The organism is Dyadobacter sp. HNCC25DJ186 (assembly GCF_056895235.1).
In genome coordinates this window covers 1-56,500 of sequence record NZ_JBXHAS010000017.1, presented here as the reverse complement: position 1 = coordinate 56,500, position 56,500 = coordinate 1, and the positions used below count along the sequence as shown (strand labels likewise).

The window sequence follows — 56,500 nt, the reverse complement described above, 5'->3', positions numbered from 1 at the left end:
AGAAGCCTACGGGCCTTACACCAATGAAAAACTTGTTGGCGAAGGAATACAGCCTTATAGAAAAAAGTTGTTATAGCCACAAAATTCGGCTGTAAAAATGCCAGACCGACAGAAGGTTTAGACTGAACCCCAAAGTGAGATCATACCAACATTGGAAGAGCTTGAAATAGATTTCGTGTCGTTCAGTCCTTTGGGCAAAGGCTTCCTCACAGGTACAATAAATTCAAAATTAGAGGATGTTGACCGCAGATATGCCATTCCTCGTTTCAGCGAAGAAAACATAAAAGCCAATCTGGTTCTTGTTAACGCACTGTCTGAAATTGCTGACAAAAAAAATGTTACAACCGGACAATTAGCATTGGCCTGGATACTAGCTCAAAAACCATGGATAACACCGATACCATGGACTACAAAATTGGATCGGGATTACACTTGTGGGTGACCGCTATCCCGAAATTTTAGAAAAACAAATAAAAATAAACAGCGATGCAAAATATTAAAGGAAAAGTTGTAGCCATTACAGGTGCGAGCATCGGAATTGGCAAAGCCATTGCATTAGAACTTGCAAAAAACGGTGCAAAGGTTGTTTTGGGTGCAAGACGAACAGAACAATTACAACAACTTGTTGAAGAAATTAAAAGCAGAGGTGGTGACGCTACCTTTGCTCAAATTGACGTGAAATATAAATCCGAATTAGTCCGGTTAGTGAATACCGCGGTTGAGCAATACGGAAAATTGGATGTCATCGTCAACAACGCAGGTGTCAGCCAATTAAGCCGTATTGACGAATTGGATATTGACGGTTGGGAAGAAATGAATGACATTAACCTCAAAGGCGTATTGTATGGAATGGCGGCCGCAATTCCCGTTTTCAAACAACAGCAGTCAGGACATATCGTCAATATTATCTCGACATCAGGAATAAAAATTGTTCCGATGCAGGGTGTTTATGCAGGTACAAAAAATGCTGTAAGAACTATCGCGGAAGCATTTAGGCAAGAATCAGACGGAACGATAAGGATTACGGGAATTTCGCCAGGTGTTGTAAAAACCGGCTTTGCTGCGAATATAAAAAACCAGGAAATGAAAACCATCATCACGAATAATATGGAAAATTTGGCCATTAGCCCGGATGCCATTGCCAATGCGGTTATCTATGCCATTAGCCAACCCAAAGATGTAGAAGTTGGAGATATCGTTATTCGTCCTGCAAAGCAAAATTGATTAAATTAGCACTCAAAAAATGCAAAAGCAATCTATTATAAATCATATTGAGAGCATATCTCAGCTTGTTAGGGTATTGGGGCTTCCTGCGCCTTTGCATCCATTGATTGCATTGGTTGATTATAATAAAGTTTCGATCGAAATGTTTCCAAAAGGACATAAAGTAAGCCTTGATTTCTACAAGATTTCCTTTAAGCCAACATTCACAGGACAAATAAAATACGGACAGGGATATTACGATTTTGAAGAAGGCGGATTAGCATTTTTGAAGCCAAAACAAATAGTTTTTCCAACGGACGAAATAGAAAGTTATGAAGGTATCGCTTTGTATTTCCATCCGGACTTTATAAGAAATTATCCGTTAGGGGGCACAATAAATCAATACGGCTTTTTCTCTTACGATGTTTCAGAAGCCTTGTTTTTATCGGCAAAAGAAAAAGAAATAATAGTCAATTTATTTACTACAATAGCCAATGAATTAGACAACAATATTGACAGTTTCAGCCAGGATGTTTTGGTGTCGCAAATAGAATTGTTATTGAATTACAGCAATCGCTTTTACAACAGGCAATTCATTACAAGAAAAGCAGTCAATCACGACATCATAACTTCCTTAGACAAACTTTTAAACAAATATTTTGAAGAAGAAAGAAGTTTAAAAAACGGTCTGCCATCGGTGAAATATATCAGCACAGAATTGAAGCTTTCGCAACGCTATTTGAGTGATCTATTGAGTTCGTTGGCAGGACTAAACACACAACAATACATTCAGAATGCAATAATCGAAAAAGCCAAAGAAAAATTATCAATGACAAATCTATCCGTTTCTGAAATTGCTTATCAATTGGGCTTTGAACATTCTCAATCGTTCAGCAAACTTTTCAAGACAAAGACCAGCGTTTCACCTTTGGAATTCAGACAATCTTTTAATTAAAAGGCGACAGAATCGCTGACTATTAAGAGTCACTTAATATTTACCAAGGCCATCAGAAAACTGATCAACCTTCGTTAGCCCCCCATCAGCTCGTGGCAATTTAGCAGCACAAGATGATTCTGATGGAAGTATAAGCTCCATAGAACGTCTCGCAGAATATTTTTGAATAAATTCTGTTCAGTTCATTCTACCTGCTTTTCAAATAAGAATCAACAAAATCATTTAGCGCTTCGCCATGTAAATTCAGGGCAAGGATATAACCTTTTTCATCCAGAAGCACATTAAAAGGAAGCGCTTCAATCTGATAATCCTGAGCAACCGGTGAGGTCCAGAATTTAAGATCGCTGACCTGTGTCCAGGGCAGATCGTATTTGCGAACGGCTTTTTGCCAGGCCTCCTTTTTACTGTCCAGCGAAACCCCGAAGATCACGAGTTTTTTTCCGGACGCGTTTTTCTTTGCGTGGCGTGCATAAAGTTTCTTTAACTCAGGCTGCTCCTGCACGCAAGGTCCGCACCAACTGGCCCAGAAATCTACCAAAACCAGATTCCCTCTTGTCGAAGAGAGCGTTGTGGTGTTGCCATTCATAGCGGGCAAACTGATTTCAGGTGCTAAAGAACCCACCTTTATTTCAGTCTTCTGAGCGTTGGCGACGAACCCCGAGAGCAAGACCAGTAAAATAAAATAATTTCGATTTCTCATCATCACAAAGCTTACTTCGCAACCGGATAACCTTTATCGATCCAGTCGGTTTTAATGTTTTTAGGAATGTTTAATAGTTTCGCCTGTTTAAAACCCTGGTCTTTAAGCGCTCTGAAAGCAGGTCTGACATTCGGGCATTTTTCAAACGGGCAGCATCCGCAGTAAATTACAACCTCCTGGTTTTTATCCTGCCCGGCCAGTATCTTTTCCAGCTTTTTGATATTGTCCTTTTCACTTCCCGGCCCGGCATCCTTTGAGTCCGGTATTACGGCCTGCGGGCCGACGTTGATAATCAGCGGCTTCTTTTTGCCACTATCATTAATCTGGTCAGCGAGTTCCCGGGTAGGTTTTAGCTCGGAGGCTGTCCACGGCTCTGCTGCTGTTTGTGCCCGTAATGTCAGGGTTGACAAGAGCAAAAAAATGAAACTTAAAATTTGTGTTGACCTTTTCATTTGAATGGCAATTTTAGGTTTGATAATTAAACATTTTTTGCAAGTTTTAACTAAATCACGCTGATTAATGGACCTTCATTATCTGACTTTAACCAGCCGAAGCTTAAGAGCGAATGCCCCTGCGAAGCTAGTTTCTGCTCAAAATCTTCTGCCTTGTCTTCGGAAACTGCTACCAGCAAACCTCCACTGGTCTGCGGATCTGCAAGGATGTATTTCTGGTGATCCGTCAGGTCTGAAACTTTATGACCATAGCTGTCCCAATTTCGCTGCGTCCCACCGGGGAAACAACTTTGCTCAAGATAGAACGATAAAGATTCAATAACCGGTACTTTGTCAAATTCAACGACAGCTGACAACCCGCTCCCTTCACACATCTCCGACAAATGGCCCAACAGTCCAAACCCGGTCACATCCGTCATGGCCTTCACGGCCTCCATTTTACCAAATACTTCACCAAGTTTGTTGAGGGTTACCATGCTTTTTAACGCAATTGCTGCATCCTGGTCAAGCAATATACCTCGTTTCTGTGCCGTCGATAAAATTCCAACGCCTAATGGTTTGGTCAGGTATAAACGGCAACCTGCTGTTGCTGTCGAATTCTGTTTAAGTGCTTTAATATCCACCATCCCACTTACGGCTAGTCCAAAAACTGGCTCAGGACAATCGATACTATGGCCTCCTGCCAGAGTAATACCCGCTTCTGCACACACAGCCCGCGAACCTTCAAGCACTTTCTGGGCCACTTCGGCGGGGAGTTTGTTAATAGGCCATCCCAGGATTGCAATCGCCAATACCGGCTTGCCACCCATGGCATACACATCGCTGATCGCATTGGCTGAGGCAATGCGCCCAAAGTCATAGGCATCATCCACGATTGGCATAAAAAAATCCGTTGTCGAAATGAGTGCTGTGCCGTTCCCAAGATCCAGTACGGCGGCGTCATCCCGCTTGTCGTTCCCAACCAAAAGCCGAGGATCTGCCTGATGTAAGATCGGGCTGTGCAGAATTTTATCCAAGATGGCCGGGCTTATTTTACAACCGCATCCTGCCCCGTGGGAATACTGCGTCAACTGTATGTCTATCGTCTCCATAAATTATATTTCCTGCTGCGTTTCAGCAATTGAACTGGCGAAATTAAGAATCCTTTTTGCATTTTCTGATTTGTCGCTACCAGACAGCTCGATGGTGAAAATCTGGCTGGCATCTCTTTTCTGCAAACTGCTCCGGTAGGTTTTATCGTAATAAACCAATACCAGCCGGATAAAATCAGCCATCCGGTTTTCTCTGATGGCCGCTACTGCCTGGGTCGTCTGCACCGGCCCAAGCCGTTTGCGAATCCGCTCGGTGCAGGTTACCAGAAAATCTTTATCCAACCCTCCATAATCGAGCACCAACTCACGGACACGCTGATCCAGCGCAATTTCCAGATTTATCAGGGCGGCATTTTTCATCTGCTCCCAAAATGATCTGGGAATTGATAATTTACCAATATTCAGGTTTTCATCTTCGATCCAGGTCGGGCGGGAAAGGTTCTGATCTTTTAATTGCTCTGCCAGATTATTTTCAAATTGTTCCTGGGTCGGCTGGATCATACTATTCATCGTCCCATAGGAAGAACCCTGGTGCCTGGCCAGATCTTCCAGGTCTATTACCTGTTCACCCATTTTTCGGAGCTCATGCAGTAACTTGGTTTTACCTGAGCCGGTCATGCCACCGAGTATCCGGACCGACCGACGCTGTGCAAACAAACGGTGGGTCCATCGCCGGTAACTTTTATAACCGCCTTCAATTAAAAATACTTCAAAACCATAGAGATTCAGCGCCCAGGCCATCGCCCCGCTGCGCATGCCCCCGCGCCAGCAATGAACCGCAATTTTTTTATCGGGTGCAGTTAACAATGCCTGTCTGATAAAATCCGACCATTTCGGACCTGTCAGATCAAAACCCAGCAAAATAGACTGCTCCCGCCCGATCTGCTTATAAGTAGTGCCAACCAAAACCCTTTCTTCATTACTAAACAAAGGGATATTGAAGGCTCCCGGAATATGGCCATGAGCGAATTCAGCGGGTGTCCGGACATCAACCAGGGGGATAGCCCCGTTTAAATTCAGAAATGCGTCGATGATTATGTTTTCTATCATTGGGTCCTGCAGAGAGAATGATACCCCTGGGATTAATACAAGTTCTAGTGTTTAAGAATAATAGCGTTTGTGATCAGGTTCTTGATAAAAAGTATTACTACCCTGATCCGCATACGAATGCAAATAATTATCTTAAAATTAGACATTTTTTTCGCGAAGCTTATCACCTCGGCCAATTCTGGCTCATCGTTATTTGAAAATAGAGAACAATAAACCCATCGCAGCCAGACTTCCACCATGGCAATTTCCTCCGGCATCAAATCGTAAAACTGATAAATGAGTTGATCGATCCGGGATTCGAGGTCGGTATATTTGATACATAATTTTCGGCTTTTCAAATTTTTCATAATAGTCAAATGCACGAATTTCTCACCAATAATCACCCGTATCGCCCCGTTTTTCAGCTTTTACTTTAAATGGATTCAAAGAATTGGCGATGGATGGATAATTTTCATTGAACCAGTCAAGTCAGCGATCATTCGAAGTGTATGGTTTTATGTTTCTACCCAATAAAAAAGTTTCAAAATGTTTCCTGACTTCCTCCACCCGGCTGTCCTGCCGACGTGCCAGTACCGAAAAGAAAAAAACTAATCAGGTCATCATAACTTTTAATTTTCCTGAAATAGAGAAAGGCATAAGCCTCGTCACCTTTGTAACTGACCAGCTGTGCTTCCAAAAGTTTCGAAAACAAGATCCGGTTTACCCAGGTAATGACCAGTTTGAGCCCCACTTTAAAAGGGCGCTCTTTGGTGGCGGCACCAAACTGCTGGGGGCTTTGACTTGAAGTCGTCTTTTCCGGCATGACAGGCATGCCTGAACACACATTTTTTAGCATTGCAGGTGTAAACCGTTCAAACTGGGCTTGCAGCATCATAAAGTATCTTTGTAGGTCCGTTTGTGCCTGCATGATCTTTTGATTGATCATTTTCGCTTCCAGCCCTGTGCTCCTGACTTGTTTAGCTTCGCCATCCCAGAAATCAGGATGAACTTTCTGGCCTAGCGAAATGTGAGTGTCCAGTCCGTCAATAGTAATGCGCAGATAGATTGGAGCTTTTCCGTCTTTGGATGCTTTTCCCCGGTAGAGCCATAACAGCAGGGATAGGTTTTGTTTGAATTTCATTCTCAACACATTTTAAGGTTAGCAATAAATGCTGTGGGAGAACCTTAAATCAAATCGCCTCAATCAAACATTCATTCGGTCACCTAATTTACCAAATCCAAATGGTGACCGAATAGGTGACCGAATGGTTTGACTTATCTTGATTCAGAATAACCTGCTTTTTTGTTAACTGTGCTGAAAATCAATGCATTTTAAACACGAAAGGCACACTTTCGTGTGCCTTTTGTGATCCCGCTGGGATTCGAACCCAGGACCCATACATTAAAAGTGTATTGCTCTACCAGCTGAGCTACGGAATCAGACAATTTGAGTTGGAATAGCCGAAGCGTTTTCCGTAATTGCGATGCAAAAGTAGAATTCTTAATAGTAAAATGCAAGCCCAGTTGAAGAAAAAGATGTTTTTATGGCTTTTCGCGGCCCTAATATTACCCAAATATGAAGCATTTTCGTCGGATAGAAATGAGTTAAAAAGAGCTGATTCTCTGTTCGCTATGGCGCGATACGCAGAGGCTTCAACCCTCTACAAAAAAAATTTCGGAAATGATGAAAAAAATAATCAAAGCCTGCTTTTAAAGCTCGCGTTTCTATCTGAGAAATCCAATGATTATACGGATTGCCTCTATTATCTAAGCAAACTTGCGCTCATAAATCCGTCCAGAAAATTATTTGAAAAAATGGACAAACTTGCTTCCGAGCAAAATCTAAAAGGTTACGAGTTCGACGATTATAATTATTTTATTATTTTTTATCGCCGGTATGGCGATTATATCCCAATTCTGCTGCTCACCTTAGGTGCCTATATTGTTCTGATCATGGTCATGAAAGTCCGCCGAAAAGAGCCTATCCTGAGAATTCACAAAATCTCGATTATTTTTTATCTGGGAGCGTTGTTAGGACTTCTGAACATTCCTTCACTTTACAAAACCTGTATCATTGTCAACGAAAATACCTTTCTTAGGGATGAGCCGTCGTCTGCTTCGCAGGTCGTAGAAAAAATAGGAAGGGGCCACAAACTCATCATAGTGGGTTCTGTCGACCAATGGGACAGAGTGATTTGGGATAACAAAATTGTGTATGTCAGACAAAGCGATTTGTGGAATATTTAAAATTCGCACAAACAAAAAAGGAGCTCGCAATATTAAGTCTGCAAGCTCCTTTTTTAAAAATTCCTTTTTCTATTTCTTCTTTTTTTTCTTCTTGTTTGATTGGTATTCCTCAACTTCCTGCATCAGTGCTTTAAGGTCATCCTTTGGTTCTGCACTAAAATCAATGGTCTCAGTATAGTCATTTGCGGTGATTTTTAACACCTCGATCGGCTTACCTAAAAAGCCTTGTATTTCATCAAGCATTGGCTTTTCTTCCGGACTGCAAAATGATACTGCAATACCCTTTTGCGTACCTCGGCCTGTACGCCCTACTCTGTGCACATAATTTTCAGCCTGGTCAGGTAAATCATAATTTACCACAAAATCAACATTTGCGATATCAATTCCTCTCGCACTCACGTCCGTCGCAATTAAAATTTTAATATCACCTTTTCTAAACTGGCTCATCGCTTCCAGCCTGTCATCCTGAACTTTATCGCCGTGAATGGTAATGCTCTTTATCCCCATTCTTTCCAATGCTTTAAAAACTCGTTCTGCGCGAACCTTCGTTCTGACAAAAACCAGAATTTTGCTCTCCGGATTCTCACCAACGACCCGTTCCAGAAAAAAGCGCTTGTCATCCATTCCGATGAAAGCAACGGAATGCGTAATGTTTTTGGCAACCTTATCATTCGGAGAAATTTGGATACGGATTGCATTCCTCACCAAAGAATAAGCCAATTTTTTGATCTTCTCATTAATTGTGGCCGAGAAAAACAGAGTTTGCCGTGTATTAGGCAAGAATTTGATAAGGTCCTGAATATCTTTTATAAACCCTAAGTCCAGCATGTGATCCGCTTCGTCCAGAACCAGAATCTCAATTCGATTAAGTTTTATATGTCCCTGGCTTACCAAGTCAAACATACGTCCGGGGGTTGCCACCAGAATATCAATTCCTTTTTCCAACTGGGCAATCTGCGGGCCTTGTTCCACTCCCCCGAAAACACTAAAAGTTTTTACCTTCGTGTATTGTCCGATACGATCAAAAACTTCGGTGATCTGGATGGCAAGCTCCCGCGTTGGGACCATGACGATACATTTGATTCCGTCCGGTCGTCCGGTCGATTTTCTGCGATGTAAAATATCGATTACAGGTATCGCAAAAGCTGCCGTTTTTCCTGTTCCTGTTTGCGCTATGGCAAGCACATCCTCCCCTTTCATTATCGGTTGGATGGCCTTAAATTGAATATCCGTTGGTTTCTTAAATCCGGCTTTTTCCAGACTTCTTTTTATTTCAGGAACAATTTGATAATCTTCGAATTTCATAAATACGGGTATGATTGGGCCAACAATTCTTCATAAGCCCTCATTTAACATGTCGCAAAGATACGCCGTTATTTTGCATTCATATTTTTTTGATTCGGAGAGTCCAATTACCGGATACCTAAATATTTAAAATGAAAGACGACTTAACGATATTAGATCACCATATTACTGCTAAAACAGCAATTAAAAAACCTTGTTTCAAGGCTGATATGTAACACAATTCTTGGCAGGAAAAAATAAGTCAGAGGTTTCCTTCAAAAAATCGCAGTCTGTTTTTAAGCGTCAATATCTCACTTTGCATCATCTCGACTCGTTTGAGCAAATGGTGAACAACCTCAATGCCTTCCAGGTTTATATCCAGATCATCGTGTAAACGTATGATTCTTTCAAGTTTTTGAAGCTGAGGAATATGAATGTACTTTGTTTCCTGGATGATAACCGTGTCAATTAATCCAGCCTCACCAAGCGACTGAACAAAGGAATATTCAACGTTATAATTCGCACAAAAAATATCGATTGCGATCAGTTGGTCAGTATCCATTTGGATCAGGATTTAGAAAATTCCGTAAACAATTCCTTTTGCTTATCAGTCAGGTTCGTAGGGATTTTGACGTTGAAAGTCACATATAAATCTCCAAACTGTCCCTCCTGTTTATAAACCGGAAAGCCTTTTCCTTTCAGCCTTACTATGCTGCCATTTTGCGTTTCAGCTTTTACCGGAAGTTTGACCTTTCCGCTTAACGTTTCGATAATAATTTCTCCACCCAAAACTGCCGAATATAGATCAATATCAACGTTAACGTGCAGATCATTTTTCGCTCGTCTGAATTTTTCGTCATTCGCTACGGTGAAAGTAATAAACAAGTCGCCGTTAGGCCCACCGTTACTTCCTGGTCCGCCGTGTCCTGGTATTTTAATATTCTGACCATTCTCTATACCCGCAGGGACAGTAATACGAATATTTTTCCCGTTCACATTTAGGGTTTGTTTATGGGTTTCATATGCCTCGGCCAATGTCAGATGCACCTCTGCCTGATAATCCTGTCCACGGAAACGGGTTTGTCTGCCGCCCCGGGCACCACTAAACCCAGAAGCTCCTCCAAACATAGACTCGAAAAAATCCGAGAAATTATCGTCTCCGCCGCCATAGTAATTCCCGCCCTGATTTGCAGCCCGCGACTGACGCGCCTTTTCGTATTCAGCACCATGTTCCCAATCTTTCCCATACTGGTCATATTTTTTCCGTTTTTCAGGATCGCTTAATACTTCATTGGCTTCATTCAACTCCTGAAATTTCTTCTCGGCCTCTTTGTCGTTTGGATTGACATCAGGATGATATTTCCGGGCGAGTTTCCGGTAAGCAGCTTTGATATCTTTTTCAGTAGCACTTTTCTGAACACCCAATATTTGATAATAATCAACGAAAGCCATGATTTATTTGATGAAATTATCCGTTACTAAAATACTATATACCATTTTTTCCTAAAACAAACAGATCAAACCTTAGATGTGAGATTTTTAAATATAACCGTTTTCGATTAGAATTTGATCCTTTTAATTCAATACAAATATTTGGAAAAGTTGATTTTCAAAAACTTACACATATACTGTTGCTTAAAAAAATCCAGAATCAGCGTTTACTTCCGATCCATCATTTTCAAATAAAGATCCTCCACTTTTTTTCTCGCCCAAGGTGTTTTTCTTAAAAATTTCAGGCTTGATTTCACGCTAGGTTCGTGTTGAAAACTATTGATGTTGATATGAAATCCCAATTGCTCCCATCCATAATATTCAACTAATTCATTCAAAATCGCTTCAAGTGTCTTCCCATGAAGCGGGTTATTCGGTTGGCCTTCCATGCTTAAAATTTAGTATAATGTTAAAGGTAAAAGGAAATTCGATTAGAATAAATACTTATTGTGCTTACTTAGGAGTTCAATGTAAATTCGGGTAATATGGATCAGATACAATGGGGAATAATTGGCTGCGGCAACGTAACAGAAGTTAAAAGCGGGCCCGCTTTTAATTTAATACCAAAGTCAAAACTCGTAGCAGTGATGCGCCGGGACGCTGCATTGGCAGAAGATTATGCAAAACGTCATAACGTTCCCAAGTGGTATAGCGATGTGGATGAGCTGATAAATGATCCGGATGTAAACGCAATTTACATAGCGACTCCGCCAAATGTACACGAAGAATACGCGGAAAAAGCGATGCGTGCCGGTAAGCCTGTTTACGTCGAAAAACCAATGGCCTTGAGTGCTGCTGCGTGTGACCGAATGAATGCAGTCAGCAAGGAGACTGGCGTTCCGCTTTTTGTTGCCTACTACCGGCGATCGCTGCCGTATTTCGTAAAACTTAAAGAGCTCTTAGACAGCAACATTATCGGCGAAATCCGTTATGTAAACATTTGTCTGCAATGGCAGCCCTATGACGAAGAAATCGGTGCATTGCGCAAACCTAAATGGCGCGTGCAACCAGAAATTTCCGGCGGTGGCCATTTTCACGATCTGGCGTCCCATCAGTTCGATTTTCTGGAATATCTTCTGGGTCCTGTCAAAACAGCAACAGGTATTGCCAGAAATCAGGCTGGGTTGTATGAAGCCGATGACATAACTGTTGCAAATTTTGAATTTGACTCGGGCGTATTGGGTAATGGAATCTGGTGTTTTACAATAAACAAGGAACAACGCGAGGATAAAGCACAGATTGTCGGCTCAAAAGGAAGAATTAACTTCTCGTTTTTTGAAAAATTTGATATTGTTGTTGAAACAGAATCCGGCTCAGAAATTTACAATATCCCTTATCCAAAACACGTCCAGCAGCCGCTTATTGCACTTATTGTGAAAGAATTGAGAGGTGAAGGTACCAGCCCAAGTTCGGGTATTACTGGTGCACGTGCCAATCTGATCCTAGACTGGATCACAAAAGGACAGAAATCATAAGGCTATACAAACTAAAAAAAATTAGGTAGCTTGCGATACAAAATATGTTGTTATTTCTGTTATTTACACATCTTAAATATAAATCTTCATAGTCATGGCAAAGGGTAAAAATCTTGACAAGGGTAGTACAAAAAAAGATCCTGAAAAGAATCTGAAAGAAAAGCGTGCTGAGAAAAAGGCCAAAAAAGATGGAAAAAAGGACTATTGATTACCCGTCATTCAATCCAGATATCAATTCAAAAAGCTCTTTCGCATCGCTGCAAAAGAGCTTTTTTAGTTGTTTTAATATACTTCACGGTTCGTCTTATATTTTGCCAGCCGCTTCCGTGACCGAATAAGCTTCGAGTGTATCCTGTTTTTCTCATCCGGCGTCACCACACCATCCGCCTCCGCCTTCTCAATGGTGCCTTTAATGATTTCCTGCTCACGTTGAAGTTTAGAATATTCGAGAGCCGTTAGTTTTTTACTTTTATAAGCTGCGTTAACAGTTGCTTCTAATTTTCGCACTTCACTTCTGAAATTTTGCGCATAGAGTTGCGATGAAAGTATGACAAAGCAAGACGTCAGAGCCGAAAAAAAATAAGTTGATTTCATTTTGTCCATTCGTTTGTTGCAATCCAGGTTTCGTTTAAAATCATACCTGATTAAACGAGGTTGTACATTATGGAAAAAATGCAGAAATATTTCGTCTGGCAACTTATTATTCGTATCCCTTTCCTTTTAATTCTAACGCTTTCTCATTTTCCAGTACTGCGATGAATTCTGTGTGTGACATCGGCTGGCTAAACATTGGAAAATCACTTTTCAATGCATTATCATGTTCCGCCTGACTTAAAGTGGCACAACAATCGGTAAGTGTAATCACATTATAACCTCTGTCATAAGCAGTACGCATGGTTGATTCCACGCAGCAATTGGTAAGATACCCTGCTAAAACAACATTTTTAATTCCGGTACTTCTTAATATGTAATCCAGATTGGTGCTTGCAAAAGCGCAGAAACTACGTTTCCCTTCAATGATCACATCCTCCGTCTCTGGTGTCAGGACGTCAATTATTTCAGTTCCCCAGGTATTTTTCTTAAACGCCCCATTGTCGATCACACCTTTCATGATGCCATAAGGTTTTGTTGTAATTTCCCGGTAATCTTCGGTAAATGCTATCGGTACAAACATGACATTTACGCCTGCCTCACGCGCAGCCTTTACCGTGTCCACAGTATTTTGCAGCATATTGTTGTTATCCATCACACCTTTGACGGCGCCATGGAATATGCCACCTTCCGAGGTGAAATCGTTTTGAAATTCGATCAAAACCAGAGCTGTTTCTTTTGGGTTTAGTTCCATTGTGTTTTCTTTAATAAATTATTAAAACTTGTACGTGAATATAACTACAATATCTCAGGATTCCGTATGCCCGTTTCAGGTAATTTTAAAAAACAAACAGCAAGTTTTGGGTTGGGCTAATGGTCATTTCAGAGCAACTTTGTGCAACAAATTAATTATCGAATGGAACAGGAAAACTATAATTATGAAAAGATTGCAAAAGCAATTGAATACATATCTGAAAACGTAAAAAAACAGCCGTCTTTGTTTGAAGTCGCGGAAGAAGTGAACATCAGTCAGTTTCATTTTCAGCGTATGTTCACGGAATGGGCAGGCGTCAGTCCAAAGAAATTTTTACAATATATCACAGCTGACTATCTGAAAGACAAAATCAAGGAGTCCGCTAACCTGGTCGAATTAGCCGAATCTGCCGGGCTTTCAAGCCAAAGTCGTGTTTATGATCTGTTCACAGGAATCGAAGCCGTGACACCACAGGAATACAAAACCGGAGGAAAAGGGCTGCATATCAGCTACGGGTTTCATCAAACGCCTTTTGGCGAATGTTTTATCGCAGTAACTGAACGTGGAATTTGTGCCATGGCCTTTGTGGATGAATACTCGAAAGATCAGCAGTTGATTATACTGGCAAAAAAATGGTATTTTGCCACGATTGAATCAAATCAGGTACTTACTGAAAATTATATTCACAAAATCTTTTCTCCTCACCTAAGTTCGTTGGAAAAATTACCGCTGATGGTTCAGGGAACGAATTTTCAGCTTAAAGTTTGGGAGGCTCTATTGACAATTCCGCAAGGCGCCGTGACAACCTACCAGCAGATCGCAAACAGTATCGGAAATCCAAGGGCCGTGAGGGCAGTCGGGACGGCCGTTGGCGACAATCCAATTGCCTTTCTGATCCCCTGCCACCGCGTGATCAGAAAAGAAGGAATTCTTGGAGAATATCGATGGGGAAGTTTGAGAAAAAAGGCATTGATCGGCTGGGAAGCTGCCAGGGTCGATACGGGTTTGATTCTTTAAAAAATTCAAAAACTGTTTCCGACTGCCCCAGTTTGATGAAAATACGCATCGAATTTCACAGTTTCGGGAAATTGTCCGTGCAATGATATAAACATCAACAGAAATCATAATTCTGATTATCAGCAATTTTCGCCTTATTGTTATATAACAATTTTGTGATGGTTCAATATTGGTAAATTGGATATTAATAATCCACATAACTACAAATTGAGACATGAAAAAAATTTTGGTTCGCTTGACAGGAGTTGCTGCTTTGATGTTGGTAATTAACTTGGTTAGCTTCGGGCAATTTTCTTTGGGTTTGCAAGGAGGTATTGCTAAATCAGATCTCGAAGATTCTAAAACCATCGCCGGAGGTGGTATTAATTTACGTGTGTTCGCTTCTCCTAATTTCGCAATTGGGGTTGCAGGGAAGATTTACTCCGATGGAACTGACTATCGCGTAGCAGGACAGACTTTAAGTTATACAGGAAACCTTGTTCCGGTAACGGGTACGTTGGATTACTATTTTGGTACCGGATTTATCCGGCCATATGTTGGTGGTGATGCTGGTGTTTATTTCTCAAAGTATAACGCCAAATTTAACGGTGAAAAAATAGCTGAATCTAAAAACCATAGTAATTTCGGCGCAGCACCGCGTGCCGGCGTGATATTCGCACTGAACGACAATATCGGTCTTCAGGTAGAAGGTATTTATCATTTTATTTTTGGTAACAAGGATAACACTGCTAATGCCGGAAACGTAGGAAATGCTGATTTCGAGTCGACTAAGCAATTTGGAGGTGTTAATGTCGGACTGATTATTGGTCTTGGCGGAGGAAAATAATTTTTTGAAATTTTCAAAAATAAAAGATTAAGAATAAGGCGTGGCTGAATCAGTTACGCCTTATTTTTTGTTTCAATAAACAAGGTGCATAAATTGCGTCCAATTAATATCACCAAATAAAGAACTTTGCATACCGTCTACGATTTTTCGTTACAAGTAAAACATTGGCTGTTATCGCTGGATATGAGCTTTGTTATAGTCACGGAGGACACAGATTCGTTCGATTCAATAAAAATAATTCAGAATGAGAAACTGCTTTTAATTATAAAGCTGATCGATATTAAAACCTGGACGTTTTTTCTGCAAAATACAGCTAACAAATATCCGGATTTGAGCAAAAGCCGTGACGAAATCCGTAGGTCCGGCGTTTCATTTGTCACGCTTTGGCAAGATATCTGGTTGACGGAAAATACTATTGTGAAATCGAGATTGAGTGCCCTTCTGGGTATTTCCCAACGAATCCCGGCGAGAATGACTAAGGCCCGGCGCATTGACAAACCAACGGCAGATAAATTTCTGAATGAAAATCATTTACAACACTCGGTTTCCGCAAAAATAAAATACGGCCTTTTTCTCCCGAAACAGTATTTTCGTGTCCTAAAACCTGAATTTCAGCCAGATTTGTCCGTTACTGAAATACTTGTGGCTGTAGCAACGTTTAGCCATCCGCGTATTTTTGAGCGAAACGACAATCCCTTTTGGTCATACGAATTGATCCGGTTCGCCAATGTATTAAATACAACTGTGATTGGGGGTTTTGATAAACTTTTGACTTTTTTTGAAAACGATTGCCGACCTGATGACATCATGACTTACGCAGATCTGGACTGGTCGGATGGCGCAAGCTACAAACGCCTCGGCTTTGAAGCTGTTTCCGATAAAGATCCTATGGCATTCTGGCTGAATACCGAGACTAACGAGCGTTTTTCAAAATCAAAAATTATTGAAGAAGAGCATTTCATTACTGTTTATAACGGGGGAAGTCGTAAATTTGTGAAAGAAATTATTACACCGAGTTTATCTGAATAACCGTCAAAGCATTCCCGTTTTATATTGAATCCATTACTTATAATCATAGGTCCCACAGCTTCCGGAAAAACCCGTTTGGCGACCCAAATCGCGGCAAAAATTAACGGGGCGATTATAAGTGTTGATTCCAGGCAGGTATACAGAAAAATGGATATCGGGACGGGAAAAGATCTTGATGAATACCACATCAACGGAAAAGTCATTCCTTATCACCTGATCAATATTCTGGACCCAGGCGATAAATACAATGTCAGCCTTTTCAAACAGGATTTCCAGGAGGCTTATCAGAAAATAATAAGTCAAAATCAGGCCGCGATCGCCTGTGGCGGAACGGGTTTTTATTTTTACGCCTTATTAAAAAGCCAGGGATATACCGAAATTCCGGTTAATGAAACATTACGAGAAGCTTTGGAGGATTTAACAAACGACGAACTGAGAACTTGTTTCATCAAAATGGAAACCTCCTATCTGGATCTCGCAGATACCTCAACCAGAAAACGACTTATCCGGGCGATTGAAATTTCTACATACCTGACCGAAAATCCTGAAACTGAAAACCAAATTTCAGAATCACTGGATTTTGAATACAATCCGATTATTTTTGGACTTAATCCGCCATCCGAAATCCGACGTGAACGTATCAGTCACCGGCTAAGTTATAGACTAAAAAACGGGCTGATCGAAGAAGTAGAGTCACTACTAAATTCAGGTCTGGAACCAGAACAGTTAATTTATTATGGATTAGAATATAAATACGTCACGGAGTATCTGACTGGTGTTTCGGATTACGAAGACATGACCAAAAAGCTCGAAACGGAAATTCACAGGTTTTCCAAAAGGCAAATGACCTTTTTCAGAAAAATGGAGAAAGATGGAATTTCCATTAACTGGCTCGAAAATTCGAATACGGAAGAGGAAAATATTGACCGGATTATCCAGGAATACAATTTAGTTAAATAAACAAACCAAAACTGATTAATCGGGAAAGCGAAATAATCCTTCTCGAAATTATTTTATCAACCGTTATGAATATCAAATTAAGCAGCGTTTTGCTTTTATTAGTACTGAGTGTCACCGACGCTTATTTGCTCGCACACCCTAATCTGATCGGAAAAATCGGAGTGCTTGTTTACAAACATTCCTACATCAAAACTTTCCCCAGAGCACTTATCACGGTTTTGCTCGTTGTAGGCATATCAGTTATTCTGGCTGAAATTTTGTATCGTTTTGTCGGTTACAAAAAAGCTACCCTGTTTTACGGTCTGCTTTTGTCTGTCAGTGTTTTTTGGTTTGGTTATGTATTTTTAACCTTTTCTTCATTCAGTTACCGGATCACAGGGAAAGCATTTATTTATGGCGCTCACCTGCTTCCGATTATTCTGATGGGCCTGTTTGGAAGATATTTGGTTAAGGCGCAACTGCATTTACGCAAGAAGTCGCATCCAGTGATGTCTGAGGAAACTGAATGATAGCTTCCTTTCACGGAATCACTTCTCTAATCTGTTTTTAATAACAACAGGATCGCCAATACGAAACCACAGAATTTTATAATTTATAATTCAAATAGTTAAATTTTAATATTCCTATCTTGAATTCACACAAATTAAACATTGATAATAATAGAAAATACGAGGTTTTTTAAGATATTGCACCTCGGGTCTTTCGACGGTTGGCCTTGTTTTTTTTAAATATTTTTAATTTAATCTATCGTCACAGTATATCGGATGTGTAGAGGGTCTTTGACCTTATCAACCGTCATCAACATATATACAGTAAACTAACCTTTTAATTTTATTCTTAATTTATATGTCAGAAATAGCTGAATTGATCATTGAAGGTAAAAATTACCAATTTCCAGTCATAGAAGGTAGTGAGAAAGAAAAGGCAATTGATATTGCAAAACTGCGTGATCAAACAGGATATATAACCATTGATGCAGGTTACAAAAATACAGGTGCAACAAAAAGTGCAATTACTTTTTTGGATGGTGAGGAAGGTATTTTGAATTACCGAGGGTATTCAATCGAGGAACTTGCTGACAAATCTTCGTTTTTAGAAGTTGCTTATCTATTAATATACGGTGAATTACCAACTCAGGAACAATTCACTGCTTTTGAACATGAGATCACTACGCATACGCTTGTCAACGAGGACATGCGTAAAATATTCGAAGGCTTCCCGGTAAACGCACATCCGATGGGTGTATTATCGTCATTGGTAAGTGCTATGAGTGCATTCTACCCAGAAACACTTGATCTTGACAGTCCTGAAACCACAGAGCTTCATATCATTCGATTGCTTTCAAAATTGCCTACGATTGCAACCTGGTCTTATAAAAAATCACAGGGACATCCGGTTAATTATCCAAAAAACAGCCTGGATTATTGTTCGAACTTCCTGAGCATGATGTTCTCTTTGCCGGTTGCTGAATATAAGGTTGATCCGGTAGTTTCTGCGGCCCTGAATAAATTGCTTATTCTTCATGCTGATCACGAGCAAAACTGTTCCACTTCAACAGTGAGACTGGTAGGTTCTTCTCAGGCCAATATTTATTCGTCCATCTCTTCAGGTATCAGCGCACTTTGGGGGCCACTCCACGGCGGTGCAAATCAGGAAGTGATTGAAATGCTCGAAGCGATCAAAAATGATGGCGGCGATGTTCAGAAATATATCGATATGGCGAAAGATAAATCAAGCGGGTTCCGTCTGTTTGGATTTGGCCACCGTGTTTACAAGAATTTCGATCCACGTGCCAAGATCATCAAAAAAGCTGCTGACGATGTTTTGAACAAGCTTGGCATTAACGATCCTGTTCTTGAAATTGCGCAAAAACTTGAAAAGGCTGCTTTGGAGGATGAATATTTCGTATCTCGTAAGTTGTATCCAAACGTAGATTTTTATTCGGGTATTATTTACCGTGCCTTGGGTATTCCAACCAATATGTTCACAGTAATGTTTGCCATTGGCCGCCTTCCGGGTTGGATTGCGCAGTGGAAAGAAATGCGTGCGAACAAAGAGCCGATTGGCCGCCCGCGTCAGGTTTACGTTGGCGCTCCGCGTCGTGACTATGTCGCTATGAGCGAAAGATAAAATTTATTTAATACCAAAAGAGGCCTGATCAAAAACTTGATCAGGCCTCTTTTGGTATTCAGATTTTGAATATCTCATGGCGAAAGTCTTTCTATCTTCCAGACATTACCTTCCGTTAACCTATAAGCAAGCCTGTCATGAAGACGGCTTGGCCTTCCCTGCCAGAACTCCACATAATCCGGAATGACGCGGTAGCCACCCCAATGTGGTGGGCGAGGCACCGGTTGACCTTCAAATTTTGCTTCAAAATCCTTTTGTTTTCCTTCCAGAAACTCTCTGCTTTCAATTGTTTCACTTTGATGTGAAACCCATGCTCCGATCTGACTTCCTCGTGGGCGGACGGCGAAATATTCGTCTGAGTCTTTTTCCGAAGTTTTTTCAATTTTTCCCTCAATTCTTACCTGACGTTCAAGTTCTTTCCAAAAGAACGTGATGGCAACCTGTGGATTTTCTTCAATCTCTTGCCCCTTCTTACTTTCATAATTAGTGTAGAAAGAAAACCCGTTTTGATCCACTCCTTTAAGAAGCACAATTCTGCCCGTTGGCCGACCGTTTGAAACAGTACTCAACAGCATCGCATTGGGTTCGGAAAGCTCGGATTCAAGTACTTCATCAAACCATTTATTGAACTGAATTAAGGGATTTGAATCCAAATCTGACTCGTGTAACCCTTTCAGGCTGTAATCGCACCTGATATTTGCTATTTTATGATTCATTGTCTGTAATATATCAATGTTACGGCCTCAAAATTAGCCAATTCATAGGAAAGATTGTTAGATTTGTATCATATAACAGGACGTACTTACGAAACATTAATCACGATGGCACAAGAACAACAAGAAGGGGTCGAAAGCAATGCGCAGGAAGACCTGACACAAAAAACGATTGATACCCTTGAAATTGATCTTAACAATGAGTTGACGGAAGAACTGGAAGAGGAGACGCCAGATGTGGATTATAGCCAATTATCTAAGGAACAACTCGTTAACTTATTAGAGAACGAATTATCACTGATCAATAGCGAAGGCGTAAAACCATCTTCGTTAAAGAAGGCAGAGGCTGTGGCTCGTGAAATCCGTCCTGTTCTGGATCATATCAAGCAAACAGACCGCGAAACTGCTTTGAAAGCTTTTGTTGCGGATTCTGGTAGTGAGGATGGATTCGAGTTTAAATATGATGCGGAAACGCTGAAAATTGACGCCCTCAGCAGAGAAATCCGGGGGATGAAAAATACTTATTATCAAAGTGTAGAAAAGGACAAAGAGAAGAATTTCAATATGAAAACTTCTCTGATCCAACGCTTGCGTACGCTTTTGGAAGAGGAAGGAACACGGGAGACGGACGCTTCCGGGATGAAAACCAGTTGGGAGGAGTTCAAGAAAATTCAGGAGGAATGGAAATCTGCCGGAAATATTTCGTCTCCGCATAATGGCACGCTTTGGGCTACCTACAATGCTTTGATTGACCGTTATTTCAGCAACCGAAACATTTACTTTGAATTAAAAGAACTGGATCGCCGACGTAATGCGGATTTGAAAGCAGAGCTTTGTGAAAAAGTGGAAGAATTGGTTAAATCGCTGGAATCACGTCCGATGACGAAAGAGATTCTCGCAGAGGCAAACCATATTTTTGAAGACTATAAACACCTTGGCCCTGCACCAAAAGAGGAACAGGAAAAACTTTGGCAGCGTTTTAAAGTTGCTTTGGATCACCTGTATGACGCGCAGCGCGGTCAATTTGCTGAGCAGAAAAAATCGATGCAGGAAAATTACGATCAGAAGCTGAAAATCTACGAAGCAATCGTTCCTTTCACGACATACAATTCTGGCAGCATAAAGGAGTGGAACGCAAAAACCAAAGAGGTTATGACGTTCCAGGATCAATGGGTTGCCTTGAAAGGCATTATGCCCCGCGAGGAAGGCAAAGAGTTAAGTAAAAAATTCTGGGCAACGCTGAAAACTTTTTTCCACAACAAAGGCGAATTTTTCCGTCAGCTTGAATCCAAGCGTGAGCAGAATCTGGAATTGAAAAACCAGCTTTGTACAGACGCTGAGGCAATCCTGGCAACAGGGGAAGACAACGCATCAAACACGCAGAAAATCATTGAGCTTCAGAAGAAATGGAAAGCGGTCGGCCAGGTTCCTGAAAAATTCAAGGACACGATTTATGACCGTTTCAAAAAAGCATGTGATTCATATTTCGATCAGAAACGCGCAAAAAATAAGGAAGTTGAAGTTGAGTTTGAAGAAAATCTGAAACGCAAAGTTGATTTGATCGAGCGAATTGAAATAGCAGCAGCGAATAAAGACGAATCTTCACTGGATCTGTTAAGTGCTTTCAAGAGCGAATGGAGTTCGATTGGCTTTGTTCCAAAAAAAGATATGCAGTCGACGCAAAAGCGCTATATCGCGGCTGTTAACACCTATGTAAGTGCGATTGGAAAATTATCTTCCAAAGAAAAAGAGCAAGCGGTTCTGGAAAGCGAAGTTGAACTGGTGCGTGATGGCGAGAGCAGCCGCGGACTTTTCCGTAAAGAAAATGATATTAAACGAAGAGTTTCTCAGCTGGAAAATGATATTTCTTTGTGGCAAAACAATATTGAGTTCTTTGCAAAATCGAAAACGTCGGATCGCCTGAAAGCAGAATTTGAAAGAAAGATAAGCAGCGCGCAAGCGCAGTTGGAAGAGTTGAAACACCAACTATCTATCATTCAGGAAGCTATATAAACGGGGAAAATTATTTTTAAAATAATTACTCAAAAATAGATGTAGAACTAAATATTCCGCTACTTTTGCACCACGATAACGGAATAACAAACGGTATCGTAATGCAAAAGAGGCCTCCATAGCTCAGCTGGTAGAGCAACTGACTTGTAATCAGTAGGTCGTTGGTTCGATCCCGACTGGAGGCTCTTAGATCAAAGCACTTAACTTTCAAAAGTTAAGTGCTTTTTTGTTTTCTGAGATTTTCAGGATCAAGTCAAAAACTTGTGGAGCCCATTGGATTTTAAAAAAAGATCGATTCCTAAACTTGTGGAGTGAACATTATGTGTTCCTGTTTTTATTAATTAATAGTCCAATTTGATAACTAAAATAGTTATTGACCAGATTTGGTTTTGATTGTTGCAAAAAATCACCTGACCAAACCAACTATAAATCAGCCGTTTCAGAAAATCAATTTTAAAAATAAATAAATTCCAAAAAAATAATTACCCATAAACTTGCGTTATATATTCCATTCTTATACTTTTGCACCATGATAACGGAATAACAAACGGCATCATAAAAAGAGGCCTCCATAGCTCAGCTGGTAGAGCAACTGACTTGTAATCAGTAGGTCGTTGGTTCGATCCCGACTGGAGGCTCTTAGAAAAAAAGGACTTATCAGATTTGATAAGTCCTTTTTGCTTTTTAATCCTATAAACTTAAATCATAAGAAAATGACGAATGAGAATGCATACAACGATGGATACTCGTATGAGACCTTCATTCGTCGTGCTTTTAAAAATGTGACCTCAGAAGGAAAAAACGGCGAGCACAGTATACAGATGACCACGCTGATCGATATTGAAGAGGGAAAAGATTTGAGTAAACTCGCGGCTTCCAATATCAAACAGCTTGATAAAGTAAAGGGTTATCTCGCAAAAGCGATCGGAAAGTTTCTAAAAATGAACTTGGACAAAAAAGAAAAGTTTGAATTTCTGGCTATGAAAACAGCCGTTGAGCAAGCTAAAACTTCAACAGATTTAATTGCCGTAGTGGAACGAGGTTTGGCCATTACCGACCGATTCTAATTACCAATACATATAAAAGATAAATCGCCGGCAAATCCGAATTTGCCGGCGATTTATCTTTTATATCTTCTCAAACGTAGAATAATTCCTTGTTCAGCGTTTTCACGATCGCATTGAAATCATCCGGATTTGACGCAAAATCCATTTCATTCACGTCGATCGTAATTAATTTTCCATGATCGTAGTTTTGCCCGAAATCCTCATAATAACGATTCAGGTTTTTTAAGTATTCTTCCGATATATCTGCTTCAAACTCCCGCCCCCTCTTTTTTATTTGCGTCACCAATTTGGGAATATCAGCTTTTAAATAAATTAAAAGGTCTGGCTGCGATACTGTTTTCATGATCGATTCAAAGAGCAACAAATAACTTCTGTAATCTCTTTCCGTCATGATTTTCGAGTCGTAAAGATTCCTGGCAAATACGAAAGCATCCTCGTAAATCGTCCGATCCTGGATAATGGTCGAATAAGTCGTCGATCGGATCGTCTGAACCTGCGCAAAACGATTGTTCAGAAAGAATATTTGCAAATTAAAAGCCCAGCGCTCCATGTCCTCATAAAAATCTGCCAGATATGGATTTCCCTCCACCGCTTCATACATTACTTCCCATCCATAGTGCTGGCCGAGCATTTGCGTCAGCGTGGTTTTGCCGGCACCGATATTTCCAATAATTGCTATGTGCATGGAATTAATTTTTAAAGAAGTAGATTAATGATTAAGCATAACGTTGATGTGCAAAAATATGTAAATGAAAGAGAAATCTAAGACTGACGAAAGTTAGTTTTTCAGATTTCCGATAAACTTCAGATATTCGTATATTTGCACTTGATTTTAAGGGGACGAAGCTAAAAATAGCTCTGCTCCCGTTCAGTCCTTGAAAATTAGATTAATGAAGCCTTTCCAAGTAATACTTTATTATTATTATGCTCCCATCGAAAATACCGAAGTGTATCGGGATGAGCATCATTTGTTTTGCGTAGAAAATAATCTTTTAGGTCGCATCATCATAGCACCGGAAGGTTTAAACGGAACCGTTTCGGGTACGCGTGAAAACTGCGAGGCTTATATGAATTATGTCCGTTCGGATGAAAGATTCAAAGATGTGCAGTTCAAAGTGGACGATCACGATGAAATTGCATTTCAAAAGCTGCACGTCCGTGTGAAGGATGAAATTGTAAATTCGGACTTGAACGTTAATCCCCTTGTGCGCACCGGAAAACATTTGGAACCTTCCGACCTGAAAAAGATGATGCAGGATCCTGATGTGGTCCTGGTTGATATGCGTTCTGATTATGAGCACGAAGTTGGAAAATTCAAAGGCGCTATCACTTTTGATATGCACAACCTGCGCGAACTTCCCGACCACGTCCATGAGATAGAACATTTAAAAAATAAGAAAATTGTCACCTATTGCACAGGAGGAATCAAGTGTGAAAAAGCAAGTGCTTATCTTCTGGAAAAAGGATTTACAGATGTTTACCAGCTTCATGGCGGCATCATTCGGTACGGCCTGGAGGAGGGCGGTGAGGATTTCGACGGTAAATGTTATGTCTTTGATAACCGCATCACTGTGGACGTTAACCAGATAAATCCAACGGTAATTTCAAAATGTTATATCTGCAATGAACCATGCGACAGAATGATCAACTGCGCTAATGCAGAATGTAACACCCACGTTCCTGTTTGCCATAAGTGCGGAGAAGAAATGGAAGGTGCCTGCTCACCTGAATGCAAGGCGCACCCAAATAAAAGGACCTATGACGGAACGGGATATTACGTTAGCAACAGCAATCACTATAACCCGTTGCAGGGCATGAAGAGCCTTAAAAAGACGCTCAAAAAACTAAAATTGGCGGAAAAAGCTTGACCCCGGAGTTAAGGTTCCAATTGTTTCACCATGATGAAATCATTCATCCAGTATGGACCAATTGGAACATCCACCTCCTGAACTGCCTGGAAATTCATTTTTTCATAAAATGTCCTTGCTTTATTGTAACGGTTGACGTTAAGTGCGAGTTTTTTGCCCCCAGCCGATTTGACATATTGTTCTACCTCTGCAAGTAGAAATTTACCTGCGCCTGTGCCCTGCATGTTGGGAAGTACATAAATCTTATGTAACTTGAAATATCCGGGTTCTTCCTGGGCAACCGCTGCAAATCCGACAGGAATTTCCGCATCAAATAAAAGTAAAAATTGCTGTCCACCTTCTGTCATCTGATTTTTCAGAGCGTCTGGGGCATATATTTTTTCAAACATAAAATCGATTTGTTCGGGCGTAAGGATTTCACGGTAAGTAGGTTCCCATGTTTTCTCCTGAATTCCGATCACGGTAGGTATATCAGACAGGTTACCATGCTTTATTGAGAATGAAGGCATAATGCTTAAATTTGATTTTCAGAACTGTAAGTTCATTTTAATCACAAACTAAATGAAATTCTTCGACATATCGTCCGTACTAAAATATGCCGCTACGGATTAAAAGTCGCATAAATTTTGAATTAATATATGAAACCACTTATTTTAGTTACAAATGACGATGGAATAACTTCTTTGGGAATCCGCACGCTGGTCGACATTATGAAAACACTGGGAGATGTGATCGTCGTGGCTCCCAACAGTCCGCAGTCAGGAATGGGCCACGCGATTACCATCGGTGAGCCTTTAAGACTTTATGAAACACATATTTTTGATGGTATCACAGAATATGAATGCTCAGGAACGCCGGCAGACTGTGTCAAACTGGCCAAAAACTATGTCTTGCATGACAGAAAACCGGATCTGATCGTTAGCGGTATTAATCACGGAAGCAACAGTTCCATCAGCGTTCTGTACTCCGGAACGATGTCAGCAGCGATCGAGGGAGCGATTGAAGGCATTCCTGCCATTGGTTTTTCGTTGTCCGACTTCCGTGAAGATGCAGATTTCAGCCATGGAATTCCTTTTGTAAAATCAATTACTGAGTCGGCGATTAAACACGGCATACCAAAAGGCGTTGCCTTGAACGTTAATATTCCGGCGAAGTCCGACGAACCGATAAAAGGAATTAAGGTCTGCAGACAGGCACATGCGAAATGGCAGGAGAAATTTGATTATCGCGTGGACCCGAATGGCCGTGGATATTTATGGATGGCCGGCCGATTCGTAAATTTTGATACCGAAAAAAAAGATACGGACGTATGGGCATTGGATAACAATTACATTTCCGTTGTTCCCTGTCAATATGATTTAACCGAGTATAAAGCTTTAAAAGAGCTGGAAACTTGGGATTTATAAACCCACGTTAGAAAAAATAGCTATGGCCCTTGTAGGAAGTTTGCTCAAGAGAGGAATCCGGATAAGTAATATCGTTGCGAACCGGAGAAAGGCAACTATTCATCAGCAACAAAAGAAGACATTAGCAAAACTGCTCGCCAAGGCCAGATATACGGAGTTTGGAGAGAAATATAATTTCGATGAGTTGTTATCGACGATTCTGTTCGGAGACAAAGGCTCATTTTATGAACAATACAAAAAATCTGTTCCGGTATATGATTACAATGCCATATTTAAAGAATGGTGGCACCGGTCGCTGGATGGAGAAAAGGACATTTGCTGGCCTGGACAAATCAAATATTATGCATTAAGCTCCGGCACTTCGGAAGCTGCGACAAAGCATATTCCTGTTACGAAGGCGATGTCAAAGGCAATCCAGAAAACAAGTATCCGCCAGATTTTGTCTCTCGGTCACTATAAGGATCTGCCGGACGATTTGTATGAAAAAGGCTTTTTGATGCTTGGCGGCAGCACGAACCTGAACAATCAGGATTCTCATTATGAGGGAGATTTGAGCGGTATTACTGCCAGCCAGATTCCGGCCTGGTTTCGTCCTTATTATAAGCCGGGCGAGAAAATCGCTTCTGAAAAGGATTGGGGGCTTAAATTGGAAGAAATTACGCTGAAAGCACATGAATGGGATATTGGCTTCATTGTGGGTGTTCCGGCATGGATTCAACTTTTAATGGAAAAAATTATTTCGCATTATAAAGTAAAGACGATCCATGATATCTGGCCCAACTTGCAGGTTTTTGCGCATGGAGGCGTTTCCTTTGAACCTTACAGAAAGGGTTTTGAAAAATTACTTGCCAGGCCGCTGATTTATATCAATACGTATCTTGCCTCCGAGGGCTTTATTGCCTATCAGAACCGGCCAGGCGCGTTAGGAATGGAGCTTGTGTTGGACAATGGCATTTTCTTCGAATTCGTGCCGTTTAATCAGAACAACTTTGATTCTGAGGGAACACTCCTGCCCTCACCTGAGACATTAATGGTTGATCAGGTGGAAGAAGGAAAAGAGTATGCGCTGTTGTTATCGACGTGTTCGGGTGCGTGGCGATATCTGATTGGTGATACTGTTAAATTTGTAGATAAAGGAAAAGCTGAAATCGTAATTACCGGACGAACAAAGCATTATTTAAGTCTTTGCGGGGAGCATCTTTCTGTAGATAATATGAATAAGGCAATTGATATTATTTCAGATGAAATGGGGCTTACCGTGAAAGAATTTACGGTCTGCGGTGTTGAGCATGACTCACTCTTTGCACATCAATGGTATATCGGAGTTGAGGAAGAAAACGTCGATACTGAGGTTTTAAGAAATAAAATTGACGCAAAACTTGCTGAATTAAATGACGACTACGCAGTCGAACGCAAACATGCACTAAAGGATGTTTTTGTAACTGTTCTTCCAAACAAAGCTTTCTATGGCTGGATGGAGTCGAAAGGGAAAATGGGTGGCCAGCACAAATTCCCGAGGGTCCTGAAAAACTTTTTGATACAGGATTGGAAAGATTATTTGAAGAATAATGGGTATGTTGTGGATGAAGTCGCTCTAAACCCCTGAGCCAAAACAATCTACGTAAGAAATTAAAGAATATTTTGTAATTTACACCCACAAATTATTAGCTATGACGATCCTAGCAATTGAGACAGAGGACAAAGAGGTAATTAAGGCAGTAAAAGCTTTACTGAAAGGCTTTAAAGTGTCGTTTAACGAGAGGAGTGAAAGCCCATACGATCCAGAATTCGTCGAAATGGTTACCGCAGGAGACAAAGAAATTGCTGAAGGCAAAGGCATCAAAGTAACTGCTGAGGAACTCAGATCCCTTTGGAAATAGTATTAAGTCCGCAAGCGAAGGAACATATCGATTTTTGGAACAAGACAGGGAATCGACAGATTTTGAACAAAATAAAAAAACTGATCGATTCTATTTTGGAGTCGCCGTATGAAGGAATCGGGAAGCCTGAACAACTAAAATATGAACTAAGTGGATACTGGTCACGACGAATAAATGAAGAACATCGAATTGTATATAAAGTGGAAAACAAAACTATCTATTTTATAGCATTTAAAGGACACTACTAATTTATATATTAAAAATAAAAGCGGATCTGGACAAGTTAGATCCGCTTTTGGTTTACAACGACTTTTTACTCTATTTCAAAAAATTAATGTAGGCGATCTGGCAAGCGATCAGAATGAACACTACGCCTGTGACCTTATTAAAAATAGTTACCACTTTGGGTGTGAAAACCTTCTTCAGTTTATGTGCAAATACAGCAATAGCACATTCAACAAGAAATACAGCTACAACGCTTGCACCAAAGAAGACCAACACCTGGTCATAGTTATAATGCAAAGTCGACCGGATGTAAGATGCGATCGTTACCCAGCTGATAAAATTCACCGGATTTAACGCATTCAATAAAAAACCCGTTGTAACGTAATACAGCAGATTACCCAATTTTGATCTCGGATAAGCAATTTTGGGTTGTCCCTTAACTAAATTTGATCCGCCTAAAATTAGTAAAAACAGTACTCCTGCCCCAGCCATATACTTTTGAAAATTATTGATTTCAGGCAGTAAGGAGGTACCAAAAATGGCAAAAAATACGAAAATCACATCCGAAATAAAAACGCCAAAAGCGATTTTTATTCCTGTTCGGTATCCGTTATCGACACTATTCTGAACCAAAGAAAAAAATACAGTACCAAAAGTAAGACACAGCGCAACACCCGTCAGGATACCATAAAATAGAGATCCGATCATTTTAGATTCCTTTCAGCCGTGCAGCCATTAAAATTCCGGCAATCGAAATAGCATCTGTAATCTCAGACCGCATAACCATCTCAACTGCTTCGGAAAGATGGATCTTCTTCACTTGTAATTCTTCTGTTTCTTCCGGTTCCGCTTCCGTCTGACTTAATCCTTCCGCCAGGAAAAGAAATCCTTCTTCATCTGTGGCTGAATTTGAGGTATGGATTCTTGACAAACTTGTCCAGTTGGAGGCCAGCAGACCCGTTTCTTCTTTTAACTCACGTTTGGCTGCATCAAGCACATCTTCATCAAAGGGGCCGCCGCCTTCCGGAATTTCCCAGGAATATTCATTCAGCGTGTATCGGAATTGACCGACCAGATAAATATTTCCGTTTTCGTCAACAGGAATAATTCCAAGCGCTTTATTTTTAAATTTTACGACACCATAAATACCATCTTTTCCAGCAGGGTTAATCACTTCACGATGACTGACTTCCAGCCAGGCGTTTTCATAAACAGTTTCAGAAGAAAGCGTTTTCCAATTATTTTCTGTGGTTATAACCCGCATTTTCTTAGTATTTTTGGTTTCTGATCATTCATTAAGTGATGCAAATAAACCAAAATAAGCGTAAACAACGTCTCATTCTGCTATCTTTTATAGCAAGTATCGTTTTGACGGGCTTGAAGTTTTTTGCTTATTTCCTTACAGATTCCAACGCAATTTTAAGCGATGCGCTCGAATCGATTATCAATGTCATCGCAAGCGGTTTTGCATTTTACAGCATTTACCTATCGGCCCTGCCCAAAGACCGGAACCATCCTTATGGACATGGAAAGATCGAATTTTTCTCTGCAGGTTTTGAAGGTGCCCTGATTGTGATCGCTTCAATTTTCATCATTGTTGAAGCCATTAAACGAATGATGGAACCGACGCCCATTCAAAACCTGGGTCAAGGCGCATTATTTATTGCCGTCACGATCATAGTCAATACAATGATTGGTTATAAATTAATTCAGGAAGGCGAAAGGTCGAATTCACTTGCTCTGACCGCCGACGGCCGCCATTTAATTTCTGACAGCATCAGCAGCGTCGTTTTGATAGTCAGTGTCGGGCTGATTTTGATAACCGGTCAAATCTGGATTGATAGCGCTGCTTCATTATTGTTCGGATTATTTCTTGCTTACAGCGGTTTTCAGCTTGTAAGCAAATCTGTCGCCGGGCTGATGGATGCAACCGACGAAATACTCCTGAAAAAAGTCGTACATTCCATGCAGGATAACCGAAAAGACCACTGGGTTGATGTACATAACCTACGGGTTCAGCAATACGGTTCCGACCTGCATATCGACTGTCACCTTACGTTACCATACTATTGGGAATTACAGAAGGCGCATGAAGCAATTCATGAATTTGAAAATATCCTGAAAGACAATCATACTGGCGAAACGGAGATATTCGTTCATGCAGACCCGTGCATTCCGCAATGTTGTTATTTTTGTAAAATGAATAATTGCCCCGTCCGGCAATTTCCCTTTGTTCAGGAGATTGACTGGGATGCCGTAAATCTTGTTAAAAACCAAAAACTTTTCGAAGAAGCCCAGTTAAAACTCAGAGTATAACCAATTCATAATTCAAATATCTAAATCTAAATTCTAACCGAAAATGAATTTTTCAAGACGTGATTTCCTAAAAAAGGCCGGTGCAACCGCACTTGCAGCAACAACTATTACGGACCTTCTTGCAGAATCTGCTGCAAAAAAAATGTTCTTTGAAATTTCTCTGGCTGAATGGTCGCTGCATAAGGAATTGTTCGCAAAAAAGATCGTTAACATGGATTTTCCTGAACTTGCCAAAAAAGAGTTCGGTATTTCTATCGTCGAATACGTGAATCAGTTTTTCAAGGATAAGGCAGAAGATAAAACGTATCTGAACGAACTTTTGCAGAGATGTAAAGACAATGGCGTAACCAATAACCTTATCATGATCGATGGCGAAGGTGGTCTTGGTGAACTTGACGCTGCGGTTCGCAATAAAGCAGTTGAAAACCACTACAAATGGGTAGAATGTGCGAAATATCTGGGCTGCAAAACGATCCGTGTGAACGCGTTTGGAAAAGGAAGTGATGAAGAAATAGCGAAAGCGGCTGTGGAAGGTTTAGGAAAACTTGGAGAGTTTGCCAAAAAAACCGGTATCAACATAATCGTTGAAAATCACGGTGGCGCTTCTTCAAATGGTAAATGGTTATCGGGCGTCATGAAGCAGGTAAACATGAAAAATGTAGGAACGCTTCCGGACTTTGGCAACTTCTGTATAAAAAGAAAACAGGGAAGTTTCGAATGCGAAGAATCTTATGACCGTTACCAGGGCACAAAAGAACTTATGCCGTTTGCAAAAGGGGTGAGTGCAAAAACGTACGACTTTGATGAAAAAGGAAACTGTATCGAAACCGACTACACAAAAATCCTTAAAATTGTAAAAGACAGTGGCTTTAAGGGTATTGCAGGAATTGAGTACGAAGGTAGCAAACTATCTGAACGCGAAGGAATAAAGGCAACAAAAGCACTTCTGGAAAGACTTGGACCATTAGTTTAAATTAAAAAAATAGTTGAAAGTGGAAGAATGCCGGCATTCATATCACTTTCAACTATTTTGTATAAGCCCTGATTTTAATCAGGAATTTGATAATTACATGCCCAGGTATGCCAGAAATTCTTTTCTGGTAGCTTCCTCCTCAAATTTGCCTCCATAATAAGAAGTGACCGTTGAGCTTCCCGCGTCACGCACGCCGCGCGATTGCACACACATGTGTTTGGCATCAACAACAACCGCCACATCTTCAGTCTGTAAAGCTATTTTCAGCTCATTGGCAATCTGTACAGTCAGCCTTTCCTGAACCTGAGGGCGTCGTGAAAAATATTCCACGATGCGATTCAGTTTGGATAAACCAATTACTTTTCCGCTGGAAATATATGCGATGTGGGCTTTGCCGTAAATCGGAACAAAGTGATGCTCACAATTGGAAAATACCGCAATATCCTTTTCAACCAGCATCTGGTTATATTTGTACTTGTTATCAAACAATGTAACCTTCGGTTTGTTTTTAGGATCTAGTCCGCTAAAAACTTCCTTGATATACATTTTTGCAACCCTTTTTGGAGTTCCCTGCAAACTGTCATCTGTCAGATCAAGACCCATGATCTCCATAATATGGCGAAAATGTTTCTCGATCAGTTCAATCTTCACATCGTCTTCCAACGCAAATGCATCGGGGCGCATGGGAGTTTCAATAGAAGAAAGAAGATGCTCATCACCAATCTCCTCGATATCAAAATTTTCAATCGACCGGGTATTCAACAAAGTTCCGTTCTGTTTCATATAATCTAATTTTCAGAGCATGCTCTGCATCAATTTTTGGTCTGAGAATGTTGTATATGACAACAGCAATATTCTCAGCTGATGGATTTAAATGGTGGAATTCTTCAACATCAACGTTCAGGTTTTTATGATCAAACCGGTCCAGAACGTGTTCTTTAACCAGCACACTCAATGCTTTCATATCGATCACATAGCCCGTTTCTTCATTCAATTCCCCTGTCACCTGAATGATAAGTTCATAATTATGCCCATGAAAATTCGGATTGTTACACTTGCCAAAAATCTCTTCGTTCCTTTCGTCCGACCATGCCGGATTATTGAGTCGATGAGCCGCATTGAAGTGTTCCTTACGGAACACAGCCACTTTATGAGCCATAGATAATGATAACGTTAAAAATTTGCTTTAAATGTCGTAACAAAGTATGTGTCCAACACACTTAAAGCCGTCGGGCGGGATCCTTTTTACCCATCGTAGCGTACTTTTTTACCAACACATTATTGGTTCAAAATGTTCAAAATTTGGTAATATTATCCTGAATCGATCTTAAAAGCATTTCTTTCAAAATATTTTTTAATTAATAAAATAATTTAAAAATATGGTATTTGGTCGTATCTTGCGCGGTTACAGTACAAATACCTAAACCTTATAATATTTTTCGTAGGCATTTTATGGATAGACGAAATTTTATTCACAAAGCGACTTTGGCCGGAACTGCAACGGGCATGATGCCTTCGATTCTATCCGGAGAAAATATAGAGAAAAGCAGAGATAAGGTTAGAATCGGTTTTATAGGTGTAGGGCTTCGTGGCCGGAACCATCTTCAGCAAGCACTCTACCGCGCCGATGTTGAGGTGAACGCAATTTGTGATATCGATTCGGCTTCCATTAATTTTGCAAAGGATTTAATAAGTAAAGCGGGCAGAAAAGAACCAGCCATTTATTCCAAAGGCGACGAGGATTTTCTCAATATGGTAAAACGGGACGACCTGGATGCTGTTTTGATCGCAACACCCTGGCATTGGCACGTTCCCATGACAATCGCTGCGATGAATGCAGGAAAATATGCAGCCGTGGAAGTTTCTGCAACAGTGACCTTACAGGAATCATGGGACCTTGTCGATACTTATGAAAAAACAGGTTCGCATTGCATGATCCTGGAAAACGTCTGTTATCGCAGGGATGTGATGGCAATTCTGAAAATGGTCCGGGAAGGAATCTTTGGAGAAATGACGTACGCGCATTGTGGTTACCAACACGATCTGCGCGGAATAAAACTGAATAACGGCAAAAGCAACGAAGGCTTCGGCGTCGAATTCGGAGAGAAAGGGTACTCAGAAGCCAAATGGCGTACACAGCACTCCGTAGACCGCAACGGAGATATTTACCCAACACACGGTTTGGGCCCGGTTGCGCACTGGTTAAATATCAACCGCGGTAATAAGTTTAATTATCTCACATCAACTTCCACAAAATCACGCGGTTTACACAAGTATATTGTGGATCACGGCGGTGAAAAACATCCGAATGCCAAAGTAAATTTTAAGTTGGGTGATGTGGTGACCACCGTAATTCAATGCCACAATGGTGAGAATATCGTTTTGATCCATGATACCAATGCTCCCCGGCATTATTCGCTTGGGTTCCGGGCACAAGGCACGGAAGGTATATGGATGAACGACGGACACAGCATTTATCTCGAAAATGTGTCTCCGAAACATCATGAAGCAGAACCGGATGCGCCATACCTAAAAAAATACGATCACCCACTTTGGAAAAAACATGAAAAAGAAGCCGAAAACGCTGGTCACGGCGGAATCGATTATTTCGTTTTCCGAGGTTTTATTGAAGCCGTAAAAAGACAAGTTGCTCCACCGATTGATGTTTACGATGCAGCAGTATGGAGCGCAATAAGTCCGCTTTCAGAATTATCGGTTGCCCGCGGAAGCTCGTCGGTAGAAATCCCTGATTTTACAAGAGGAAAATGGAGAAACAATAAACCAATTTTCGGCCTGACAGATGAATTTTAATTTTACAAGAAATAACCCTTAACCACTTTTTAAATGAACAACAAGAACAATAACTACCTGGGCCCCCTAATCATCGTTGGCGTATTATTTTTTGTGATGGGTTTCGTAACCTGGGTGAATGGTACGCTTATCACATTTTTTAAGAAGGCATTCAGTCTTGACAATACAAGCTCTTATCTTGTTACGTTTGCCTTTTTCATTTCTTACACGCTCATGGCACTTCCGTCTTCATGGGTTTTGAGAAAAACTGGGTTTAAAAACGGTATGTCACTCGGACTTATCATTATGGCGGTTGGAACAATCGTATTTATTCCAGCTGCGGAAATGGCTTCTTACCCTTTGTTCCTTGCCGGATTATTCACAATTGGTATTGGTTTGACATTATTACAAACCGCTTCAAATCCTTATGTTACAATCCTTGGTCCGCGTGAAAGTGCTGCACAGAGAATCAGTATCATGGGAATCGCGAACAAAACTGCCGGCATTATAAGCCAGGTTGTAATCGGAGGCCTGCTTTTAGCCGGAGCATCTTCCGCCGACCCCAAGGACGAGCTCGATAAAGTAGTTTTCCCTTATATTGTATTGACCGCAGTTCTTGTCGGACTCGCGTTACTCATTAAGATGTCAAAAGGATTGGTAGAAGTAAGCGAGGAGGAAGACGACGTTGTAACTTCTAACGAAGTCGTTGTTGAAAAAACCAGCGTTTTCCAATTTCCTAATCTTGTGTTTGGTGTTATCGCCTTGTTTTGTTACGTAGGTGTTGAAGTAATCGCCGGAGACACGATTATTAATTATGGCGTTTCTCTTGGATTTGCCGAAGAAGAAGCTCGTTTGTTCGGTACATACACCCTGGCAGCGATGATGTTCGGATATGTTTTAGGCATTGTCCTTATCCCTAAATATGTTTCTCAGCAATCCTACTTAATGTTCTCAGCCGTAGTCGGTGTAGTAGTGACTATCGTTGCCATTGTATCTTCTGGATTTACTTCGGTGTTATGTATTGCAGTTCTTGGTTTCGCTAACGCAGTGATCTGGCCGGCACTTTGGCCACTTGCTTTAAGCGGTTTAGGCAAATTTACCAAGACAGCCTCTGCCCTCTTAATTATGGGTATTTCAGGTGGTGCTATTATGCCGCTTATTTATGGAGGAATTGCTGATTCAATCGGAAGCACGCAAAAAGCATATTGGTTAATGTTACCACTTTACTTATTTATTTTATATTTTGGTCTGGTGGGCCACAAGAAGAAAAGCTGGTAGTTCATGAGAATCTCAACGTCGGGCCGCATCTGTTTTTTCGGGGAACACCAGGACTATCTTGGACTTCCGGTGATAGCTGCTGCCATTTCAAGGAGGATTAGTATCGATGGAGCTCACAGAAATGATGATCAGATTATCCTTAATCTTCCTGACCTGGACCAGAAAGTCTCGTTTTCTTTAAACGAGACTTTTCCTTATACCATTCAAAGGGATTATTTCAAAAGCACCATTAACGTCTTAAAAAGAAAAGGGCTAAGTTTTTCCAAAGGTTTTGATTGTGTCATTCATGGAAATATTCCGATTAATTCGGGCACATCAAGCTCTTCGGCACTGATCGTTTCCTGGGCACATTTTCTGGATAAAATGAGTGACAATCCTTTCCATTTTTCATTAAAGGAATTGGGAGAAATTGCCAACGCGGCAGAGGTTCTTGAATTTGGCGAGCCGGGAGGAATGATGGATCATTATTCAACAGCAATCGGAAACGTGATTTATCTCGAATCTCAGCCTCAGATTTATGTTGAAACACTCACACCGAAATTAGGCACATTTGTCCTTGGAGACTCTTTGGAACCGAAAGATACTTTGGGGATTTTAGCACGGTGCCGTTACGGAATGGAAGACGTGATTAAAAAAGTCACACAGTTTGATCCTTATTTTTCAATTTTCAAAACACAGCTGGCGCAGATTTCTGATTACAAAAAAGTACTTTCCCCGGATGAGTTCAGCCTTTTGAAAGCCAATGTCGATGATCGTGACATTCTTTTAAAAGGGAAAAATCTTCTGTCTCAAAATATTGCCGAGGGAAATTCGGGCGAGTTCGATAAAAATTTGGGAGAATTGTTATACAAACATTACAAAAATCTACGCGATCACAAGCGTACCTCTACACCTAAAATTGAACTTATGATGGATGCGGCGCTATCTGCTGGTGCATTGGGAGGGAAAATTAATGGTTCTGGCGGTGGTGGCTGTATGTTTGTTTATGCGCCAACAAAAGCAGAGGAAGTAGCGGAGGCCATTGAAAAAGCAGGAGGTAAAAGTTATATCATCAATATTGATTCCGGAAGTCGTGTCGAAGATTAATAAGAAAGCTACAAAGTTTGAATAGTAAAGATCGGCCTGGAAATTAATTTTCAGGCCGATTTTATTTATGAAGAATCTTTCTGATTTTGACTTAAATGCACGATTGTAATTCCATTTGTGTTTTAGATTTGTGTAATTTGTACCTTGATTTAGAGAAATTCTGAATCATCCAGATAGGAGTAAAATTATTTTGGCATAATTGAAAATGCCTTGGCAAAACAACAAATTAAGATGTCCATCCTGACAGCGCCTGAAAATAAACTGAATATTTATTGCCCTTCTCTGACGGAATATAAACGCAGGGAAACAATTACCATAAAAATTGGCGACATCCCGATGGGTTCTGATTATCCGATCAGAATTCAGTCCATGACCACTGTGGACACGATGGATACTCAGGGCTCGATTGATGAAGTAATTCGCATGGTCGATTCAGGTTGTGAGTATGTCCGTATCACGGCGCCAAGTGTTAAGGAAGCGCAGAATCTTGAAAATATCCGTAATGGTCTGCATAAAAAAGGAATTTTCATTCCTCTGATTGCAGATATACATTTCACGCCAAATGCGGCAGAACTTGCCGCGCGAATTGTTGAAAAAGTTCGGATTAATCCCGGAAATTACGCCGATAGAAAACGTTTTGAAGTAATCGATTATACTGACGCTTCCTACGCCGCCGAGCTTGAACGCATCCGTGAAAAGTTTATTCCACTGATAAAAATCTGTAAGGAATATGGAACGGCCATGCGCATAGGCACAAACCACGGATCCTTATCCGACCGAATTTTGAGTCGTTATGGCGACACGCCGTTAGGAATGGTTGAATCTGCGCTTGAATTTTTACGAATATGCGAGGAATTTAATTATTTCAACATTGCCCTGTCGATGAAATCCAGCAACACGCAAGTGATGGTGGAAGCCTATCGTTTGCTGGTTCAAAGACTGGATCAGGAAGGTTTAAAACCATATCCGTTACATCTGGGTGTGACCGAAGCAGGTGAAGCTGAGGATGGAAGAATAAAATCTGCTGTCGGAATCGGGACACTTTTGGAGGATGGGCTTGGGGATACTGTCCGTGTTTCATTAACAGAAGCGCCGGAAAAGGAAGCCCCGGTTGCAAGGGCCTTGGTGGAACGCTACGAACACCGCGCTCCGCACGCTCCTATCGACCCTGTTGAAAGCTGTCCGATTAATCCATTTCAGTATACAAGAAGAGAAACGCAGGAGGTTTATAATATCGGCGGACTAAATGTTCCCCGCGTCATTGCAGATTACTCCGACCTTTCAGTAGAACAACATGAAGATTTGAAAAGTATTGGACACTTTTTCCTGCCCGTTCCTGATAAATGGGCGATGAATGATCAGGGTGCTGATTTTATTTATTCCGGACAAAAGCCTATCCCTTTCATGCTTCCAAATGGATTGAAAGAAATTATTGATTTCAAACAATGGCTTGGCCAGGGAGATAAATTAAATAAATTCCCGTCGTTTACCGTCAAGGAATGGGAAAGTTGTGATCAGTCGGAGCGTTCTTTACAATTGAATTTTATTAAAGGAACAATACATCACTTTACGGTTGAATTCCTTGAAGAAATTCGGTTTGCAAACAATATTGTCTTGCTGATCCATTCAGAAAATCACCATGCAATGCCGGAGATGAGACGTTTCTTTTACCGGCTGGTCGAAATGAAAATAAAAACGCCGGTGATTATCCAGCGTACTTATGAAACAGATCTTGGCGACAGCCTCACACTTTATTCAGCAACAGATATAGGAGGATTACTGGTTGATGGTTTTGGCGACGGAACTTTACTTTCTCCCGATTTTCAATATCCGCTTTCACATAAACAAAAACTTCAATCAGCGGCGGCCTACAACAGCATCGCCTTTGGAATTTTGCAGGCGGCAAGAACCAGAATGTCCAAAACAGAATATATTTCATGTCCATCATGCGGCCGAACTTTGTTCGATCTGCAGGAAACAACTGCCATGATCAGGAAACATACAGAGCATTTGAAAGGGATCAAGATTGGTATCATGGGCTGTATCGTAAACGGGCCCGGAGAAATGGCTGATGCGGATTATGGTTATGTCGGGATGGGTAAAGATAAAATTGCTTTATACCGTGGTCAGGAAGTGATCAAGCGCTCAGTTACCGCCGCGAAAGCCGTTGATGAATTAATAGAACTTATTCGTGAAGACGGTCGATGGATTGAACCCGGCATGGACGAAACCTACAATCTTTCTTAATCGAATCTCATATTTAAAAATCATTGATATGAAAAAGTACTTTCAACTTGGAGACGTGTTTCATTACTTCGTCCGGGTATTCAAGAAGCCAAACCCAAATGATCCTACATCATTTAATTTAAGGATGATGCATGGAATCAACCGGATTTCCATTATCATGTTCCTGTTTTGTTTAATTGTAATGATCGTACGCGCTTTTACAAGATGAACCTTGAAACCCTTCGCGATTTTTGTTTGGAACTCCCTGGAGTTACGGAAGAACTTCCTTTCGGGCCGGATACGCTGGTGTTCAAGGTTATGGGAAAAGTTTTCCTGTTAACACCCATTGACGGATCAAAAGCGCAGTTTAATGCCAAGTGTGATCCGGAGATAGCAGAAGAATTAAGAGAGAAATATCCTGATGTAGTTCCGGGATATCACATGAATAAAAAACACTGGAATACGGTGTATATCACGGGAAGCGTTCCATCTGAACTTTTATTCAGCTGGGTTAAAGATTCTTATGAGCTGGTTGTTGATAGCTTACCAAAAAAGGACAAGAGTGCTTTGAAAGAATTATGAGTTATAAAAATAAAAGCGATCTCGTCGATCGCTTTTATTTTTATAACTCATGCACACTAAGCTACTTCGCCGCCTTCATCTCCTCGTCCAACTTCTTGCTCAATGTTTCGCAAACACCTTCAATGGCGTCTGCCATCACTTTATCGTTAGTCGCGGTAAGCAATGTATCTGCGATGCCACTCATGATTTCGATATAAAACCTTTTCATTTCGAACACTTCCATATCCTTCGTCCAAAGGTCAATTTTGAGTGTACCTCTGTGGTAATGATCCCAGACCGCAATGGCAATGGCACGTGTGTCGTTAATTCCTTCGTTTGGATTGTCAGTAGCGTTCCAATGAATCTTTTCAGGTATGTTTTGATTGTCGAGTTCTACGGTGAAATGTATCTCAGAATTTTTCATAAAAGGATTAATATTTTTCGCAAAAGTAAGACAAAGTAACAATTACTGACAATTTCAGGTTCGTTACTTTCCCGATTGACCGAAAACAGTTTTTAAAATACTGCTTACCCTGGCTACCGGATCCTTTCTGATTTTCTTTTCTTCCTGAGCAATCAGAAGATACAAACCATCAATCGTTTTCTGCGTCGCATAAGATTTCAGATCAGGATTTACCTTCTTCACCAACGGAATCGCGTTGTAAGTTTTCACCATATCGCCGTAATACTGCGTCGCCTTGTTCAGATTTAATGTACTGTCCACAACCGGGAAAAATGTATCATAAAGATCCTTATTCGTCGTTTTTTGCAGATACTTTGTTGCCGCGTCATCCTCCCCTTTCAAAATACTGACAGCATCCGTGATCGTCATGGAAGTAATCGCCTTCACAAAAATCGGCTTTGACTTTTTAGCTGCGTCTTCGGCAGCGCGGTTCAACGACAGCGTAAATTTATCCACCTCACTCCCCAAACCCAGCTTACGTAACGTTTCAGCCACTTTTTGTGCCTCCGGCGGAACAACAATTTTGATCAGTTCATTTTTAAAAAAACCATCCGTTTTTGAAGCTTCTGCTGAGCCATTGCTGATTCCGACGGTTAATGCTTCTTTCAAACCTTTAACAATATCTCCCTCGGACAATGAAGTATTGCCTTCTGGTTTTTTAAATGAGTCCAGCACCTTTCCGAGATTGAACTGAGCCATTGAAGCACAGCTTGATGATACCACAAAAAAGATTATTAACGTTATTTTTTTATACATTAGAGTTACTCTGTTTAATTCACACTATGTTTCAAACGTAATCAATAACGATTAATTTTACTTATTTTTGGAAAAATAAACGGTTTAATTCAACCTCAATCGCATTTATGAATCCCATTATCAGGGCCGAAATTATTACCATCGGTGATGAAATTCTCTTTGGACAAATCACAGATACAAATACGCAATGGATTGGTTCTGAACTTACTAACATTGGAATACGGCCCGTTCGTAAAACTTCGGTTGGCGATCTTCAGGAAGATATTATATCGGCTTTGACCGAAGCAAGTCAAAGAGCGGACGTAATTATTGTGACCGGCGGTCTTGGACCAACAAAAGATGACATCACAAAACATACTTTTTGTAAATATTTTGGTTCTGAATTAAAGATAAATGAAGATGCGCTGGCATTGGTAACGGAGTTTTTTGCAAAAAGAGGCCGTGAAATGACTGAACTAAATATTCAGCAGGCTGCGCTGCCGACTAACTGTACTTACATACCAAATCTCTGGGGAACAGCCCCTGGAATGTGGTTTGAAAAAGATAACGTAATCTACGTTTCGCTTCCGGGTGTTCCTTATGAAATGAAAAGTCTGATGGAGCACGCTATTCTGCCGAGACTGAAAGAGCGCTTTTCCTTCAATATTATTCAGCATAAAATTATCCGGACGATTGGAATTGGCGAATCTTTTCTTGCAGAGACGATTGAACATTGGGAAAATGCGCTGCCCGCTCATATTAAACTGGCTTACCTACCACATTTCGGACAAGTAAAATTGCGCCTGACTGCCACGGGAAATAATCAGAAAATATTGGATGCCGAATTAAAAGCCCAGATTGATTCCTTGCTTCCATTAATAGAGGATTTTGTGTTCGGTTATGATGCGGATGAACTTGAATCGGTGATCGGAAAGTTATTAATAGAGAGGAATGCGACGATCGGAACAGCAGAAAGTTGCACGGGCGGTTTTGTTGCCAGTCAGCTTACCAGTATTCCGGGATCTTCTCAATATTTTGAGGGATCCGTAGTTAGTTACAGCAATGCGGTTAAAATGAATGTTCTCGGTGTTTCACGAGATACATTAGAAAACTTTGGCGCAGTTAGTGAGCAGTCAGCCAGGGAAATGGCAGAAGGCGCCCGGAAAGTTTTGAACACAACTTATGCCATATCAACTACCGGAATCGCGGGGCCTGATGGCGGCACGCCTGAAAAACCAGTCGGAACGGTGTGGATTGCATGCGCTACGCCAACTGAAACCGTCACGCAGTTGTTAACGTTGAGAAGTATCAGGAAGGTAAATATCGAGCTGACTTCTTCCTACGTTTTAAACCTTCTGAGAAAATCAATCTTAAAAACGGTAGCTGAAAAAATCTGATATTTTATTTTTATTTGTAGATATAGTATTCGTATCGAGGGGCTGGAAGTTTGGGATGAAATATAGAAAAATATGAAAATAGTTGAAATGTTAATGCCCCCGATGGGTGAGAGTATCATGGAATGCACCGTTCTAACGCGCCTGAAACAATCTGGCGACGCTATAACGGCTGACGATTCTGTTTTGGAAGTAGCTACTGATAAAGTAGATACCGAAGTTCCCTCCCCTTATTCTGGCGTGTTAACGGAATGGCTGGTTAAGGAAGGTGACGTTGTGGCAATCGGAAGTCCGGTCGCTAAATTTCAGGTAGAAGATGGGGTTGATCAGGAAAGTAGCGATTCTGAGCCGGTGCTGGATATTGAAGCTCCGGAGTTTGACGCTGTGGCTTTTCTTGAAAAAGATATACACAAGGCAGTTCACAGAACAACTGAAGAAACTTCTCTAGCCGTTTTAAAAAGCGATGCTGATTCGAATACTTTTTACTCACCATTGGTTTTAAGCATCGCACGTGAGGAAAATTTAAATGCCCAGGAACTGGCCAGTATTCAAGGTACGGGTGCTGATAACCGCGTTACCAAAAACGACATCATTTCTTATCTAAGCACCAAAGGGACAAAAAAGGAAGCCATTCCGGCAAAAGCACCTGCGGCCAAAGGAACATCTGAAATTATAGAAATGGACCGGATGCGTAAGATGATTTCTTCGCGCATGATCGAGTCAAAACGCATTTCAGCGCACGTTACTTCTTTTATAGAATCTGACATGACTACGATTGTCAAATGGCGCGAGGCAGTTAAAAATGATTTCAGGAAAAAATCCGGTGATAGCATCACCTTCACGCCTATCCTTATCGAAGCCGTTGTGAAAGCGATCAAGGATTTTCCTATGATCAACATATCTGTGGAAGGTGACAATATCGTGAAGAAAAAAGATATTAACATTGGCATGGCCGTTGCTTTGCCAGATGGGAATTTGATTGTTCCCGTTATCCACCATGCAGATCAATATGATCTGGCGGGACTTGCAAAGAAAGTAAATGAACTTGCGAAAAGGGCCCGTGAAAATAAATTAAAAGCTGACGACCTGGCCGGAGGAACCTATACAGTTTCAAATATTGGCGCTTTTGGAAATCTTATGGGAACACCAATCATCGTCCAGCCGCAGGTAGCGATCATGGCATTTGGTGCAATCAAGAAGAAACCTGCTGTTATCGAAACATCGCAAGGTGATTTATTAGGAATCAGAAGCCTTATGTTTATTTCTCATTCCTATGACCATCGCGTGGTTGATGGCTCCCTGGGTGGAATGTTTTTGAAAAGAGTATCGGATTATCTTGAAGGTTATGATGCTCACAGAACGTTATTATAATGCTGAGATTAACACTTGATATGGATGATGTGATGGCCGACACACACAAGAAGCTGGTCAGCATTATCCTGAAAGAATTCAATACAACGTTATTTGAAAAAGATTTTGTTTCAACTCCCATCAGGGAACTGCTTCATCCCAAACAATTGACCCGGCTCAGGAAAATAATGAATGAGCCCGGTTTTTTTGCGGATATCGAGGTGAAGCAGGACGCCAGGGAAACTATATATAAACTATCACATTATTACGAAATTTACGTTGCCACGGCTGCAATGGAATTTCCCAACTCATTTAAGGATAAATTTGACTGGTTACAAAAACATTTTGATTTCATCCCCTGGTCCAATATTGTCTTTTGCGGCCACAAAAGTATCATTCATTCTGACTATCTGATCGATGACCAGGTCCGGAATCTTGATGCTTTCAAAGGAGAAGGAATTTTATTTTCGGCAACACATAACCTACACGATAAATCACATCGCAGAGTAGCGAACTGGAAAGAAGTTGCTGAATTATTTTTACCAAATAAATGAGATTATTACTGATAGAAGACGAACCGAAAACTGTTCAATCCCTGAAACAGGGACTTGAAGAAAACGGATATGAGGTGGATATTGCATACGATGGCCTGATTGGAAAACAACTGGCAAAAAAGGGCGGCTATCAGTTGATCATTAGTGATATCATCATTCCCGGCATCAACGGTATTGAACTTTGTCGGGAAATTCGTCATTGGGGCGATGAAACACCAATATTGATGCTGACTGCCTTAGGTTCAACGGACGACAAAGTAACCGGTTTGGACGCTGGTGCAGATGATTATCTGGTTAAACCTTTTGAATTTAAAGAGTTGCTGGCGCGTGTTAGAGCACTCACAAAACGCGGTTCAACGATATCGCAAACCGCCCAGATTCTCAGATTTGCAGATTTGGAGGTATCGATGGATGCCAAAACGGTTCATCGTTCTGATAACAAAATTAACCTGACAGCCAGAGAATTTAATCTGCTTGTTTACCTGATCCGGAATCAGGGACGCGTTATTTCAAAAGTGGAAATCGCAGAACAGGTTTGGGATATCGGTTTTGACACAGGAACAAATGTTATCGAGGTTTATGTAAATTATCTGCGTAAAAAAATCGATAAGGATTATCCTGTAAAACTTATTCATACCCAGTTTGGTATGGGCTATGTGCTTAAAATTGAGTAAAATATGCAAATCCGTACCCGTCTTACAATCCAATTCCTGCTACTGGTAAGCGGTATTTTGGCGGTTACATTTTTTGCAATTTACTTTTTTACTTACTACAATGTTACAGAAGATTTCTATGACCGGCTAAGATCAAAGGCGCGGTCAACAACTGAACTTCTTTCCACGGTGCCACAAGTGAACCCGGAAGTCCTCAGAGCTTTTGAGGGGTCTAACCGGGATCTTATATATAACGAGAATATTCTGATTTTTGACGAGCGAAACAGGCTTATCTACACAAATACTACTGCGCAAACTAAATCAATTCACGTATCCAATTACTGGCTTGACGAGATCCGCAAGTCGGGCCAAATACGTTACACGGATGGCGATTATAAGGTAGTCGGACTTTACTATAAATATCCTTTTACACGCGCCGTTGTGATGCTCGGCGCCCAGGATTTATACGGACAGGCGAATCTTTCCAATTTAAAAACATTGCTGACCGTAATATTTTTTATTGTCGTGATCATCGTCGGACTTGCCGGATGGGTATTTGCCAAACGCGCCCTTCGCCCGATTTCCAAAGTAATGAATGCCGTAGAAGGAATTCTCCCACAACGACTGGATATCCGTCTAGACATACCAAACCAGAAAGACGAAATTGGTCGGCTGTCAACGACATTCAATAAACTTCTGGACCGAATTGAAACGGCTTTTCAAATGCAGAAGATCTTTGTGGCCAATGTTTCTCATGAACTTAAAAATCCGCTGACCAAAATCAGGTCGCAACTTGAAGTGAGTATGCTCAAAGAAAGGAGCCCGGAGGAATATAAAATTACGATAAAATCAGTTTTAGAAGACATTCAGGAGCTGGCACAACTTTCCAACACATTGTTGGAACTGGCAAAAGTCAGTGAAGACCAGCGTGATCTTTTAACTGAAATTGTTCGTATTGATGATCTGCTTTGGGATTGTCGGCAAGGGCTCGGTCAGGCCAATCCAACCTATAATATTCAGGTCGATCTGGAAGAACTACCCGAAGACGACGCCTGGCTTGAAATCGCGGGAAATTCGACTTTGCTAAAAACTGCGTTTTTAAATTTGATGGACAACGCCTGCAAATTCTCCGGGAACCAAACCGTAAAAATTACACTGCGGGCATCCGCGAAAAAGCTTATTCTTCAATTCTCCGATAGCGGCAAGGGAATTCCAGTGCAGGATCAAAGTCTTATTTTTCAGCCATTTTACCGGGGAGACAATACGGCAAATGTGAAAGGGTACGGAATCGGGCTTTCACTGGTTGAGAGAATTGTTAAACTGCACAACGGAAATGTCTCTATTCAGACCAATCTGCCGAAGGGGACCACCTTTATATTACATTTCTCACGCCTCTAAGTAAATTCTAATTTATTATTAAGCTCTTCTTAAGCATTACATCTTTTATTTGTATTGTTCTTTTAAGCGTCAGACCAATAAGATCGAACGCGTAAAATTAGATTTCATTTTTTGTGGTGTTAATAAGCAAACTTGGCAGGTGTATCTCACACCTGCCAAAGTTTTTTTGTACCCATTGCTTCTATTCACGTGGAGATTTCCTCGATCTCGGTGTTCTAAACTTGAAACTGCTGATACTGGTTCATAAATAAAAAAGCAGTGAACGACCGCCGCCCACTGCTTCTGAATACAAATCTTTTCTTTTAATTCTTCTTTCTGATCTCAATAATTTTAAGCTTGTTAAGCATCTTAATTACCGGATACGTTGGATCAACCTCAAACCATTTTGAGCCGAAGTTGATTGAATTAGGACGTTTATGATGATTATTTTGAAACAATTCTCCCATCATAAGGAAATCAAAAATCAATGAGTTTTTAGATTTATCATCGTTGTCGAAATTCTGATACCCATACTTGTGACCGCTCCAATTCACAATAGCTCCATGTATTGGCCCCATTAAAAAGTGTATCGGCAAAAGGAAGAAAAATGCCCAGTGCATATCAAGGTATAGATAAGCAAGGATATAAAAAGCAGAATAAAGGATCGCCCATCCCGCTCTGGACAACCACGAATCACCCAGTTTTTCAATAAAATTCCATTCCGGGTAGTTACGCTCGAATTGTGTTTCTATCGCTCTTTTACGGTTCAGAACCGCATTGTAAATATCTTTCGTTTCCCACATCATGGTAAAGACATTTTTTGTATGGTGAGGAGAATGTGGGTCTCTTTCGGTGTCGCTGAAAGCATGGTGCATGCGATGTAATATAGCATAAGCACGCGGACTCAGATAAGAGGAACCTTGCGACAGGTAAGTTAGCAGGTAAAAGAACCGTTCCCATGGTTTGCTCATGATAAACATTTTATGAGCAGAATAACGGTGCAAAAAGAATGTTTGGCAAAAAAGAGATAAATACCAGTGTACAACAAATACGGCAAGAACTATATACATGAAAAGGTGTAATGTTAAAAACGACTATCACACAAAAATAATGCCAAGAACTCTAAATTCCATAATACTCAGCGTTTATTTATCGACTTATTTATATTCATTCTACAATGCACTTAAAGTACTATTACTAACTTAGAATATTACAAAATAGTAAATGCATAATCGAGTAAATTAGCTCCCATTTGTAGTGCCTTTCTCCTCAGTTCTTCGGGATCTTTATAAACAGTCTGATCTTCCCAGCCATTTCCGAGATCGGTTTCAAAAGAATAAAAGCATAATAATCGTCCCTGATAAATCAAACCGAAACCTTGTGGTTGCTTACCATCATGTTCGTGTACTTTCGGCAGGCCATTAGTAAAATTATATTTGAGATGGTAGATCTGATGATCAAAAGGAAGCTCAACGAAAGATAATTCAGGAAAAACCTTTTTCATTTCCCGACGAATGAAAGGATCCAGGCCGTAGTTATCATCTATATGTAAAAAACCTCCTGATAAAAGATAGTTTCGTAGATTTCTAGCCTCTGCATCTGTAAAAACAACATTTCCATGACCTGTCATATGAACAAATGGGTAGGTGAATAAATCCGGGCTACCTACTTCCACAACATCTTCGGCCGGATTGATATTCATTTTCAGTTCGGAATTACAGAAGCTGATCAGGTTCGGTAAAGAGGTTTTATTCGCATACCAATCCCCTCCTCCGCCATATTTCAGCTTTGCAATTTTGAGTGACGATTGCGCCTGACTTCCTGTGAAGGATATCAGCATGAAAATCAAAATATAAAACGTAGTCTTGAAAATGCTCCGTATCATAATTCATCCAATTTTTTATGGAAAACAGTTATAATAGTTGTGCCAGATTAATGGCGTGACAGCCTGCAACAGCGGCAGTTTCTGTGCGCAAACGCGTTGCTCCAAGAGAGACTGCTTCAAATCCATATTCGGTTGCCAATAAAACCTCTTCCGGGGTAAAATCTCCTTCGGGCCCAATCAACAAAAGTGTATCCGAATCTTTAATTACCTTCTTCACAACATGTTCCGTAAGATGATTGTCCGGAACGTATGCGATTAACCGGGTTTTTTCTTTTGAATTTTTTATAAAAGAATCATAAGCCGTAACGATCGAAATTTCAGGCATGTAATATTGCTGCGATTGTTTCATAGCGGACGCGGCAATTCTTTTCAATCTTCCAAGATTTACAACGCGTGAAACCGTTTCTTTATGCGTATGTTCAGTGACGATAAAATCAATCCGCTCCACGCCCATTTCTGTCATTTTTTCTACCATCCACTCATTTCTTTCTGCTTTTCTGGTCGGTGCAACGGCTATATTTACGGAATAGGATCTTTTCGGAACATGTATGGATTCGACTTTTTCATATGTGACATTTTTCTTTCCAATAGTAAGACGACATTTATGTAAAAGGCCATTCCCGTCTGTTACATGAATAGTATCACCAGTCGAGAGCCGTAACACCTTCGTACAATGCCGTGATTCTTCTTCGTCTAATTCAAGAATTCTGGTATCCGGCTGATAAAACAAATGCATAAAAATAATTTTTTTTTGATGATACTGATCACCTATATCGATTTGTCAAATGTAAGTAAATATTATGTATTCACTTAAATACAAAAAGTGACAATACCAAGAATTGTCAAGCCACGTGAAAAATCCTGTTTTTTGTATTTTTTCAATTTTTTTAATTATTTCTGATAATATAATAACCCATTTTCGAAGTAATTAAAAAATTGCGTTTTGAAAGGTTTATTTTTAAATCCGAGCCCAATTTATTGAAATAATGCATTATTTACTGACAATACTACCATAAACACAATTATATTCGGTATTTGACTAAATTTTCCTAGATTTTATTTTTTAGAAATACAATTTAGCATTAATATTGTGTCGTAATATCAATTCGTCACCACTTTATCTAGTATTATTATGTCAAAATCTAAGCTGGAATACATTTGGCTGGATGGCCACAAGCCAACCCAAGGTTTACGCAGCAAAACGAAAATCGAAAGCGACTTTAGTGGTAAACTGGAAGATTGCAGCAACTGGTCATTTGATGGTTCATCTACCGAACAGGCGCTTGGCGGTTCTTCTGACTGTCTTTTGAAACCTGTTTACATTATCCCGGATCCTCAGCGTAGAGATGCTTACCTGGTAATGTGCGAGGTTTTGAACGCTGATGGAACACCTCACGTTACAAACGGCAGAGCTACAATCGAAGATGATGACAATGATTTTTGGTTCGGTTTTGAACAGGAGTATTTCCTTTGGGATATTGAAACAAACAAACCACTTGGATTCCCGGCAAACGGATATCCAGCACCACAAGGCCCTTACTACTGCTCAGTAGGTGCACAAAATGCATACGGCCGTGATATTATCGAAGAACATTTGGACGCTTGTCTTGATGCAGGTCTTAACGTTGAAGGTATCAACGCAGAGGTTGCAGCAGGTCAGTGGGAATTCCAGATCTTCGCTAAGGGTGCAAAGGAAGCTGGTGATCAAATCTGGCTGGGACGTTACTTATTGGAACGTATCGGTGAGAAATATGGTGTTTCTATCAACTGGCATTGCAAACCTTTGGGTGATCTTGACTGGAATGGTAGCGGTATGCACGCTAACTTCTCAAACACTGCTTTGAGAACTGCCGGCAGCAAAGAAGTATTCGACAAAGTTTGCGAATCTTTCCGTCCTGTTGTTAAAGAACATATCGAAGTTTACGGAGCAGACAACCACCTTCGTTTGACAGGAAAACATGAAACGGCTAGTATTCATGATTTCAGCTACGGAGTTTCTGACCGTGGTGCTTCTATCCGTATTCCGGTTCTTGTTCCTCAAAAAGGATGGAGCGGATACCTTGAAGACCGTCGCCCTAATTCAGCGGCTGATCCGTACAAAGTAGCGGCTCGTATCATCAAAACTGTAAAAGGAGCTCTTTAAGAGAAACATATTATTGATAATAAAAAAACCACCTTTCGGTGGTTTTTTTATTATCAATATATTTTAAAACTACTCTTCGTCTTCGGTTGTAAAAGAATAAACGTTTGGATCAAGCTGTAACCGTCCGGAATTGTAGCGAATTATAAAATCGTTTATGACCTTTTCATTTATTTCTGTTTTGTTCAAACCAACTTCCAGACCAATGCCGTAGTCGAATTTATCGTCAACTTCAACGTGTTCCCGAACGCTGATCTCTTCATTTTCTTCGATTTCTTCAATGAATTCAGTAAGCAGAATCTCCGCCTCTTCATCCTTTTCGAAATCAACTACATCACCTTCTTCTCTTTCGTCAGGTGAAATATAATCAGGCATCTGAAGTTTCAGTCTTTCGAGTGCCGCATCATAGACCAATGTCGAATGATGTAATCTTAAAGTATAAATTAATGCGTCATAAACCACCTCTTTGTCTTTGTAATATCCGACAAACTGAATGTGGGCATGTTCATTATTTTCTTCTTCGTCTTCGAACTCGTCTGTCACATACACAAAGTTCAATCGTTCAGCTTTACATTCCCGTTTAAGCTGTGCAATTTCTTCTGGATCGAATCCCGGATTCATAGTTTTTAATTTGATTATTGTTCCTTTAAGCAATCGGTAAAATTATTCTAAAAATAGCATTTCGCGGTATTTTGCCAAAGGCCAATCTTCATCATCAATTAATAATTCAAGTTTATCTACGTGGTAACGGATCTCTTCAAAAAAACCTTTGACCTCCGATCCATACATTCTCGCACGTTCGTACAAATCTTCCACATTGTTAGCAACCTTTCTCCTTTCCGTCATTTCATGCACCAGCTTCTTGATAACCACCACATGGGACGAAATATCCTTGATAATTTCTTTAATCGGCTCAGCCTCTTCCAACATTTCAAGGTCTGTTAAAGCCCGGGCCGTCTGCGCAAGCTTAAACTGATACTTTACAACCGTAGAGACGACGTGGTTCAGAGCCAGGTCACTTATTACACGTGATTCTATCTGTAATTTTTTAACATAATTTTCAAGCTCAATCTCATATCGCGCATGTAATTCCCGCGAAGTCAACACGCCTGTTTTTTCAAAAGCCTTAATCGTACTTTCCGTAACATAAGCATAAAGCGCATCATACGTTGCGCTTATATTGGTTAATCCTCTTCGGCTAGCCTCTTCAACCCATTCCTCAGAATATCCGTTTCCTTCAAACAATATTTTTTTCGATTCTGTAAAATATCTTTTCAGGATCGCCACGGTTGCTACTTTCTTTTCCTCACCAGAACTCAGCCTTTCATCCATTTCACGTTTGAATTCCGATAACTGGTTAGCAACAATCGTATTCAAAACAATCATCGGAGAAGCACTATTCAAAGCACTTCCAACCGCGCGGTATTCAAATTTATTTCCTGTAAAACAGAACGGCGAAGTTCTGTTTCTGTCTGTATTGTCTCTTTGTAAATTTGGGATGCGGGTTATTCCCAGTTTGTAATAAAAGTTCTCTCCCTTTTCAAGTGTAATTTCGCCCTTATTTACCAATTCTTCAAGCATACTCGTCAGTTCTCCTCCTAAAAATACAGAAACTATTGACGGTGGCGCTTCATTCGCTCCCAAGCGATGCTCGTTTCCGGCTGAAGATATCGACGCACGTAATAAGTCAGCATGGTCATGAACCGCCTTGACAACATTCAGCAAAAAAGTCAGGAAGCGGAGATTCTCTTTTGGCTTTGTCGTTGGTGCCAGTAAGTTAATTCCGGTATCTGTGGACAACGACCAGTTGTTATGTTTACCGCTTCCATTAATTCCGGCAAATGGTTTTTCATGGAACAAAACCTGAAAGTTATGTTTTTCACCAATTTTCTGCATCAGATCCATCAGCAGTGCATTATGGTCGATGGCCAGATTAACTTCCTCGAAAGTCGGAGCACATTCAAATTGCCCCGGAGCCACCTCATTATGCCTTGTCCTGACGGGAATTCCAAGTTTAAGTGCTTCAAATTCAAAGTCTACCATAAAGGCATTAACACGCGGCGATATTGATCCAAAATAATGATCGTCTAACTGTTGTCCACGTGCAGGGCTGTGTCCAAATACGGTACGACCTGTCATCAGCAAATCCGGACGGGCATAATATAAAGCCTTATCAACCAGAAAATATTCCTGCTCGATGCCCAAGGTTGGTGTTACCTTATCAACATCTCGATTAAAGAACTGACAAACCGAAGTGGCAGCCTTATCCAGCATAACCAGAGAACGCAGTAAAGGTGCCTTGTAATCAAGTGCTTCGCCTGTGTAGGATATGAATACAGAAGGAATACAAAGCGTTTTGCCACCTGCTCCGTTGTCCATTAAAAATGCAGGTGAACTCGGATCCCAGCCTGTATAACCTCTCGCCTCAAAAGTAGCACGCAAACCACCGCTTGGGAATGAAGAAGCGTCAGGTTCCTGCTGCACCAATGCGCTTCCTTTAAATTTTTCCACCGCTTTCCCGTCAATCGTGAGATCGAAAAAGGAATCGTGTTTTTCTGCTGTACTACCTGTAAGTGGCTGAAACCAATGCGTATAATGAGTCGCGCCCTTAGAAATTGCCCAGGATTTCATCGCCGCGGAAACTTCTTCGGCAACTTCCCTGTCTATTGTAGAACCGGATCGGATCGCATTTGAAATTTTTATATAAGCTTCCGGAGAAAGTAAAGTTCTCATTACATCGTCACTGAATGTGTTACTTCCATAAAGGTCAGCCACCTTCTCAGTTGGAGGGGTCAATATTGGTGCAACACGGTTTAATGCGATCTCAAAAGCTTTGGAACGAAATGTCATAAGGATGGTGATTTTATAGTATTTCTTGCCAAAATTATTTATTTCAGCAAACTAACCGTCAAATCTGCATGAATTTTTCTGATTTTTCATTTTATAAGTTCACTGACGACCCAATTTTAATATATTTTTTGGATTTTTGTAAATTATATATCCCCTATCATGCTTAAAAGAATTCAATTTCTGGCTTTGTACGGAATATGCTGGATATTGTTTTTTCAGCTTTTTCGTATCATATTTCTTACTTACCATATACAAAAGTCAATCGATTTAGGAAGTAAGCTCCTGATACAAAGCATGCTCCACGGTTTGAGAATGGACATTTCTTTTGCCGGATACATCTTAGTCATGCCTGCACTGCTCATTTGCGCAACGAGTATAAAATGGCATTGGTACCAAAATACGATGGCATGGTTTAGCGGATTTGTTGCATTTTTGATGGTAATTCTGACCGTATTTGATCTTGAACTTTTCAGAGCCTGGGGATACCGGATCGATGCATCCTCATTGATTTATTTGAAAACCCCAAAAGAAGCCCTGGCATCCATGGGTGCTGCACCAATATTACCTCTTTTGCTCTTGCTGATCGGTCTTTATATGCTGGTGTTTAAAATCCTGATGACGATTCAGGAAAGGACAATTCCTTTTTTCGAAAGATCCTCTCCCATTTTCACTGCGGTCCTTTTTGTTTTCTTAACTGCAACATTAATCATCCCGATCCGCGGCGGATTTCAGTTGGCCCCGATGAATGAAAGCACCGTGTTTTTTTCTGATAAAAGTTTTGCCAATTATGCCGCAGTAAACGTTCCCTGGAATTATAGCCGCTCTGTTCTCAATGAAGGTTACAGCAAAAAAAACCCTTTCGTTTATTTTGAAGATAAAAAAGCAAACGAGACCGTTGCTTCCCTATACCACCACAATCCTGTTCACCAGCAGATCATTAAAATCGGCCACCAGCCAATTAATGTGTTGGTTATTATCTGGGAAAGTTTTACAGCCAAAGTTGTTTCAAAACTAAATGGTGTTCAGGGAATAACACCGGAATTTGATGCGTTGACCAAAGACGGGATTTTGTTCACGAATATGTACGCGAGCGGGAACCGCAGTGACAAAGGCATGGTCGCGATACTGAGCGGTTACCCGGCCCAGCCTACTACTTCTATTATTAAAATTCCAAACAAAACGGTTTCACTTCCTTCCTTACCCAGGCAATTCAAAGATGCCGGGTACCAAACATCTTTCTATTATGGTGGAGAGACGGAATTTGCCAATATGAAAACCTATTTTTTACAACAAGGTTTTAATACAATTGTTGACAAAAACGCTTTTGAAGAGAAGGATATGAATTCAAAGTGGGGAGCTCATGACCATGTTGTTTTGAACCGGCTACTCTTGGATCTTGATACGCAAAAGCAACCGTTTTTTACTACAATTTTTACACTAAGCAGTCATGAACCTTTTGAAGTTCCTGTTAAAACAGTAATTTCCGGAAACGATCAGGAACATCTGTTTTTGAACGCGCACCATTATTCCGATGCTTCAATTGGTGCATTTATAAAACAAGCCAAAACTAAATCGTGGTGGGCAAATACGCTGGTCGTGATCCTGGCCGACCACGGGCATCCGCTACCGGAAAAACCAGCGACAAAACCGAATGAGTTTCATATCCCGATGTTATGGCTGGGAGGTGTTCTAGAAAAAAAGAATATTACCATTGATTCGCTTTGTTCCCAGACTGATTTGGCCTCAACCGTGTTAAATCAATTAAACCTGCCTTCGAAAGCATTTAGCTGGAGCAATGATATATTTATGCCAAATCGTGTCCCATTTGCCTATTTCGCATTTACTAACGGCTTTGGCTGGATGCGACCGAACGGATATGTTGTGCGCGACAATATTGGCGGGAATATTACCGAGAAAAGCGGAAATCTGAATGCTGTGGAAACCAGCTACGGAAAATCCTATTTACAGTCATCTTTTGGTGATTATTTGAAGCGTTAAAAGGAAAAGGTGTAAATTTGCACCCTTATTGTCAATACTATGAAAAAAGTTGCTTTTTATACGCTGGGTTGCAAACTGAATTACTCTGAAAGTTCTTCCATAGGAAGAATGTTCGAACACAAAGGGTATTCAAAAGTTGAATTCAACGATAAGCCGGATATATTTATAATTAATACCTGTTCTGTCACTGAAAATGCAGACAAAAAATGCCGCAAGATTGTTCGTGAAGCGCAGAAAATAAATGCCGACGGATATGTTGCGATCATTGGCTGTTATGCTCAGCTGAAACCGGCCGAAATTGCAGAAATTCCTGGCGTAGATGCTGTGCTTGGTGCTGCTGAAAAATTTCGCCTGGTAGAATTACTTGATACTTTCGAAAAAGAACCTGCCAACCAGACAGCGAAAATACTGGCATCTCCGATTGAAGATGCTGTGGATTATCATACTTCTTATTCACTAAACGACCGTACCCGTACTTTTCTGAAAGTGCAGGATGGCTGTGATTATCCGTGTGCCTACTGCACGATTCCACTTGCACGTGGCAAAAGCAGATCAGATACTATTGAAAATATTGTCAAGGCAGCAAAAGATATCGCCGCAAGAGATGTCAAGGAAATCGTTCTGACCGGTGTTAACATCGGAGATTTCGGAATTCAGAATGGTGAACGGAAAGAAACCTTTATTGACCTTATCAGGGCACTTGATGAAGTTGATGGAATTTCCAGATTCAGGATTTCGTCAATCGAACCTAATTTGCTTACGGACGAGGTCATTGAATTTGTTGCAATGTCCAAGCGATTCGTACCGCATTTCCATATTCCGTTACAATCCGGATCAAATAAAGTGCTGTCATTGATGCGACGCCGTTACAAACGGGAGCTTTATGTGGAACGCGTAGCGAAGATCAAATCGCTTATGCCAAATTGCTGCATTGGGGTTGATGTCATCGTGGGCCATCCGGGAGAGACGCAGGAGTTGTTTTTAGAAAGTTATCAGTTCCTGAACGAGCTTGATATTTCTTATCTGCACGTTTTCACGTATTCGGAAAGAGAAAATACTTTGGCGACAACAATTAAACCGGTTGTACCAAAATCAGAAAGAGCCGAGCGTTCTAAAATGCTTCATATTCTTTCTGAAAAGAAAAAAAGGCATTTTTACGATGAACAGATCGGGAAGACAGGAACGGTCTTGTTTGAAGATGAAATTCAGAACGGGCAAATGCTTGGTTTCACCGAAAACTACATCCGCGTTGCTGTAAAGTATGATCCATTATTAATTAATGAAACGAAAGAAGTTCAATATGTTTTTCAGAATGAAAATGGTTTAATGGAAGTAATGGAATCAGAGAACTACGAGCCTGCGCATTAGGTTTTAGCTTTAAGCATTTAGCAATCAGGGTACAAAGTTACATCGGTCTCCAAATTGCTTTTTATATTTTTCCCACAAAATCTTATATAAAAAAGAC

61 protein-coding genes and 3 tRNA genes (1 of these 64 cut by a window edge) are annotated in these 56,500 nt (G+C 40.7%); 37 read left to right on the top strand and 27 right to left on the bottom strand.

What is annotated here, in order from left to right:
• The 4 genes from AC1XUO_RS28345 to AC1XUO_RS28330 form a co-directional block, all read left to right on the top strand.
• Positions 1–76 carry the 3' portion of an aldo/keto reductase gene (locus AC1XUO_RS28345; protein ID WP_483333211.1) on the top strand. Its footprint begins 68 nt before the window's first position, so only the last 76 of its 144 coding nucleotides appear in the window; the start codon falls outside the window, past its left edge; its stop codon occupies positions 74–76.
• Positions 77–151: 75 nt separating this feature from the next.
• Positions 152–442, top strand: coding sequence for an aldo/keto reductase (locus tag AC1XUO_RS28340; protein WP_483333210.1), 291 nt, complete (start codon positions 152–154; stop codon positions 440–442).
• 44 nt (positions 443–486) lie between these two features.
• The gene (locus AC1XUO_RS28335; RefSeq protein ID WP_483333209.1) at positions 487–1,224 is read left to right on the top strand and encodes an SDR family oxidoreductase; all 738 of its coding nucleotides are present in this window, start codon (positions 487–489) and stop codon (positions 1,222–1,224) included.
• A gap of 19 nt (positions 1,225–1,243) precedes the next feature.
• Entirely contained in the window at positions 1,244–2,158 is a 915-nt protein-coding gene (locus AC1XUO_RS28330; protein WP_483333208.1) for a helix-turn-helix domain-containing protein, read from the top strand.
• Positions 2,159–2,345: 187 nt separating this feature from the next.
• On the opposite strand, the gene AC1XUO_RS28325 is transcribed toward AC1XUO_RS28330, so the two are convergent.
• The 7 genes from AC1XUO_RS28325 to AC1XUO_RS28295 form a co-directional block, all read right to left on the bottom strand.
• Positions 2,346–2,861, bottom strand: a complete 516-nt coding sequence (locus AC1XUO_RS28325) for a TlpA family protein disulfide reductase (RefSeq protein WP_483333207.1) — start codon at positions 2,859–2,861, stop codon at positions 2,346–2,348.
• A gap of 8 nt (positions 2,862–2,869) precedes the next feature.
• The gene (locus AC1XUO_RS28320) at positions 2,870–3,310 is read right to left on the bottom strand and encodes a rhodanese-like domain-containing protein (protein ID WP_483333206.1); all 441 of its coding nucleotides are present in this window, start codon (positions 3,308–3,310) and stop codon (positions 2,870–2,872) included.
• Positions 3,311–3,360: 50 nt separating this feature from the next.
• Entirely contained in the window at positions 3,361–4,401 is a 1,041-nt protein-coding gene (gene selD / locus AC1XUO_RS28315) for a selenide, water dikinase SelD (protein WP_483333204.1), read from the bottom strand.
• A 3-nt stretch (positions 4,402–4,404) separates the two neighbouring features.
• Positions 4,405–5,451 (bottom strand): tRNA 2-selenouridine(34) synthase MnmH, encoded by a 1,047-nt coding sequence (gene mnmH, locus AC1XUO_RS28310; protein WP_483333203.1) that lies wholly within the window; start codon positions 5,449–5,451, stop codon positions 4,405–4,407.
• 44 nt (positions 5,452–5,495) lie between these two features.
• Positions 5,496–5,798, bottom strand: a complete 303-nt coding sequence (locus AC1XUO_RS28305) for a hypothetical protein (protein ID WP_483333202.1) — start codon at positions 5,796–5,798, stop codon at positions 5,496–5,498.
• Between the two features lie 173 nt (positions 5,799–5,971).
• On the bottom strand, positions 5,972–6,571 hold the full coding sequence (locus tag AC1XUO_RS28300; protein WP_483333201.1) for an Arm DNA-binding domain-containing protein: 600 nt from the start codon (positions 6,569–6,571) through the stop codon (positions 5,972–5,974).
• Between the two features lie 226 nt (positions 6,572–6,797).
• Positions 6,798–6,870: transfer RNA gene (locus AC1XUO_RS28295), tRNA-Lys, on the bottom strand.
• Between the two features lie 72 nt (positions 6,871–6,942).
• On the opposite strand from AC1XUO_RS28295, the gene AC1XUO_RS28290 reads away from it, so the two are divergent.
• A complete protein-coding gene (locus AC1XUO_RS28290) occupies positions 6,943–7,677 on the top strand; it encodes an SH3 domain-containing protein (protein WP_483333200.1) in 735 nt (244 codons plus the stop codon).
• 69 nt (positions 7,678–7,746) lie between these two features.
• On the opposite strand, the gene AC1XUO_RS28285 is transcribed toward AC1XUO_RS28290, so the two are convergent.
• The 4 genes from AC1XUO_RS28285 to AC1XUO_RS28270 form a co-directional block, all read right to left on the bottom strand.
• Positions 7,747–8,982 (bottom strand): DEAD/DEAH box helicase, encoded by a 1,236-nt coding sequence (locus AC1XUO_RS28285; protein WP_483333199.1) that lies wholly within the window; start codon positions 8,980–8,982, stop codon positions 7,747–7,749.
• A gap of 241 nt (positions 8,983–9,223) precedes the next feature.
• Positions 9,224–9,523, bottom strand: a complete 300-nt coding sequence (locus AC1XUO_RS28280) for a chaperone modulator CbpM (protein ID WP_483333198.1) — start codon at positions 9,521–9,523, stop codon at positions 9,224–9,226.
• A 5-nt stretch (positions 9,524–9,528) separates the two neighbouring features.
• Positions 9,529–10,413: a DnaJ C-terminal domain-containing protein gene (locus AC1XUO_RS28275; protein WP_483333197.1), complete on the bottom strand. Its 885-nt coding sequence runs from the start codon at positions 10,411–10,413 to the stop codon at positions 9,529–9,531.
• A gap of 206 nt (positions 10,414–10,619) precedes the next feature.
• Positions 10,620–10,841: a VF530 family protein gene (locus AC1XUO_RS28270; RefSeq protein WP_235150074.1), complete on the bottom strand. Its 222-nt coding sequence runs from the start codon at positions 10,839–10,841 to the stop codon at positions 10,620–10,622.
• A 96-nt stretch (positions 10,842–10,937) separates the two neighbouring features.
• Between AC1XUO_RS28270 and AC1XUO_RS28265 the strand changes: the two genes are divergently transcribed.
• Complete coding sequence (locus AC1XUO_RS28265) at positions 10,938–11,927, top strand: Gfo/Idh/MocA family protein (protein WP_483333196.1); 990 nt, start codon at positions 10,938–10,940, stop codon at positions 11,925–11,927.
• Between the two features lie 282 nt (positions 11,928–12,209).
• On the opposite strand, the gene AC1XUO_RS28260 is transcribed toward AC1XUO_RS28265, so the two are convergent.
• Positions 12,210–12,521 carry a hypothetical protein gene (locus AC1XUO_RS28260; RefSeq protein WP_483333194.1) on the bottom strand — a complete coding sequence of 104 codons (312 nt, stop codon included), beginning with the start codon at positions 12,519–12,521 and terminating at the stop codon, positions 12,210–12,212.
• A gap of 106 nt (positions 12,522–12,627) precedes the next feature.
• On the bottom strand, positions 12,628–13,272 hold the full coding sequence (locus AC1XUO_RS28255) for a cysteine hydrolase family protein (RefSeq protein WP_483333193.1): 645 nt from the start codon (positions 13,270–13,272) through the stop codon (positions 12,628–12,630).
• Positions 13,273–13,434: 162 nt separating this feature from the next.
• Between AC1XUO_RS28255 and AC1XUO_RS28250 the strand changes: the two genes are divergently transcribed.
• From AC1XUO_RS28250 to AC1XUO_RS28225, 6 genes are all read left to right on the top strand, one after another.
• Positions 13,435–14,289, top strand: coding sequence for a methylated-DNA--[protein]-cysteine S-methyltransferase (locus AC1XUO_RS28250; RefSeq protein WP_483333192.1), 855 nt, complete (start codon positions 13,435–13,437; stop codon positions 14,287–14,289).
• Positions 14,290–14,503: 214 nt separating this feature from the next.
• Complete coding sequence (locus AC1XUO_RS28245) at positions 14,504–15,115, top strand: OmpW family outer membrane protein (protein WP_483333191.1); 612 nt, start codon at positions 14,504–14,506, stop codon at positions 15,113–15,115.
• A 126-nt stretch (positions 15,116–15,241) separates the two neighbouring features.
• On the top strand, positions 15,242–16,144 hold the full coding sequence (locus AC1XUO_RS28240) for a hypothetical protein (RefSeq protein WP_483333190.1): 903 nt from the start codon (positions 15,242–15,244) through the stop codon (positions 16,142–16,144).
• 24 nt (positions 16,145–16,168) lie between these two features.
• Positions 16,169–17,104, top strand: coding sequence for a tRNA (adenosine(37)-N6)-dimethylallyltransferase MiaA (miaA, locus tag AC1XUO_RS28235; protein ID WP_483333189.1), 936 nt, complete (start codon positions 16,169–16,171; stop codon positions 17,102–17,104).
• Between the two features lie 65 nt (positions 17,105–17,169).
• The gene (locus AC1XUO_RS28230) at positions 17,170–17,613 is read left to right on the top strand and encodes a hypothetical protein (RefSeq protein ID WP_483333187.1); all 444 of its coding nucleotides are present in this window, start codon (positions 17,170–17,172) and stop codon (positions 17,611–17,613) included.
• Between the two features lie 337 nt (positions 17,614–17,950).
• A complete protein-coding gene (locus tag AC1XUO_RS28225; protein ID WP_235150065.1) occupies positions 17,951–19,234 on the top strand; it encodes a citrate synthase in 1,284 nt (427 codons plus the stop codon).
• Between the two features lie 74 nt (positions 19,235–19,308).
• Here AC1XUO_RS28225 and pdxH read toward each other — a convergent pair whose 3' ends face one another.
• Positions 19,309–19,950: a pyridoxamine 5'-phosphate oxidase gene (gene pdxH, locus AC1XUO_RS28220; protein ID WP_483333186.1), complete on the bottom strand. Its 642-nt coding sequence runs from the start codon at positions 19,948–19,950 to the stop codon at positions 19,309–19,311.
• Between the two features lie 105 nt (positions 19,951–20,055).
• Here pdxH and AC1XUO_RS28215 point away from each other — a divergent pair, with 105 nt between their 5' ends.
• From AC1XUO_RS28215 to AC1XUO_RS28200, 4 genes are all read left to right on the top strand, one after another.
• Positions 20,056–21,960, top strand: coding sequence for a DUF349 domain-containing protein (locus AC1XUO_RS28215; protein ID WP_483333185.1), 1,905 nt, complete (start codon positions 20,056–20,058; stop codon positions 21,958–21,960).
• 112 nt (positions 21,961–22,072) lie between these two features.
• Positions 22,073–22,145: transfer RNA gene (locus tag AC1XUO_RS28210), tRNA-Thr, on the top strand.
• Between the two features lie 380 nt (positions 22,146–22,525).
• Positions 22,526–22,598: transfer RNA gene (locus tag AC1XUO_RS28205), tRNA-Thr, on the top strand.
• Between the two features lie 75 nt (positions 22,599–22,673).
• Entirely contained in the window at positions 22,674–23,027 is a 354-nt protein-coding gene (locus AC1XUO_RS28200) for a hypothetical protein (RefSeq protein WP_483333184.1), read from the top strand.
• 70 nt (positions 23,028–23,097) lie between these two features.
• Here AC1XUO_RS28200 and AC1XUO_RS28195 read toward each other — a convergent pair whose 3' ends face one another.
• Positions 23,098–23,712: a deoxynucleoside kinase gene (locus AC1XUO_RS28195; protein ID WP_483333183.1), complete on the bottom strand. Its 615-nt coding sequence runs from the start codon at positions 23,710–23,712 to the stop codon at positions 23,098–23,100.
• Between the two features lie 205 nt (positions 23,713–23,917).
• Between AC1XUO_RS28195 and trhO the strand changes: the two genes are divergently transcribed.
• Positions 23,918–24,895, top strand: coding sequence for an oxygen-dependent tRNA uridine(34) hydroxylase TrhO (gene trhO, locus AC1XUO_RS28190; RefSeq protein WP_483333182.1), 978 nt, complete (start codon positions 23,918–23,920; stop codon positions 24,893–24,895).
• Between the two features lie 8 nt (positions 24,896–24,903).
• Here the strand turns inward: trhO and AC1XUO_RS28185 are convergent, their stop codons facing one another.
• On the bottom strand, positions 24,904–25,404 hold the full coding sequence (locus tag AC1XUO_RS28185; protein WP_483333181.1) for a GNAT family N-acetyltransferase: 501 nt from the start codon (positions 25,402–25,404) through the stop codon (positions 24,904–24,906).
• 129 nt (positions 25,405–25,533) lie between these two features.
• On the opposite strand from AC1XUO_RS28185, the gene surE reads away from it, so the two are divergent.
• The 4 genes from surE to AC1XUO_RS28165 all read left to right on the top strand — a co-directional run bounded on the left by surE (position 25,534) and on the right by AC1XUO_RS28165 (position 28,429).
• Entirely contained in the window at positions 25,534–26,301 is a 768-nt protein-coding gene (gene surE, locus AC1XUO_RS28180) for a 5'/3'-nucleotidase SurE (RefSeq protein WP_483333180.1), read from the top strand.
• A 22-nt stretch (positions 26,302–26,323) separates the two neighbouring features.
• A complete protein-coding gene (locus AC1XUO_RS28175) occupies positions 26,324–27,907 on the top strand; it encodes a GH3 family acyl-acid amido synthetase (RefSeq protein ID WP_483333179.1) in 1,584 nt (527 codons plus the stop codon).
• A gap of 64 nt (positions 27,908–27,971) precedes the next feature.
• Positions 27,972–28,181, top strand: coding sequence for a DUF2683 family protein (locus tag AC1XUO_RS28170; RefSeq protein ID WP_483333177.1), 210 nt, complete (start codon positions 27,972–27,974; stop codon positions 28,179–28,181).
• On the top strand, positions 28,172–28,429 hold the full coding sequence (locus AC1XUO_RS28165; protein WP_483333176.1) for a Txe/YoeB family addiction module toxin: 258 nt from the start codon (positions 28,172–28,174) through the stop codon (positions 28,427–28,429). The genes AC1XUO_RS28170 and AC1XUO_RS28165 overlap by 10 nt, the downstream gene beginning before the upstream one ends.
• Positions 28,430–28,499: 70 nt before the next feature.
• Here AC1XUO_RS28165 and AC1XUO_RS28160 read toward each other — a convergent pair whose 3' ends face one another.
• Positions 28,500–29,114 (bottom strand): LysE family translocator, encoded by a 615-nt coding sequence (locus AC1XUO_RS28160; RefSeq protein WP_483333175.1) that lies wholly within the window; start codon positions 29,112–29,114, stop codon positions 28,500–28,502.
• A gap of 1 nt (position 29,115) precedes the next feature.
• Complete coding sequence (locus AC1XUO_RS28155; RefSeq protein ID WP_483333173.1) at positions 29,116–29,670, bottom strand: NUDIX domain-containing protein; 555 nt, start codon at positions 29,668–29,670, stop codon at positions 29,116–29,118.
• A 38-nt stretch (positions 29,671–29,708) separates the two neighbouring features.
• On the opposite strand from AC1XUO_RS28155, the gene AC1XUO_RS28150 reads away from it, so the two are divergent.
• Positions 29,709–30,722, top strand: a complete 1,014-nt coding sequence (locus AC1XUO_RS28150) for a cation diffusion facilitator family transporter (RefSeq protein WP_483333171.1) — start codon at positions 29,709–29,711, stop codon at positions 30,720–30,722.
• 43 nt (positions 30,723–30,765) lie between these two features.
• Complete coding sequence (locus AC1XUO_RS28145) at positions 30,766–31,695, top strand: sugar phosphate isomerase/epimerase family protein (protein ID WP_483333170.1); 930 nt, start codon at positions 30,766–30,768, stop codon at positions 31,693–31,695.
• Between the two features lie 93 nt (positions 31,696–31,788).
• Here AC1XUO_RS28145 and folE read toward each other — a convergent pair whose 3' ends face one another.
• Both folE and AC1XUO_RS28135 read right to left on the bottom strand, forming a co-directional pair.
• The gene (gene folE, locus AC1XUO_RS28140) at positions 31,789–32,478 is read right to left on the bottom strand and encodes a GTP cyclohydrolase I FolE (RefSeq protein WP_235150050.1); all 690 of its coding nucleotides are present in this window, start codon (positions 32,476–32,478) and stop codon (positions 31,789–31,791) included.
• The gene (locus AC1XUO_RS28135) at positions 32,438–32,854 is read right to left on the bottom strand and encodes a 6-pyruvoyl trahydropterin synthase family protein (protein ID WP_483333169.1); all 417 of its coding nucleotides are present in this window, start codon (positions 32,852–32,854) and stop codon (positions 32,438–32,440) included. The genes folE and AC1XUO_RS28135 overlap by 41 nt, the downstream gene beginning before the upstream one ends.
• Positions 32,855–33,147: 293 nt before the next feature.
• Here AC1XUO_RS28135 and AC1XUO_RS28130 point away from each other — a divergent pair, with 293 nt between their 5' ends.
• The 6 genes from AC1XUO_RS28130 (at position 33,148) to AC1XUO_RS28105 (ending at position 39,657) form a co-directional block, all read left to right on the top strand.
• Complete coding sequence (locus AC1XUO_RS28130) at positions 33,148–34,506, top strand: Gfo/Idh/MocA family protein (RefSeq protein WP_483333168.1); 1,359 nt, start codon at positions 33,148–33,150, stop codon at positions 34,504–34,506.
• 33 nt (positions 34,507–34,539) lie between these two features.
• Positions 34,540–35,763, top strand: coding sequence for a sugar MFS transporter (locus AC1XUO_RS28125; RefSeq protein WP_483333167.1), 1,224 nt, complete (start codon positions 34,540–34,542; stop codon positions 35,761–35,763).
• Positions 35,764–35,766: 3 nt separating this feature from the next.
• Positions 35,767–36,849: a GHMP family kinase ATP-binding protein gene (locus AC1XUO_RS28120; protein ID WP_483333166.1), complete on the top strand. Its 1,083-nt coding sequence runs from the start codon at positions 35,767–35,769 to the stop codon at positions 36,847–36,849.
• 231 nt (positions 36,850–37,080) lie between these two features.
• Entirely contained in the window at positions 37,081–39,096 is a 2,016-nt protein-coding gene (gene ispG / locus AC1XUO_RS28115) for a (E)-4-hydroxy-3-methylbut-2-enyl-diphosphate synthase (protein ID WP_483333165.1), read from the top strand.
• Between the two features lie 28 nt (positions 39,097–39,124).
• On the top strand, positions 39,125–39,304 hold the full coding sequence (locus AC1XUO_RS28110) for a DUF6728 family protein (protein ID WP_235150040.1): 180 nt from the start codon (positions 39,125–39,127) through the stop codon (positions 39,302–39,304).
• A complete protein-coding gene (locus tag AC1XUO_RS28105; RefSeq protein ID WP_483333164.1) occupies positions 39,301–39,657 on the top strand; it encodes an MmcQ/YjbR family DNA-binding protein in 357 nt (118 codons plus the stop codon). Before AC1XUO_RS28110 ends, AC1XUO_RS28105 begins: the two co-directional genes overlap by 4 nt.
• A 61-nt stretch (positions 39,658–39,718) precedes the next feature.
• Here AC1XUO_RS28105 and gldC read toward each other — a convergent pair whose 3' ends face one another.
• Complete coding sequence (gene gldC / locus AC1XUO_RS28100; protein WP_090338242.1) at positions 39,719–40,060, bottom strand: gliding motility protein GldC; 342 nt, start codon at positions 40,058–40,060, stop codon at positions 39,719–39,721.
• 63 nt (positions 40,061–40,123) lie between these two features.
• Positions 40,124–40,798, bottom strand: coding sequence for a DUF4197 domain-containing protein (locus tag AC1XUO_RS28095; protein WP_483333163.1), 675 nt, complete (start codon positions 40,796–40,798; stop codon positions 40,124–40,126).
• A gap of 164 nt (positions 40,799–40,962) precedes the next feature.
• Between AC1XUO_RS28095 and AC1XUO_RS28090 the strand changes: the two genes are divergently transcribed.
• From AC1XUO_RS28090 to AC1XUO_RS28070, 5 genes are all read left to right on the top strand, one after another.
• Positions 40,963–42,231 (top strand): competence/damage-inducible protein A, encoded by a 1,269-nt coding sequence (locus tag AC1XUO_RS28090; protein WP_483333162.1) that lies wholly within the window; start codon positions 40,963–40,965, stop codon positions 42,229–42,231.
• Between the two features lie 72 nt (positions 42,232–42,303).
• Positions 42,304–43,599 (top strand): dihydrolipoamide acetyltransferase family protein, encoded by a 1,296-nt coding sequence (locus AC1XUO_RS28085; protein ID WP_483333161.1) that lies wholly within the window; start codon positions 42,304–42,306, stop codon positions 43,597–43,599.
• The gene (locus AC1XUO_RS28080) at positions 43,599–44,132 is read left to right on the top strand and encodes a 5' nucleotidase, NT5C type (RefSeq protein ID WP_483333160.1); all 534 of its coding nucleotides are present in this window, start codon (positions 43,599–43,601) and stop codon (positions 44,130–44,132) included. The genes AC1XUO_RS28085 and AC1XUO_RS28080 overlap by 1 nt, the downstream gene beginning before the upstream one ends.
• A complete protein-coding gene (locus AC1XUO_RS28075; protein WP_235150034.1) occupies positions 44,129–44,806 on the top strand; it encodes a response regulator in 678 nt (225 codons plus the stop codon). Before AC1XUO_RS28080 ends, AC1XUO_RS28075 begins: the two co-directional genes overlap by 4 nt.
• 3 nt (positions 44,807–44,809) lie before the next feature.
• A complete protein-coding gene (locus tag AC1XUO_RS28070) occupies positions 44,810–46,183 on the top strand; it encodes a sensor histidine kinase (protein WP_483333159.1) in 1,374 nt (457 codons plus the stop codon).
• Between the two features lie 302 nt (positions 46,184–46,485).
• Here AC1XUO_RS28070 and AC1XUO_RS28065 read toward each other — a convergent pair whose 3' ends face one another.
• The 3 genes from AC1XUO_RS28065 to AC1XUO_RS28055 all read right to left on the bottom strand — a co-directional run bounded on the left by AC1XUO_RS28065 (position 46,486) and on the right by AC1XUO_RS28055 (position 48,783).
• The gene (locus AC1XUO_RS28065) at positions 46,486–47,232 is read right to left on the bottom strand and encodes an acyl-CoA desaturase (RefSeq protein ID WP_235150026.1); all 747 of its coding nucleotides are present in this window, start codon (positions 47,230–47,232) and stop codon (positions 46,486–46,488) included.
• A 140-nt stretch (positions 47,233–47,372) separates the two neighbouring features.
• Positions 47,373–48,002, bottom strand: coding sequence for a DUF4159 domain-containing protein (locus AC1XUO_RS28060; RefSeq protein ID WP_483333239.1), 630 nt, complete (start codon positions 48,000–48,002; stop codon positions 47,373–47,375).
• 73 nt (positions 48,003–48,075) lie between these two features.
• On the bottom strand, positions 48,076–48,783 hold the full coding sequence (locus AC1XUO_RS28055; protein ID WP_483333158.1) for an RsmE family RNA methyltransferase: 708 nt from the start codon (positions 48,781–48,783) through the stop codon (positions 48,076–48,078).
• A 396-nt stretch (positions 48,784–49,179) separates the two neighbouring features.
• Between AC1XUO_RS28055 and AC1XUO_RS28050 the strand changes: the two genes are divergently transcribed.
• The gene (locus AC1XUO_RS28050; protein ID WP_483333157.1) at positions 49,180–50,190 is read left to right on the top strand and encodes a glutamine synthetase beta-grasp domain-containing protein; all 1,011 of its coding nucleotides are present in this window, start codon (positions 49,180–49,182) and stop codon (positions 50,188–50,190) included.
• Positions 50,191–50,259: 69 nt separating this feature from the next.
• Here the strand turns inward: AC1XUO_RS28050 and AC1XUO_RS28045 are convergent, their stop codons facing one another.
• Together AC1XUO_RS28045 and AC1XUO_RS28040 are read right to left on the bottom strand one after the other, a co-directional pair.
• Entirely contained in the window at positions 50,260–50,808 is a 549-nt protein-coding gene (locus tag AC1XUO_RS28045; RefSeq protein WP_483333156.1) for a hypothetical protein, read from the bottom strand.
• A 42-nt stretch (positions 50,809–50,850) separates the two neighbouring features.
• Positions 50,851–53,037, bottom strand: a complete 2,187-nt coding sequence (locus AC1XUO_RS28040; RefSeq protein WP_483333155.1) for a glutamine synthetase III family protein — start codon at positions 53,035–53,037, stop codon at positions 50,851–50,853.
• Between the two features lie 159 nt (positions 53,038–53,196).
• On the opposite strand from AC1XUO_RS28040, the gene AC1XUO_RS28035 reads away from it, so the two are divergent.
• Both AC1XUO_RS28035 and mtaB read left to right on the top strand, forming a co-directional pair.
• A complete protein-coding gene (locus AC1XUO_RS28035) occupies positions 53,197–55,035 on the top strand; it encodes an LTA synthase family protein (RefSeq protein WP_483333154.1) in 1,839 nt (612 codons plus the stop codon).
• Positions 55,036–55,074: 39 nt separating this feature from the next.
• The gene (gene mtaB / locus AC1XUO_RS28030) at positions 55,075–56,403 is read left to right on the top strand and encodes a tRNA (N(6)-L-threonylcarbamoyladenosine(37)-C(2))-methylthiotransferase MtaB (RefSeq protein ID WP_483333153.1); all 1,329 of its coding nucleotides are present in this window, start codon (positions 55,075–55,077) and stop codon (positions 56,401–56,403) included.
• Positions 56,404–56,500 lie beyond the last annotated feature (97 nt).

Excerpts from the sequence above, each read along its gene's own strand:
- AC1XUO_RS28335 (WP_483333209.1), top strand. The coding sequence starts at position 487 with ATGCAAAATATTAAAGGAAAAGTTGTAGCCATTACAGGTGCGAGCATC.
- AC1XUO_RS28330 (WP_483333208.1), top strand. The coding sequence starts at position 1,244 with ATGCAAAAGCAATCTATTATAAATCATATTGAGAGCATATCTCAGCTT.
- AC1XUO_RS28325 (WP_483333207.1), bottom strand. The coding sequence starts at position 2,861 with ATGATGAGAAATCGAAATTATTTTATTTTACTGGTCTTGCTCTCGGGG.
- AC1XUO_RS28320 (WP_483333206.1), bottom strand. The coding sequence starts at position 3,310 with ATGAAAAGGTCAACACAAATTTTAAGTTTCATTTTTTTGCTCTTGTCA.
- selD (WP_483333204.1), bottom strand. The coding sequence starts at position 4,401 with ATGGAGACGATAGACATACAGTTGACGCAGTATTCCCACGGGGCAGGA.
- mnmH (WP_483333203.1), bottom strand. The coding sequence starts at position 5,451 with ATGATAGAAAACATAATCATCGACGCATTTCTGAATTTAAACGGGGCT.
- AC1XUO_RS28305 (WP_483333202.1), bottom strand. The coding sequence starts at position 5,798 with ATGAAAAATTTGAAAAGCCGAAAATTATGTATCAAATATACCGACCTC.
- AC1XUO_RS28300 (WP_483333201.1), bottom strand. The coding sequence starts at position 6,571 with ATGAAATTCAAACAAAACCTATCCCTGCTGTTATGGCTCTACCGGGGA.
- AC1XUO_RS28290 (WP_483333200.1), top strand. The coding sequence starts at position 6,943 with ATGCAAGCCCAGTTGAAGAAAAAGATGTTTTTATGGCTTTTCGCGGCC.
- AC1XUO_RS28285 (WP_483333199.1), bottom strand. The coding sequence starts at position 8,982 with ATGAAATTCGAAGATTATCAAATTGTTCCTGAAATAAAAAGAAGTCTG.
- AC1XUO_RS28280 (WP_483333198.1), bottom strand. The coding sequence starts at position 9,523 with ATGGATACTGACCAACTGATCGCAATCGATATTTTTTGTGCGAATTAT.
- AC1XUO_RS28275 (WP_483333197.1), bottom strand. The coding sequence starts at position 10,413 with ATGGCTTTCGTTGATTATTATCAAATATTGGGTGTTCAGAAAAGTGCT.
- AC1XUO_RS28270 (WP_235150074.1), bottom strand. The coding sequence starts at position 10,841 with ATGGAAGGCCAACCGAATAACCCGCTTCATGGGAAGACACTTGAAGCG.
- AC1XUO_RS28265 (WP_483333196.1), top strand. The coding sequence starts at position 10,938 with ATGGATCAGATACAATGGGGAATAATTGGCTGCGGCAACGTAACAGAA.
- AC1XUO_RS28260 (WP_483333194.1), bottom strand. The coding sequence starts at position 12,521 with ATGAAATCAACTTATTTTTTTTCGGCTCTGACGTCTTGCTTTGTCATA.
- AC1XUO_RS28255 (WP_483333193.1), bottom strand. The coding sequence starts at position 13,272 with ATGGAACTAAACCCAAAAGAAACAGCTCTGGTTTTGATCGAATTTCAA.
- AC1XUO_RS28250 (WP_483333192.1), top strand. The coding sequence starts at position 13,435 with ATGGAACAGGAAAACTATAATTATGAAAAGATTGCAAAAGCAATTGAA.
- AC1XUO_RS28245 (WP_483333191.1), top strand. The coding sequence starts at position 14,504 with ATGAAAAAAATTTTGGTTCGCTTGACAGGAGTTGCTGCTTTGATGTTG.
- AC1XUO_RS28230 (WP_483333187.1), top strand. The coding sequence starts at position 17,170 with ATGAATATCAAATTAAGCAGCGTTTTGCTTTTATTAGTACTGAGTGTC.
- AC1XUO_RS28225 (WP_235150065.1), top strand. The coding sequence starts at position 17,951 with ATGTCAGAAATAGCTGAATTGATCATTGAAGGTAAAAATTACCAATTT.
- pdxH (WP_483333186.1), bottom strand. The coding sequence starts at position 19,950 with ATGAATCATAAAATAGCAAATATCAGGTGCGATTACAGCCTGAAAGGG.
- AC1XUO_RS28215 (WP_483333185.1), top strand. The coding sequence starts at position 20,056 with ATGGCACAAGAACAACAAGAAGGGGTCGAAAGCAATGCGCAGGAAGAC.
- AC1XUO_RS28200 (WP_483333184.1), top strand. The coding sequence starts at position 22,674 with ATGACGAATGAGAATGCATACAACGATGGATACTCGTATGAGACCTTC.
- AC1XUO_RS28195 (WP_483333183.1), bottom strand. The coding sequence starts at position 23,712 with ATGCACATAGCAATTATTGGAAATATCGGTGCCGGCAAAACCACGCTG.
- trhO (WP_483333182.1), top strand. The coding sequence starts at position 23,918 with ATGAAGCCTTTCCAAGTAATACTTTATTATTATTATGCTCCCATCGAA.
- AC1XUO_RS28185 (WP_483333181.1), bottom strand. The coding sequence starts at position 25,404 with ATGCCTTCATTCTCAATAAAGCATGGTAACCTGTCTGATATACCTACC.
- surE (WP_483333180.1), top strand. The coding sequence starts at position 25,534 with ATGAAACCACTTATTTTAGTTACAAATGACGATGGAATAACTTCTTTG.
- AC1XUO_RS28175 (WP_483333179.1), top strand. The coding sequence starts at position 26,324 with ATGGCCCTTGTAGGAAGTTTGCTCAAGAGAGGAATCCGGATAAGTAAT.
- AC1XUO_RS28170 (WP_483333177.1), top strand. The coding sequence starts at position 27,972 with ATGACGATCCTAGCAATTGAGACAGAGGACAAAGAGGTAATTAAGGCA.
- AC1XUO_RS28160 (WP_483333175.1), bottom strand. The coding sequence starts at position 29,114 with ATGATCGGATCTCTATTTTATGGTATCCTGACGGGTGTTGCGCTGTGT.
- AC1XUO_RS28155 (WP_483333173.1), bottom strand. The coding sequence starts at position 29,670 with ATGCGGGTTATAACCACAGAAAATAATTGGAAAACGCTTTCTTCTGAA.
- AC1XUO_RS28150 (WP_483333171.1), top strand. The coding sequence starts at position 29,709 with ATGCAAATAAACCAAAATAAGCGTAAACAACGTCTCATTCTGCTATCT.
- AC1XUO_RS28145 (WP_483333170.1), top strand. The coding sequence starts at position 30,766 with ATGAATTTTTCAAGACGTGATTTCCTAAAAAAGGCCGGTGCAACCGCA.
- folE (WP_235150050.1), bottom strand. The coding sequence starts at position 32,478 with ATGAAACAGAACGGAACTTTGTTGAATACCCGGTCGATTGAAAATTTT.
- AC1XUO_RS28135 (WP_483333169.1), bottom strand. The coding sequence starts at position 32,854 with ATGGCTCATAAAGTGGCTGTGTTCCGTAAGGAACACTTCAATGCGGCT.
- AC1XUO_RS28130 (WP_483333168.1), top strand. The coding sequence starts at position 33,148 with ATGGATAGACGAAATTTTATTCACAAAGCGACTTTGGCCGGAACTGCA.
- AC1XUO_RS28125 (WP_483333167.1), top strand. The coding sequence starts at position 34,540 with ATGAACAACAAGAACAATAACTACCTGGGCCCCCTAATCATCGTTGGC.
- AC1XUO_RS28120 (WP_483333166.1), top strand. The coding sequence starts at position 35,767 with ATGAGAATCTCAACGTCGGGCCGCATCTGTTTTTTCGGGGAACACCAG.
- ispG (WP_483333165.1), top strand. The coding sequence starts at position 37,081 with ATGTCCATCCTGACAGCGCCTGAAAATAAACTGAATATTTATTGCCCT.
- AC1XUO_RS28110 (WP_235150040.1), top strand. The coding sequence starts at position 39,125 with ATGAAAAAGTACTTTCAACTTGGAGACGTGTTTCATTACTTCGTCCGG.
- AC1XUO_RS28105 (WP_483333164.1), top strand. The coding sequence starts at position 39,301 with ATGAACCTTGAAACCCTTCGCGATTTTTGTTTGGAACTCCCTGGAGTT.
- gldC (WP_090338242.1), bottom strand. The coding sequence starts at position 40,060 with ATGAAAAATTCTGAGATACATTTCACCGTAGAACTCGACAATCAAAAC.
- AC1XUO_RS28095 (WP_483333163.1), bottom strand. The coding sequence starts at position 40,798 with ATGGCTCAGTTCAATCTCGGAAAGGTGCTGGACTCATTTAAAAAACCA.
- AC1XUO_RS28090 (WP_483333162.1), top strand. The coding sequence starts at position 40,963 with ATGAATCCCATTATCAGGGCCGAAATTATTACCATCGGTGATGAAATT.
- AC1XUO_RS28085 (WP_483333161.1), top strand. The coding sequence starts at position 42,304 with ATGAAAATAGTTGAAATGTTAATGCCCCCGATGGGTGAGAGTATCATG.
- AC1XUO_RS28080 (WP_483333160.1), top strand. The coding sequence starts at position 43,599 with ATGCTGAGATTAACACTTGATATGGATGATGTGATGGCCGACACACAC.
- AC1XUO_RS28075 (WP_235150034.1), top strand. The coding sequence starts at position 44,129 with ATGAGATTATTACTGATAGAAGACGAACCGAAAACTGTTCAATCCCTG.
- AC1XUO_RS28070 (WP_483333159.1), top strand. The coding sequence starts at position 44,810 with ATGCAAATCCGTACCCGTCTTACAATCCAATTCCTGCTACTGGTAAGC.
- AC1XUO_RS28065 (WP_235150026.1), bottom strand. The coding sequence starts at position 47,232 with ATGTATATAGTTCTTGCCGTATTTGTTGTACACTGGTATTTATCTCTT.
- AC1XUO_RS28060 (WP_483333239.1), bottom strand. The coding sequence starts at position 48,002 with ATGCTGATATCCTTCACAGGAAGTCAGGCGCAATCGTCACTCAAAATT.
- AC1XUO_RS28055 (WP_483333158.1), bottom strand. The coding sequence starts at position 48,783 with ATGCATTTGTTTTATCAGCCGGATACCAGAATTCTTGAATTAGACGAA.
- AC1XUO_RS28050 (WP_483333157.1), top strand. The coding sequence starts at position 49,180 with ATGTCAAAATCTAAGCTGGAATACATTTGGCTGGATGGCCACAAGCCA.
- AC1XUO_RS28045 (WP_483333156.1), bottom strand. The coding sequence starts at position 50,808 with ATGAATCCGGGATTCGATCCAGAAGAAATTGCACAGCTTAAACGGGAA.
- AC1XUO_RS28040 (WP_483333155.1), bottom strand. The coding sequence starts at position 53,037 with ATGACATTTCGTTCCAAAGCTTTTGAGATCGCATTAAACCGTGTTGCA.
- AC1XUO_RS28035 (WP_483333154.1), top strand. The coding sequence starts at position 53,197 with ATGCTTAAAAGAATTCAATTTCTGGCTTTGTACGGAATATGCTGGATA.
- mtaB (WP_483333153.1), top strand. The coding sequence starts at position 55,075 with ATGAAAAAAGTTGCTTTTTATACGCTGGGTTGCAAACTGAATTACTCT.